This is a genomic window from Enterobacter sp. T1-1, from assembly GCF_000710795.1.
GTDB lineage: Bacteria > Pseudomonadota > Gammaproteobacteria > Enterobacterales > Enterobacteriaceae > Enterobacter > Enterobacter cloacae.
In genome coordinates, this window is the sequence record NZ_JALW01000050.1 from 1 (window position 1) to 57,671 (window position 57,671).

General features: G+C 53.9%; 53 protein-coding genes and 1 rRNA gene (1 of these 54 running past the window's edge). 25 read left to right on the forward strand and 29 right to left on the reverse strand.

What is annotated here, in order from left to right; translation table 11 throughout:
• Positions 1 to 99, forward strand: a 5S ribosomal RNA gene (gene rrf, locus AK59_RS1000000124060); the annotation flags it as partial.
• A gap of 106 nt (positions 100 to 205) precedes the next feature.
• On the opposite strand, the gene AK59_RS0116295 is transcribed toward rrf, so the two are convergent.
• From AK59_RS0116295 to AK59_RS0116325, 7 genes are all read right to left on the reverse strand, one after another.
• Positions 206 to 964, reverse strand: a complete 759-nt coding sequence (locus tag AK59_RS0116295) for an amino acid ABC transporter ATP-binding protein (RefSeq protein ID WP_013099005.1) — start codon at positions 962 to 964, stop codon at positions 206 to 208.
• A 7-nt stretch (positions 965 to 971) separates the two neighbouring features.
• Positions 972 to 2,075, reverse strand: coding sequence for an amino acid ABC transporter permease (locus tag AK59_RS0116300; protein WP_020687396.1), 1,104 nt, complete (start codon positions 2,073 to 2,075; stop codon positions 972 to 974).
• 9 nt (positions 2,076 to 2,084) lie between these two features.
• Positions 2,085 to 3,266: an amino acid ABC transporter permease gene (locus tag AK59_RS0116305; protein WP_029883257.1), complete on the reverse strand. Its 1,182-nt coding sequence runs from the start codon at positions 3,264 to 3,266 to the stop codon at positions 2,085 to 2,087.
• 67 nt (positions 3,267 to 3,333) lie between these two features.
• Entirely contained in the window at positions 3,334 to 4,359 is a 1,026-nt protein-coding gene (locus AK59_RS0116310) for an amino acid ABC transporter substrate-binding protein (RefSeq protein ID WP_013099002.1), read from the reverse strand.
• A gap of 472 nt (positions 4,360 to 4,831) precedes the next feature.
• Positions 4,832 to 5,053: a lipoprotein gene (locus tag AK59_RS0116315; RefSeq protein WP_013099001.1), complete on the reverse strand. Its 222-nt coding sequence runs from the start codon at positions 5,051 to 5,053 to the stop codon at positions 4,832 to 4,834.
• A 293-nt stretch (positions 5,054 to 5,346) separates the two neighbouring features.
• Complete coding sequence (locus AK59_RS0116320) at positions 5,347 to 8,460, reverse strand: efflux RND transporter permease subunit (RefSeq protein WP_029883258.1); 3,114 nt, start codon at positions 8,458 to 8,460, stop codon at positions 5,347 to 5,349.
• Positions 8,461 to 8,471: 11 nt separating this feature from the next.
• Positions 8,472 to 9,611, reverse strand: a complete 1,140-nt coding sequence (locus AK59_RS0116325) for an efflux RND transporter periplasmic adaptor subunit (protein WP_013098999.1) — start codon at positions 9,609 to 9,611, stop codon at positions 8,472 to 8,474.
• Between the two features lie 386 nt (positions 9,612 to 9,997).
• On the opposite strand from AK59_RS0116325, the gene envR reads away from it, so the two are divergent.
• Positions 9,998 to 10,717 (forward strand): acrEF/envCD operon transcriptional regulator, encoded by a 720-nt coding sequence (gene envR / locus AK59_RS0116330; protein WP_029883259.1) that lies wholly within the window; start codon positions 9,998 to 10,000, stop codon positions 10,715 to 10,717.
• Here the strand turns inward: envR and AK59_RS0116335 are convergent.
• The 13 genes from AK59_RS0116335 to acuI all read right to left on the reverse strand — a co-directional run bounded on the left by AK59_RS0116335 (position 10,633) and on the right by acuI (position 22,684).
• On the reverse strand, positions 10,633 to 12,714 hold the full coding sequence (locus AK59_RS0116335; protein WP_029883260.1) for a putative bifunctional diguanylate cyclase/phosphodiesterase: 2,082 nt from the start codon (positions 12,712 to 12,714) through the stop codon (positions 10,633 to 10,635). The genes envR and AK59_RS0116335 overlap by 85 nt on opposite strands.
• Before the next feature lie 139 nt (positions 12,715 to 12,853).
• The gene (locus tag AK59_RS0116340) at positions 12,854 to 13,018 is read right to left on the reverse strand and encodes a DUF2556 family protein (protein WP_029883261.1); all 165 of its coding nucleotides are present in this window, start codon (positions 13,016 to 13,018) and stop codon (positions 12,854 to 12,856) included.
• A gap of 180 nt (positions 13,019 to 13,198) precedes the next feature.
• Entirely contained in the window at positions 13,199 to 13,495 is a 297-nt protein-coding gene (gene fis, locus AK59_RS0116345; RefSeq protein ID WP_000462905.1) for a DNA-binding transcriptional regulator Fis, read from the reverse strand.
• A 23-nt stretch (positions 13,496 to 13,518) separates the two neighbouring features.
• Positions 13,519 to 14,484, reverse strand: coding sequence for a tRNA dihydrouridine synthase DusB (gene dusB, locus AK59_RS0116350; RefSeq protein ID WP_013098996.1), 966 nt, complete (start codon positions 14,482 to 14,484; stop codon positions 13,519 to 13,521).
• 329 nt (positions 14,485 to 14,813) lie between these two features.
• On the reverse strand, positions 14,814 to 15,695 hold the full coding sequence (prmA, locus tag AK59_RS0116355; RefSeq protein ID WP_014833498.1) for a 50S ribosomal protein L11 methyltransferase: 882 nt from the start codon (positions 15,693 to 15,695) through the stop codon (positions 14,814 to 14,816).
• Between the two features lie 11 nt (positions 15,696 to 15,706).
• Entirely contained in the window at positions 15,707 to 17,158 is a 1,452-nt protein-coding gene (gene panF, locus AK59_RS0116360; RefSeq protein WP_029883262.1) for a sodium/pantothenate symporter, read from the reverse strand.
• Positions 17,148 to 17,390 carry a YhdT family protein gene (locus AK59_RS0116365; RefSeq protein ID WP_013098993.1) on the reverse strand — a complete coding sequence of 81 codons (243 nt, stop codon included), beginning with the start codon at positions 17,388 to 17,390 and terminating at the stop codon, positions 17,148 to 17,150. The genes panF and AK59_RS0116365 overlap by 11 nt, the downstream gene beginning before the upstream one ends.
• Positions 17,391 to 17,498: 108 nt before the next feature.
• Positions 17,499 to 18,848 carry an acetyl-CoA carboxylase biotin carboxylase subunit gene (gene accC / locus AK59_RS0116370; RefSeq protein ID WP_003860388.1) on the reverse strand — a complete coding sequence of 450 codons (1,350 nt, stop codon included), beginning with the start codon at positions 18,846 to 18,848 and terminating at the stop codon, positions 17,499 to 17,501.
• A 10-nt stretch (positions 18,849 to 18,858) separates the two neighbouring features.
• Positions 18,859 to 19,323 (reverse strand): acetyl-CoA carboxylase biotin carboxyl carrier protein, encoded by a 465-nt coding sequence (accB, locus tag AK59_RS0116375; protein WP_013098992.1) that lies wholly within the window; start codon positions 19,321 to 19,323, stop codon positions 18,859 to 18,861.
• Positions 19,324 to 19,344: 21 nt separating this feature from the next.
• Positions 19,345 to 19,797: a type II 3-dehydroquinate dehydratase gene (aroQ, locus tag AK59_RS0116380; RefSeq protein ID WP_013098991.1), complete on the reverse strand. Its 453-nt coding sequence runs from the start codon at positions 19,795 to 19,797 to the stop codon at positions 19,345 to 19,347.
• A gap of 233 nt (positions 19,798 to 20,030) precedes the next feature.
• Positions 20,031 to 20,630, reverse strand: coding sequence for a protein-methionine-sulfoxide reductase heme-binding subunit MsrQ (gene msrQ, locus AK59_RS0116385; RefSeq protein WP_029883263.1), 600 nt, complete (start codon positions 20,628 to 20,630; stop codon positions 20,031 to 20,033).
• Positions 20,631 to 21,632: a protein-methionine-sulfoxide reductase catalytic subunit MsrP gene (gene msrP, locus AK59_RS0116390; RefSeq protein WP_029883264.1), complete on the reverse strand. Its 1,002-nt coding sequence runs from the start codon at positions 21,630 to 21,632 to the stop codon at positions 20,631 to 20,633.
• 77 nt (positions 21,633 to 21,709) lie between these two features.
• Complete coding sequence (gene acuI / locus AK59_RS0116395; protein WP_023620881.1) at positions 21,710 to 22,684, reverse strand: acrylyl-CoA reductase (NADPH); 975 nt, start codon at positions 22,682 to 22,684, stop codon at positions 21,710 to 21,712.
• A gap of 181 nt (positions 22,685 to 22,865) precedes the next feature.
• Here acuI and csrD point away from each other — a divergent pair, with 181 nt between their 5' ends.
• The 8 genes from csrD (at position 22,866) to tldD (ending at position 35,120) form a co-directional block, all read left to right on the forward strand.
• Complete coding sequence (gene csrD / locus AK59_RS0116400) at positions 22,866 to 24,806, forward strand: RNase E specificity factor CsrD (RefSeq protein WP_013098987.1); 1,941 nt, start codon at positions 22,866 to 22,868, stop codon at positions 24,804 to 24,806.
• Positions 24,807 to 25,088: 282 nt separating this feature from the next.
• Positions 25,089 to 26,132 (forward strand): rod shape-determining protein MreB, encoded by a 1,044-nt coding sequence (gene mreB / locus AK59_RS0116405; RefSeq protein ID WP_000913396.1) that lies wholly within the window; start codon positions 25,089 to 25,091, stop codon positions 26,130 to 26,132.
• Between the two features lie 61 nt (positions 26,133 to 26,193).
• Entirely contained in the window at positions 26,194 to 27,198 is a 1,005-nt protein-coding gene (mreC, locus tag AK59_RS0116410; protein WP_013098986.1) for a rod shape-determining protein MreC, read from the forward strand.
• The gene (gene mreD / locus AK59_RS0116415; protein ID WP_029883265.1) at positions 27,198 to 27,686 is read left to right on the forward strand and encodes a rod shape-determining protein MreD; all 489 of its coding nucleotides are present in this window, start codon (positions 27,198 to 27,200) and stop codon (positions 27,684 to 27,686) included. Before mreC ends, mreD begins: the two co-directional genes overlap by 1 nt.
• Positions 27,687 to 27,695: 9 nt before the next feature.
• Complete coding sequence (locus AK59_RS0116420; RefSeq protein WP_029883266.1) at positions 27,696 to 28,289, forward strand: Maf family protein; 594 nt, start codon at positions 27,696 to 27,698, stop codon at positions 28,287 to 28,289.
• Positions 28,279 to 29,748 carry a ribonuclease G gene (gene rng, locus AK59_RS0116425; protein WP_014833490.1) on the forward strand — a complete coding sequence of 490 codons (1,470 nt, stop codon included), beginning with the start codon at positions 28,279 to 28,281 and terminating at the stop codon, positions 29,746 to 29,748. The genes AK59_RS0116420 and rng overlap by 11 nt, the downstream gene beginning before the upstream one ends.
• Before the next feature lie 41 nt (positions 29,749 to 29,789).
• Positions 29,790 to 33,590: an AsmA2 domain-containing protein YhdP gene (gene yhdP / locus AK59_RS0116430; protein WP_029883267.1), complete on the forward strand. Its 3,801-nt coding sequence runs from the start codon at positions 29,790 to 29,792 to the stop codon at positions 33,588 to 33,590.
• A gap of 84 nt (positions 33,591 to 33,674) precedes the next feature.
• Positions 33,675 to 35,120 carry a metalloprotease TldD gene (tldD, locus tag AK59_RS0116435; protein WP_029883268.1) on the forward strand — a complete coding sequence of 482 codons (1,446 nt, stop codon included), beginning with the start codon at positions 33,675 to 33,677 and terminating at the stop codon, positions 35,118 to 35,120.
• A 49-nt stretch (positions 35,121 to 35,169) separates the two neighbouring features.
• Here the strand turns inward: tldD and aaeR are convergent, their stop codons facing one another.
• Positions 35,170 to 36,096 carry an HTH-type transcriptional activator AaeR gene (gene aaeR, locus AK59_RS0116440; RefSeq protein ID WP_013098979.1) on the reverse strand — a complete coding sequence of 309 codons (927 nt, stop codon included), beginning with the start codon at positions 36,094 to 36,096 and terminating at the stop codon, positions 35,170 to 35,172.
• Positions 36,097 to 36,274: 178 nt separating this feature from the next.
• On the opposite strand from aaeR, the gene aaeX reads away from it, so the two are divergent.
• The 5 genes from aaeX to AK59_RS0116465 all read left to right on the forward strand — a co-directional run bounded on the left by aaeX (position 36,275) and on the right by AK59_RS0116465 (position 41,252).
• Positions 36,275 to 36,478 (forward strand): p-hydroxybenzoic acid efflux pump operon protein AaeX, encoded by a 204-nt coding sequence (aaeX, locus tag AK59_RS0116445; RefSeq protein ID WP_003860416.1) that lies wholly within the window; start codon positions 36,275 to 36,277, stop codon positions 36,476 to 36,478.
• A gap of 7 nt (positions 36,479 to 36,485) precedes the next feature.
• Positions 36,486 to 37,418: a p-hydroxybenzoic acid efflux pump subunit AaeA gene (aaeA, locus tag AK59_RS0116450; protein ID WP_013098978.1), complete on the forward strand. Its 933-nt coding sequence runs from the start codon at positions 36,486 to 36,488 to the stop codon at positions 37,416 to 37,418.
• A gap of 5 nt (positions 37,419 to 37,423) precedes the next feature.
• The gene (gene aaeB, locus AK59_RS0116455; RefSeq protein WP_013098977.1) at positions 37,424 to 39,391 is read left to right on the forward strand and encodes a p-hydroxybenzoic acid efflux pump subunit AaeB; all 1,968 of its coding nucleotides are present in this window, start codon (positions 37,424 to 37,426) and stop codon (positions 39,389 to 39,391) included.
• 88 nt (positions 39,392 to 39,479) lie between these two features.
• Positions 39,480 to 40,934, forward strand: coding sequence for an NAD-dependent succinate-semialdehyde dehydrogenase (locus AK59_RS0116460; RefSeq protein ID WP_023620890.1), 1,455 nt, complete (start codon positions 39,480 to 39,482; stop codon positions 40,932 to 40,934).
• 45 nt (positions 40,935 to 40,979) lie between these two features.
• A complete protein-coding gene (locus AK59_RS0116465; protein ID WP_013098975.1) occupies positions 40,980 to 41,252 on the forward strand; it encodes a barstar family protein in 273 nt (90 codons plus the stop codon).
• A 68-nt stretch (positions 41,253 to 41,320) separates the two neighbouring features.
• On the opposite strand, the gene yhcN (AK59_RS0116470) is transcribed toward AK59_RS0116465, so the two are convergent.
• The 3 genes from yhcN (AK59_RS0116470) to argR form a co-directional block, all read right to left on the reverse strand.
• Positions 41,321 to 41,587 (reverse strand): peroxide/acid stress response protein YhcN, encoded by a 267-nt coding sequence (gene yhcN, locus AK59_RS0116470; protein ID WP_013098974.1) that lies wholly within the window; start codon positions 41,585 to 41,587, stop codon positions 41,321 to 41,323.
• A 109-nt stretch (positions 41,588 to 41,696) separates the two neighbouring features.
• Positions 41,697 to 41,960 (reverse strand): peroxide/acid stress response protein YhcN, encoded by a 264-nt coding sequence (gene yhcN, locus AK59_RS0116475; protein WP_013098973.1) that lies wholly within the window; start codon positions 41,958 to 41,960, stop codon positions 41,697 to 41,699.
• A 375-nt stretch (positions 41,961 to 42,335) separates the two neighbouring features.
• Positions 42,336 to 42,806, reverse strand: coding sequence for a transcriptional regulator ArgR (argR, locus tag AK59_RS0116480; RefSeq protein ID WP_013098972.1), 471 nt, complete (start codon positions 42,804 to 42,806; stop codon positions 42,336 to 42,338).
• A 397-nt stretch (positions 42,807 to 43,203) separates the two neighbouring features.
• On the opposite strand from argR, the gene mdh reads away from it, so the two are divergent.
• Positions 43,204 to 44,142: a malate dehydrogenase gene (gene mdh / locus AK59_RS0116485; RefSeq protein WP_020687375.1), complete on the forward strand. Its 939-nt coding sequence runs from the start codon at positions 43,204 to 43,206 to the stop codon at positions 44,140 to 44,142.
• Positions 44,143 to 44,192: 50 nt separating this feature from the next.
• Here mdh and degS read toward each other — a convergent pair whose 3' ends face one another.
• The 3 genes from degS to zapG all read right to left on the reverse strand — a co-directional run bounded on the left by degS (position 44,193) and on the right by zapG (position 47,292).
• Positions 44,193 to 45,260, reverse strand: a complete 1,068-nt coding sequence (gene degS, locus AK59_RS0116490; protein ID WP_013098970.1) for an outer membrane-stress sensor serine endopeptidase DegS — start codon at positions 45,258 to 45,260, stop codon at positions 44,193 to 44,195.
• A 93-nt stretch (positions 45,261 to 45,353) separates the two neighbouring features.
• Entirely contained in the window at positions 45,354 to 46,721 is a 1,368-nt protein-coding gene (degQ, locus tag AK59_RS0116495; RefSeq protein ID WP_013098969.1) for a serine endoprotease DegQ, read from the reverse strand.
• A gap of 172 nt (positions 46,722 to 46,893) precedes the next feature.
• A complete protein-coding gene (gene zapG / locus AK59_RS0116505; protein ID WP_008502832.1) occupies positions 46,894 to 47,292 on the reverse strand; it encodes a Z-ring associated protein ZapG in 399 nt (132 codons plus the stop codon).
• Positions 47,293 to 47,481: 189 nt separating this feature from the next.
• Between zapG and zapE the strand changes: the two genes are divergently transcribed.
• The 9 genes from zapE to AK59_RS0116550 all read left to right on the forward strand — a co-directional run bounded on the left by zapE (position 47,482) and on the right by AK59_RS0116550 (position 56,075).
• On the forward strand, positions 47,482 to 48,606 hold the full coding sequence (gene zapE, locus AK59_RS0116510) for a cell division protein ZapE (protein WP_029883269.1): 1,125 nt from the start codon (positions 47,482 to 47,484) through the stop codon (positions 48,604 to 48,606).
• Positions 48,607 to 48,895: 289 nt separating this feature from the next.
• Positions 48,896 to 49,324: a 50S ribosomal protein L13 gene (rplM, locus tag AK59_RS0116515; protein WP_013098967.1), complete on the forward strand. Its 429-nt coding sequence runs from the start codon at positions 48,896 to 48,898 to the stop codon at positions 49,322 to 49,324.
• Between the two features lie 15 nt (positions 49,325 to 49,339).
• On the forward strand, positions 49,340 to 49,732 hold the full coding sequence (gene rpsI / locus AK59_RS0116520) for a 30S ribosomal protein S9 (protein WP_000829818.1): 393 nt from the start codon (positions 49,340 to 49,342) through the stop codon (positions 49,730 to 49,732).
• 308 nt (positions 49,733 to 50,040) lie between these two features.
• Positions 50,041 to 50,679, forward strand: coding sequence for a stringent starvation protein SspA (gene sspA / locus AK59_RS0116525; RefSeq protein ID WP_013098965.1), 639 nt, complete (start codon positions 50,041 to 50,043; stop codon positions 50,677 to 50,679).
• 5 nt (positions 50,680 to 50,684) lie between these two features.
• The gene (sspB, locus tag AK59_RS0116530) at positions 50,685 to 51,182 is read left to right on the forward strand and encodes a ClpXP protease specificity-enhancing factor (RefSeq protein ID WP_029883270.1); all 498 of its coding nucleotides are present in this window, start codon (positions 50,685 to 50,687) and stop codon (positions 51,180 to 51,182) included.
• A gap of 422 nt (positions 51,183 to 51,604) precedes the next feature.
• Complete coding sequence (locus AK59_RS0116535) at positions 51,605 to 52,276, forward strand: DUF1120 domain-containing protein (protein ID WP_023619954.1); 672 nt, start codon at positions 51,605 to 51,607, stop codon at positions 52,274 to 52,276.
• Between the two features lie 110 nt (positions 52,277 to 52,386).
• A complete protein-coding gene (locus tag AK59_RS0116540; protein WP_029883271.1) occupies positions 52,387 to 53,094 on the forward strand; it encodes a fimbria/pilus chaperone family protein in 708 nt (235 codons plus the stop codon).
• Positions 53,095 to 53,100: 6 nt separating this feature from the next.
• Positions 53,101 to 55,527: a fimbrial biogenesis outer membrane usher protein gene (locus AK59_RS0116545; protein ID WP_029883272.1), complete on the forward strand. Its 2,427-nt coding sequence runs from the start codon at positions 53,101 to 53,103 to the stop codon at positions 55,525 to 55,527.
• Complete coding sequence (locus AK59_RS0116550; RefSeq protein ID WP_013098960.1) at positions 55,524 to 56,075, forward strand: membrane protein; 552 nt, start codon at positions 55,524 to 55,526, stop codon at positions 56,073 to 56,075. Before AK59_RS0116545 ends, AK59_RS0116550 begins: the two co-directional genes overlap by 4 nt.
• Positions 56,076 to 56,105: 30 nt before the next feature.
• On the opposite strand, the gene gltD is transcribed toward AK59_RS0116550, so the two are convergent.
• Positions 56,106 to 57,524, reverse strand: a complete 1,419-nt coding sequence (gene gltD, locus AK59_RS0116555; protein WP_013098959.1) for a glutamate synthase subunit GltD — start codon at positions 57,522 to 57,524, stop codon at positions 56,106 to 56,108.
• A 9-nt stretch (positions 57,525 to 57,533) separates the two neighbouring features.
• On the reverse strand, positions 57,534 to 57,671 hold the 3' end of the coding sequence (gene gltB / locus AK59_RS0116560; protein ID WP_013098958.1) for a glutamate synthase large subunit. It continues 4,323 nt past the right edge of the window; only the last 138 of its 4,461 coding nucleotides appear in the window; its start codon lies off the right edge, out of view; its stop codon occupies positions 57,534 to 57,536.

Genomic DNA, 57,671 nt, shown 5'->3' on the forward strand with positions numbered 1-57,671 from the left:
GGTGGTCCCACCTGACCCCATGCCGAACTCAGAAGTGAAACGCCGTAGCGCCGATGGTAGTGTGGGGTCTCCCCATGTGAGAGTAGGGAACTGCCAGGCATCAAACAAGTGAAAAGGCCATCCGAAAGGATGGCCTTTTTGCATTTCTACACGGCACACAGCGTAGGCCGGGTAAGACGAAGCCGCCACCCGGCATAACAAACGACTAGTGAATCACCTGTGACAGGAATGCTTGCGTGCGTTCTGACTTCGGATGCGCAAAGAACTCATCCGGTGGCGCCTGTTCAACAATCTCTCCGCGATCCATAAAGATCACCCTATCAGCCACGGTCCTGGCGAACCCCATCTCGTGAGTCACGCACAGCATAGTCATTCCGGATTGCGCCAGTCCAATCATGGTATCCAGAACTTCTTTCACCATTTCAGGATCCAGCGCTGAAGTTGGCTCATCAAAAAGCATAATTTTGGGCTTCATGCACAGTGAACGGGCGATAGCCACACGCTGCTGCTGGCCACCCGATATCTGGCCTGGAAATTTATTGGCGTGCTCAGCAATACGTACACGTTCCAGATAGTGCATCGCTAACGCTTCAGCTTCCTTTTTTGGCATTTTGCGCACCCAAATCGGCGCAAGCGTACAGTTCTGCAGCACCGTCAGATGGGGGAACAGGTTAAAGTGCTGAAACACCATCCCGACTTCCTGACGCACGCGTTCGATGTTGCGAATGTCTTCATTCAGTTCAATACCATCAACAACAATACGCCCCTGCTGATGCTCCTCAAGGTGATTGATGCAGCGAATGGTTGTCGATTTCCCGGACCCGGAAGGGCCGCAAAGGACAATGCGTTCGCCCTGCTTGACCTTAAGATTGATATCTTTCAGGACGTGAAATTGCCCGTACCATTTATTCACGTTTTCCAGCGTAATCATCGCGTCGGCGGGTGTCATAGTTATTTGGCTCATAATTTCCTCAGTGCGGTGTACGCCCGGTGTTAAAGCGCTTTTCCAGATGCTGGCTATAGCGCGACATGCTAAAACAAAAGATCCAGTAGATCAGAGCAGCAAAGACATATCCTTCGGTGGACATGCCAAGCCAGACAGGGTCAACCGTTGCCTGTTGCACGCTGCTAAAGAGATCGAACAATCCGATAATGATCACGAGGCTGGTATCTTTGAAGAGGGCGATGATCGTATTCACCAGCCCGGGGATAACCAGCTTGAGTGCCTGCGGAAGTATCACCAGCCCCTGTGTTTTCCAGTAACCGAGCGCCAGTGATTCCGCAGCCTCATACTGCCCTTTAGGCAATGCCTGCAGACCGCCACGCACCACTTCCGCAACGTAGGCTGACTGGAACAGAATGACTCCTACCAGGGCACGGATCAGTTTGTCTATCGTCGTGCCTTCTGCCATAAACAATGGCAGCATGACCGAAGACATAAAGAGGACGGTAATAAGCGGTACACCGCGCCAGAACTCAATGAAAATAACCGAGAGCACACGGACAACGGGCATTTTTGAGCGACGGCCAAGCGCCAGTAAAATGCCCCACGGCAGTGCGCCAGCGATCCCAACAGAAGCAATAATCAGCGTCAGCGTTAAGCCGCCCCATTGTCGGGTTTCCACGCGTTCCAGCCCCAGGAAACCACCGTACAACAGCACCCACACAACAATCGGATACACCACCGCCCAGCAGGCGATGTACCGTCCGCGTTGCGGCAGCCTTTTCCAGAACATCACGGCGATGGAGAGCAGCCCAATAACCAGCGCCAGATTGATTCGCCAGCGTTGTTCGTGCGGATACAATCCATACATGAACTGACCAAAACGCTCGTGGATAAACACCCAGCAAGCGCCAGCTTTTGTACAATCTGCCCGGGTTGAACCGACCCAGTTAGCCTGCAAGAAAGCCCAGTTAATGAGTGGCGGGATCAACTCCCACATCAGCCACAGACAAATTATTGTCAGCAGACTGTTACCCCAGCTGGAGAACAGATTCTTACGCGCCCAGAGAATAAAACGCCCACCTGTCGGGTTGGCAGGACGCGAAGAGTGCGACAGTATCGCTTTTGTCATCATAGTTCCTTAGCGCTCAACCAGTGCAATACGGCGGTTATACAGGTTCATCAGCAACGAGATCGCCAGGCTGATAATCAGATAGACGGACATAGTGATGGCAATGGTTTCAATGGCCTGTCCTGTCTGGTTAAGCACGGTTCCGGCGAACAGTGACACCATATCCGGGTAGCCAATAGCGGCTGCCAGCGACGAGTTTTTGACAATATTGAGGTACTGGCTGGTCAGGGGCGGAATGATGACCCGTAACGCCTGTGGAATAATGACCTGTCGAAGCGTTACCGTATGAGGTAACCCCAGAGAGCGTGCTGCCTCATGCTGTCCATGCGGGACTGCCTGGATCCCCGCCCGAATGATTTCGGCGATAAACGCAGACGTATAAATGGAAAGGGCCAGGGTCAGGGCCGCCAGTTCAGGAATTAACACCATCCCGCCCTGGAAGTTAAAGCCCCGCAAATGTGGGACATCCCAGTGTAACGCGGCACCAAAAAGCCAGTGTGTCAGGAGCGGCAGACCGATAATCAAAAGCGCCGCAATTGGCCATGTCTTGCGAAGCTGCCCGGTTTTGATCTGATGTTTGCGGTTATAGCGAAATAGCCCGGCAGAGAGGGCGAGCGCGATGATAATCGCGGCGATAAAAGCATATATCCCTCCTGCGAGTTCAGGAGAAGGAATATAGAGCCCACGGTTGCTCAGGAAAAATAGATCGAAGGCATCGACAGCCTGACGTGGGCCCGGAAGGTTACGCAGCACGGCGAAATACCAGAAAAAAATCTGCAGCAGCGGCGGGATATTACGGAACGTCTCAATGTAAATGGTGGACAGCTTTCGCAGCAGCCAGTTATCTGACAGGCGAGCGAGGCCAATAAAAAAGCCCAGTATGGAGGCGAAAACAATACACAGCGCGGAGACCAGCAGTGTATTGAGTAAACCGACGAGGAACACGCGGCCGTAGGTATCGCCTTCCTGATAGTCAATAAGATGCTGAACAATGCCAAAACCCGCACTGCGATCCAGAAAAGCAAAGCCGGAGGTAATACCGCGATTATTCAGGTTGGTAACCGTGTTATGAATTAAATAAATGGCGATAAGAACAACCGCAAGAATGGCAATAATCTGGAATAGCCAGGCGCGGACCGCGGGATGAGAAAAGGATAACGATCCTTTTACGGGGGAGCGGCGATGGAACATAAAGAAACCTCGGTAACCATGACTCTGGAGTGGGCACTGCGTTCACAGTGCCCGTTACAGCAAAGACTTAACGTACTGGCGGTGCGTACTGAATACCGCCGTTATTCCAGAGATTGTTCTGGCCGCGTTTGATCTTCAGCGGGCTTTCCGATCCCACGTTGCGCTCAAAGATCTCAGCGTAGTTGCCCACCTGTTTAATGATGTGGTACGCCCACTTGTTATCCAGCTTCAGATCCTTGCCAAAATCGCCTTCTGTGCCCAGCAGGTGTGCCATATCCGGGGTTGAGGGTTTGGCAGCTTTCTCATCGACGTTTTTCGAGCTGATACCCATCTCTTCTGCATTTAACATGGCGAACAGGGTCCAGCGAACGATAGAGAACCAGTCTTCGTCGCCACGGCGAACGACGGGTCCAAGGGGTTCTTTGGAGATGACTTCAGGCAGGACGATCCACTCTGCCGGGTTACTCAGCTTAATACGCAGCGCGTAGAGCTGTGACTGGTCAGACGCCAGCGTATCGCAACGGCCAGATTCCAGCGCTTTGGCTGATTCATCAGAGCGATCGAATGTCACCGGGGTATACTTCATATTATTCGCTTTGAAATAATCGGCGACGTTAAGCTCGGTATCGGTACCGGCCTGAATACACACGGTCGCACCGTCCAGCTCTTTGGCGCTTTTCAGGCCCGCTTTATTGTGGGTAAGGAAACCGATGCCGTCATAATAGGTGACACCGGTGAATGACATCCCCATGCCTGCATCACGGGAGGAGGTCCAGGTGGTATTACGGGAGAGCATGTCCACTTCGCCGGACTGCAGCGCGGTGAAACGTTCTTTGGCCGTCAGCGGGGTATATTTTACTTTGCTGTCATCACCGAAAACGGCAGCGGCGACGCCCCGGCAGACGTCAACATCGATACCGGTAAATTTGCCGTTAGCATCGGCATAAGAGAAGCCAGGCAAACCGTCGCTGATACCGCACTGAACAAAACCTTTCTTTTTCACGGCATCCAGCGTTGTGCCCGCATGGGCCTGACCCGCAACAGCAAACAACATACCCGCAGCGGCCAGGCTGGCTATCATCGTCTTTTTCATAATGCATCCTGTGTGGCTAAATTTATCGTTATTTAGGTGTTTTAAACACTTTTACCCATCTGTGGCGTTGGCCGACGTTTATATAGCAAACGTAATGCCAGGTTTCGCGCTCGATGAAATAAGCGATAAGTGAACGCTTAATGCTGAGTGTAGACAGGCTTAAATAAAAGGAGCGCCCCGAAACGGTGCGAAATTACAACCTGTGCCACAAATCGGAGCAAAACTTTTAAGGAGGGTCAGAAAAAAAGAAGAGATAGTTTCCAGAGTGAATATTGGCCGGGTATTCAATAATATGAATGGGTGAAAATCATCAAAACTGAATACAAAATTAAAAGGGGAAGTGAAAAAGAGGTGACAGGTTTCTGGCTAAAATTAATGGTGTGAATAAATACTGTCTTTTTTTTACTGATTTGATATTACTGCACTCATTCAAAGCAAAAGCGCGGCCAGAGCCGCGCTTTCTGAACAGATGTTATCGGGTCAGGGCAACAATACCCAGCGTCAACCCCGCCACCGCGGCAGCACCACCAGCGATAGCACCTGCTGTTTCCCAGTTATCCTGAGTGGTACCTTTCATACAGGTATTGGTATGAACCAGTCGGCCCTGATCGTCGTATACCGGTACACATGGAGAGTCGTGCGCGCATCCAGCCAGCAGCGCAGCGAGTAGTGCAACGGAAATGAATCTTTTCATGATGTTACCTCAGTATTATTTCGCGTCCGCTATAAAGCCAGGAGGGCTATTAACGAACTGGAGGTTATTTTACCACCGGGATAAGCCCACGTTACACGAGGAATAATCTCAAATTATGTTGTTTGTAAACATCGTGGAGAAAAGCGTTTCGTCAGAACGAATTAATGGAGAAATTATGGAGTAACAACGTGGCGTTCTTACTTAATGCAAACTGACTCTTTTTAACACTGCGATCTTAATACACTGTTTATCTTAAAATAAAAAAGGCACCAGAGGTGCCTTTCAGGTATTCATTACTCTTTATGGCGCGTAAAGCGTCGCCGGACGACCACAAAGAAAACGGGCACGAAGAAGATAGCCAAAAGCGTTGCGGAAAGCATGCCCCCCATTACCCCTGTCCCGACCGCGTTTTGCGCACCGCTCCCGGCGCCATGGCTGATTACCAGCGGCATGACGCCAAGAATAAAGGCGAGCGAGGTCATCAGGATCGGTCGAAGGCGCATTCTCGATGCTTCCAGCGTGGCTTCAATGATGCCTTTACCCTCTTTTTCCATCAGATCTTTGGCAAACTCAACGATCAGAATGGCGTTTTTAGCCGACAAACCAATCGTTGTCAGCAAACCCACCTGGAAATAGACGTCATTGTTTAAGCCACGTAACGCTGCTGCAACCAGCGCCCCAATGACTCCCAGCGGAACCACCAGCATCACTGAGAAGGGAATGGACCAGCTTTCGTAAAGAGCAGCCAGACAAAGGAACACCACAATAAGTGAAATAGCGTACAACGCAGGCGCCTGATTTCCGGAAAGTCGCTCCTGATAAGACATTCCTGTCCAGTCATACCCGATGCCGGAAGGCAGTTTTGCAGCAAGACTCTCCATCAGCGCCATGGCCTCACCAGTACTTTTCCCGGGTGCGGACTCACCGATGATCTCCATGGATGGCATCCCGTTATAGCGCTCCAGGCGAGGTGAACCGTACACCCAGTGCGAGGTGCTAAAGGCGGAGAAAGGAACCATCTCACCATTTGCGCTGCGTACATACAGGTTGCTGATGTCACCAGGCAGCATACGGAAGCGCGCATCGGCCTGGACATAGACTTTTTTCACGCGGCCATGATCGATAAAGTCATTTACATAAGTTCCACCCAGGGCCGTTGAGATGGTCTGGTTGACATCAGAAAGACTGATGCCCAGCGCCTGAGCCTTCTCCTGGTCGACATCCAGTTTAAACTGCGGGGTATCTTCCAGACCATTTGGCCGCACGCGCACCAGCATGTCAGGGTGCGCTTTCACCATTCCGAGCAGCTCATTCCGCGCCTGCGTCAGCGAGGTATGCCCCAGGTTTGCCTGATCAATCAATTCGAAGTCGAAGCCCGTTGCGGTTCCCAGTTCGATAATCGCAGGCAGGTTAAACGGAAATACGAGCCCATCTTTTATCTGACTGAAGGCTTTTGTCGCGCGGCCAACAATCGCCTCAACGCTATTTTCCGCCCCCGGTCGTGCATCCCAGGGCTTCAGGCTAATGAAGGCAATACCGGCGTTCTGGCCCTGGCCGCTAAAACTAAAGCCATTAACGGTAAAGACAGATTCAACATTGGCCTTCTCGTTTTTCAGATAATAGTTCTGGACCTGATCGAGGACCTGCTGCGTACGCGTCTGGGTCGCACCGGCCGGAAGTTGCACCATCGTCATAAATACCCCCTGGTCCTCTTCGGGCAGGAAGGAGGTGGGCAAGCGCAGGAATAGCACCGCCATACCACCCACAATGATGATGTACACCACCAGGTAGCGTCCGGTCTTGCGTAAAATGCCGCTCACGCTGTTGCTGTAGTGCTCCACGCTGCGGTCAAAAAGCGCATTAAACCAGCCAAAGAAACCGCCTTTCTTTTCGTGGTGATCGCCGGATACCGGTTTAAGCAGGGTTGCGCACAGCGCGGGGGTCAGGATCAGGGCGACCAATACGGAGAGCGCCATTGCCGAAACGATGGTCAGCGAAAACTGCCGATAGATGGCCCCGGTCGAGCCACCGAAAAATGCCATCGGGATAAAGACCGCCGACAGCACCATGGCTATACCCACCAGTGCGCCCTGAATCTGTTCCATCGACTTCTGCGTCGCCTCTTTCGGCGGCAGTTTGTCTTCTACCATCACGCGTTCGACGTTCTCAACGACCACGATGGCATCATCAACCAGCAAGCCTATTGCCAGCACCATCCCGAACATCGTCAGGGTATTGATGGAGAACCCGAACGCCGCCAGCACCGCGAAGGTACCCAGCAAAACAACCGGCACCGCGATAGTGGGGATAAGCGTCGCGCGCAGGTTTTGCAGGAACAGATACATCACCAGGAAGACGAGAATGATCGCTTCAAACAGGGTTTTTACCACTTCGTGAATAGAGATCTTCACAAACGGCGTGGTGTCGTACGGATAAACCACCTTCAGACCCTGTGGGAAGAATTGCTGCAGTTGCGCCAGCTTACTCTTGATGGCCGCCGCCGTATCCAGCGCATTTGCACCGGTCGCCAGCTTAATCCCCAGGCCGGTTGCGGCCTGCCCGTTGATTTTGGTCACCATATTGTAGTTTTCACCGCCCAGTTCAATGCGTGCGACATCCTTCAGGTGCACCATCGAGCCGTCCTGGTTCACCTTCAGCGTCACGCGGCCAAACTCTTCCGGTGATTTCAGGCGGGTTTGCGCAATGATCGAGGCGTTCAATTGCTGGCCCGGCACGGACGGCGTTCCGCCTAGCTGGCCTGCCGCTATCTGGTCATTCTGGGTTTTCAGTTGATTAATAATGTCCAGCGGCGTCAGCTGGTATTTATTCATCGCGTTACTGTCGAGCCAGATGCGCATTGCATACTGGGCACCAAACAGCTGAACATCACCCACCCCAGTGGTTCGACTAATGGCATCTTTCACATTCGAGGCGACGTAGTCGGAAATGTCATCCTGCGAGAGGCTTTTATTGTCTGAAACAAAGCCAGCCACCAGCAGGAAGCTGCTGCTGGACTTCTCAACGCCGATCCCTTGTTGCTGCACTTCCTGCGGCAGCAGCGGCATGGCGAGCTGAAGTTTATTCTGAACCTGAACCTGGGCGATATCCGGGTCTGTACCAGACTCAAAGGTCAGGGTGATGGTGACATTACCTGCAGAATCGCTGGTGGATGACATATACATCAGGTTATCGATGCCGTTCATATTCTGTTCGATAACCTGCGTCACGGTATCCTGCACCGTCTGCGCATCTGCGCCAGGGTAGGTTGCGGTTATGGCAACCGCGGGCGGGGCGATAGTCGGATACTGCGCTACAGGCAGTTTGAGGATCGCCAGCCCACCTGCAATCATCAAAATGATGGCGAGTACCCAGGCGAAAACCGGCCTCTGGATAAAGAAATTAGCCATGACGTCGTTCCTTAACCGGCTGGAGTCGTAGAGGTATCGGGTGTGGCGACGACGGTAGCCCCAGGTTTGGCTTTTTGTAACCCACTGACAATCACGCGGTCACCGTTTTTCAGCCCCTCTGTGACCAGCCAGCGATCGCCAATGGCCTGAGAGGCAACGACGGTGCGTGACTCAACCTGGTTTTTGTCGTTAACAATCAGGACGGTTGCATCCCCACGCGGCGTGCGGGTGACGCCTTGCTGTGGGATCAGAATCGCATTCGGCTGCGTACCCTCATTAATGCGGGCGCGTACAAACATTCCCGGTAACAGCAGGTGTTGCGGATTCGGGAAAATCGCCCGCAGAGTGATGGAGCCAGTGCTTTCATCAACCGTCACATCAGAAAACTGCAGCGTGCCTTTTAGCGGATAGGGCTGACCATTCTCCATCAACAGCTCGACGGTGCTGGTGGTCTCCCCTTTTTGCAGGCTTGTCTGCTTCAGACGCATAAAATCATTGCTGGACTGGGTGACATCGACATACATCGGATCCAGTTGCTGTACCGTTGCCAGGGCGTTTGCCTGGCCGTTGGTGACGAGAGCTCCCTCGGTCACGCTGGATTTACCAATGCGACCATCGACGGGAGAGGTGACTTTGGTATAGGCAAGGTTGATGCGTGCGCTTTCAACTCCTGCTTTTGCAGCAACGACGCTGGCATCCGCCTGCTGAGCCGTTGCAACGGCCTGGTCGTACTCCTGCTTACTGACATACTGTGTGCCCACCAGCGGGAGATAACGTTTCACCGTCAGGTGCGCAATATTGGCTGCCGCCTGGGCTTTCGCCAGCTCTCCTTTTGCGCTGTCATACGCCGCCTGATAGCTGGCGGGATCGATCTGATAAAGTGACTGACCAGCTTTGACATCGCTGCCTTCGGTGAAATTGCGACGCAGGATAATGCCGCTAACCTGAGGACGCACTTCCGCAACGCGAAACGCATCTGTTCTGCCCGGCAGCTCTGTTGTCACAGTGAGGGGGGCACTTTTGACAATGTGTACACTCACCTGAGGCGGCTGCGGTTGATGTTGCTGATTTTCCTGCCCATCGCATCCGGCAAGCAGTGCGGCGCAGACAATAAAACCGGTTAAGGGCAAGCGTCTGAAATGATTCGTCATTACTGTTCCTTTAAATACCCATTAACCGATATTTCCGTGGATCGGTGACAGGGCAGGGGACAAAAACAAAAAATGTAGCTGCGTATAATAATGAGGGTATTTAATGTTTTTTAATTTATAAGTGCGGATAAATGCGGCAGGAAAGAAAATCAGAAGAAGGCTTTGCGTTTACAGCAATATACTTTAACAAAAGTAATCAGGAGAGTGATGTTTCATAGAGGGCATTCATCTGTTTTGTGAATTTCATTATTGGCATGTATTTGCCTCAATTATAAATAAAGCGAATTGACTTTTTTTGTGCAGAATTCACCTTGTCTTTCATGAATACTTCCGATTACAAAACCCTCCTAAACAGCTTAATTCTTGTGAGTAACGAGTAGTCGTCCATGGCGCGTAAAAAGAAAGCAGAGGCTCAACAAACCCGTCAACAGCTGATTGAAGCGGCTATCGGGCAGTTTGCGACACGTGGCGTAACCAACACAACGCTGACAGATATCGCCGATGCGGCAAAGGTGACGCGTGGGGCCGTCTACTGGCATTTCACCAGTAAAACAGAGATATTTAATGCTATCTGGGAACAGCAATTGCCGCTTCGCGATCTCATTCGTGACAGACTTTCTCTTTCCGAAAAAGATGATCCCTTGTTAATGCTTCGTGAGCAATTTATCACTGCGTTGCAATATATTGCGCATGAGCCTCGCCAGTGGGCGCTGTTACAGATTTTGTATCATAAGTGTGAATTTACCAGTGATATGGTTTCCGAGTATGAAATCAGGAAACGTATTGGTTTCAACAATGATTTTCTACGTACGACACTGGAGCGCTGTATTTCACGAAACATCATTTCTTCGCAGGTGAATGTGGATTTAACATTGATAGTGTTCCACGGATTTTTTAGCGGAATAATTAAAAACTGGTTAATGAATAACGACAGCTTCAACCTCTATCAACAGGCACCTGCTCTGGTCGATAACATTCTGGCGACACTCCCGGTGGTGCGCGTGTCACCACGTGAAGAGGCTTACGACTCGGTGTCGGGCAAGATCTCTCCCTGCTCGCAAAGCGCTTCAATGGTCTGCGCGCTGACAGGTTTCCCTAGCAAATAGCCCTGAAGGGTATTACAGCCCAGTTCCGTCAAAAAGGCTTGCTGTGCTTCGGTTTCCACCCCTTCAGCCACCACTTTCAGATTCAGCGTTTTCGCCAGGGCGACAATCGCGGAGACAATGGTCGCATCTTCGCTTTCTCCACTGAGCTCTTTTACAAACGCCCTGTCGATTTTCAATTCACAGGCGGGTAAGCGTTTAAGATACAGCAGGCTCGAGTAGCCGGTACCAAAGTCATCAATAGAGGCTTTTACGCCTGCATTCGTCAGCTCTGTCAGCACCCGCACGCTCTCATCCGGGTTACTCATCGCAGTGGTTTCCGTCACTTCAAGGATCAGCATTTCCGGCGGCACCTGGTGACGTGTCAGACAATCAAGCACCGTACTCACCAGAGAAGGTTGTTCAAACTGAAGTGTCGACAGGTTCACCGCCATTGACCAGTTTTGATGCCCTTTAAGGTGCCATTCCCGCAACTGGCGGCAGGCTTCGTTGATAACCCAGTTGCCAATGGGAATGATCTGTCCCGTTTTTTCCGCCAGCGGCAGGAACAGGTCTGGCGTCAGCAATCCCAGCTTCGGGTGTTGCCAGCGCAGAAGTGCCTCAAACCCGAGTACGGGGCCTGCCGGCGCGTGGAATTTGGGCTGATAATGCAGCTGCAGCTCATTACGTTCGATGGCCAGCCACAGATCGTTCATCAGCTGCAGATGGGTTTGCGCCAGCGTGTTCATGGAGGGCTGGAAAAAGTGATAACCGTTACGGCCCATATGCTTGGTGTGGTACATCGCCGCATCGGCGTTAAACATCAGCTCGCGTTCGGTTTTGCCATCGTGAGGATAAAGCGCAATGCCAATACTGAGGGTCACCACCAGTTCATACGGATCCACATTGAATGGACTATCGATAGTGCGCACCAGGGCATTGGCAAGGGAGGCTGCATCGTCCGGCCCCCCAACTTCTGCCAGCAGAACAAATTCATCACCGCCAATACGTGCAAGAGTGAACTGGCCTTTCAGGGGGAGCAGCAGGCGTTGCGTAACGGCAACCAGCAGTTTATCGCCGACATCATGCCCGTAGGCGTCATTGACGGTTTTAAAGCCGTCGAGATCCATAAACATCAATGCGAAATGCGTGCCTTCACGATCTGCTTTGTTGATGGCCTGATCGAGTCGATCTTCCAGCAGGATACGATTGGGCAGGCGCGTCAGCGTATCCTGTAGCGCCAGCTGGGCCAGCTCCCGGTTTGCTTCCGCCAGAGACGAGGCGAGGAGAGAGGTGCGTGCCTGCAGGCGCGCATCCAGCATCGACACCAGCAGGGTGATACCAAGGATGGCGAGTGCGACAACGCTCACCAGCACGGCCAGCCAGCTGCCGTTAATCCCCTCATGGTGAGCCATGGTCGACACTGGAAACTGTGCGGCTTTCATCCCCGCATAATGCATTCCGGCAATCGCAATCCCCATCGTGATTGCGGCACCCATGCGCATCAGCGCGACCTGAGCGGCCTCATGACGCAGGCGGAACGTCAGCCACAGTGCGGCGAGCGACGCAGCAAGCGCAATAGCGACTGATATCGCCACCCATGTTTTATCCCAGATAATACCGGGCGTAACCTCCAGGGCCGCCATGCCGGTGTAATGCATGGCCACAATACCGGTTCCCATGACTAGTGCACCGGGCAGCAGACGGCGCAAACGCAGCTGCTCGCAGCTGACAAGCCACAGCGCAAACAAGGATGAACCCACGGCGATAACCATCGATAACCCCGTCAGGGTGGCGTTGTAGCTCATGCTCATGGAGAGATCCATCGCCAGCATGCCGATAAAATGCATCGCCCATACGCCAATACCCATTGCAACACCGCCACCGGCCAGCCAGATGCGCGCTGCCACGCCCTGACTTCCCGCCACACGCGCGGCCATATTCAGCGCGGTATAGGCAGCAAGGATAGCGACAACAAAGGAGAGGACGACAAGGATATGGTTGTATTGGCTAACCAGCATGATCGGTTCAACTCGAGTGTGAGGTTACGCAAGGGCGGTGGTGAAGGGCGAGACATTATCATCGTAAGGTAATGACTCAAAGGGATTTAAATCCCCGTTTTTATTAAGTGATTTCGGGGTTTTTGACGACGTTGGCGGCTCAGTCCAGCTCTGAACAATTGACGAGTTTAAGCGGGTTCACGGAATCCATATTGCGACACTTATCGGTTTCAGTGCTCATCAGTTCAATCCACTGCATCAGCAGCGCATCAAAGAGAAAAACTGAGATAGCAAAGACAACCAGCCACCAGTATTTACGAATCATTATGACATTCCGGGAGAAGAGAGCCAGTAAGGTGGTGGAAATATACACGAAAAGCGGCGGTTGAAAAGTGGGGAAAGCGAAGGTTTACAAAGCGTTGACGGTGGCAGATGTGAAGCAATAAAAAAGGCGCATCCCCATGCCAGGTAGCGCCTTTTTAAACAAGCATTTCGCTAACCGAAATTAGTTCATGCCGTATTTTTTCAGTTTCTTACGCAGAGTACCACGGTTGATACCCATCATCAGCGCAGCGCGGGTTTGGTTACCGCGGGTGTATTGCATCACCATGTCCAACAGTGGCTGTTCAACTTCAGCCAGTACCAGCTCATACAGGTCATTAACATCCTGACCATTCAGTTGAGCAAAATAGTTCTTCAGTGCCTGTTTAACCGAGTCACGCAGGGGTTTTTGAGTTACCTGATCCTGAGAGTTAACGGTAGAAACGGTCAGTACGTCAGAATTTACGCGTTGTTCGAACATAGTTCTGTCAGCTCTTTATTTCATTACGCAAGATTTTCGAAGTATGCCTCCAACGCCTCCAGCTGTTCGCTGGCATCCTCTATGGCGTTGAATGTGCGCCGAAACTGGTCATTTGGAGCGTGCTCCTGGAGATACCAGGAGACGTGTTTACGCGCAATTCGGTACCCTTTTGCCTGACCGTAGTGGTCATGCAGTTCCCGAACATGCGAACAAAGCAAGCGCTTAACCTCTGCCAGTGGCAGCGGGGCAAGCAGCTCCCCAGTGTCCAGATAATGCTGGATTTCCCGAAAGATCCAGGGTCTTCCCTGAGCTGCACGTCCTATCATCAGAGCATCAGCTCCCGTATAGTCGAGCACAGCTCTGGCTTTAAGCGGGTCAGTAATGTCGCCATTCGCGATAATCGGAATGGAAACTTTCTGCTTAACTGCCCGAATGCTGTCGTATTCAGCTTCACCGTTGAACAAACAGGCGCGAGTGCGTCCATGAATGGTCAGGGCCTGAATGCCACAGTCTTCGGCCAGTTGGGCAATCTCTACACAGTTACGGTGTTCCGGCGACCAACCCGTGCGAATCTTCAACGTAACAGGAACGTCCACTGCGCTGACAACCGCCGTCAGGATTGACTTCACCTGGTCGGGGTATTGCAGAAGGGCTGAACCTGCAAGCTTGCGATTCACTTTTTTGGCCGGGCAACCCATGTTGATATCAATAATCTGGGCGCCACTTTCCACGTTAATCCGCGCGGCATCTGCCATCTCTTCAGGCACACTTCCGGCGATTTGCACGGTGCGAATACCTGGTTCATCAATGTGCACCATCCGAAGGCGGGATTTATCGCTTTCCCAGACCTGCGGGTTAGACGACATCATCTCGGAAACGGTTAAACCGGCTCCCATCTCATAACACAGCGTCCTGAATGGCCGGTCGGTAATACCTGCCATTGGGGCTGCGATCAGGCGATTTCTGAGCTGGTGGTGTCCGATGCGCATGAGTTAAGAAATGACCATACTGTGACTGCAAGGCGGCGTATATTACGCATTTTTTGCACGAGATGAAAGGCCAAACTTTGAACAATCCACTGTTGTAGATCAAGGAATCGCCACCCAGTCACAATGATGAAAATTATTTTTTATTTAAATCATTATGTTATGTATTAACGGCGATTTTATGACCGCTTACAATTTCCCGTAACTTCTCATCATTTCTCAAAAAATGAATCCGTTGAGCGGGATATTCTGCTGTTTTTAGCAGCAGATTCTCCCGCTTCTATGCGATCTGCGTCGCATTTTAGAACATCATCTCAGTACGAAAAATGTTCTTATTTTTTACGGCCTGTGATGCGGCACCACTCTTCTTTTTCCACCACCGGATCGAGGGTGAAGAGATCGGCGTAGGCTTCGCAAACGCTGTCAGCCTGGCTTGCCAGGATCCCGGAAAGCCCCAGCAGACCGCCCTCAACGGGCAGCACGCTGATTAACGGTGCAAGCTCGCGTAATGGGCCTGCCAGGATGTTAGCGACCACCACATCGGCTTTCATGGCCTCTGGCTGCGCGTCCGGCAGATACAGCTCAAGGCGATCGGAAACGCCGTTACGCTCGGCGTTATCACGACTGGCCTGAATAGCCTGCGGATCGATATCGATCCCGATGGCTTTTGCGGCGCCCAGCTTCAGTGCGGCAATGGCGAGGATCCCGGATCCACAGCCGAAGTCGATCACGGTTTTCCCTTCCAGATCCAGGCCATCCAGCCACTGCAGGCACAGTGAGGTGGTCGGGTGGGTGCCGGTACCGAATGCCAGACCCGGATCGAGCATCACGTTGACCGCGTTTTCATCGGGAACCTCGCGCCAGCTTGGGCAGATCCACAAACGCTTGCCAAACTGCATGGGGTGGAAGTTATCCATCCACTCGCGTTCCCAGTCTTTGTCTTCCAGTTGTTCGATTTTGTGCGCAAAACCCGCGCCCAGCAGAGGATGATGTTCCAGAATCGCGACCACTTCTTTCATGTCGGTTTCAGCATCAAACAGGCCAATCACGTCGGTATCGCCCCACAGGCGCGTTTCGCCCGGCAGCGGCTCAAAGACCGGCGTGTCATGCGTGTCCTGGAAGGTGATAGAGACCGAGCCGGCCTCCATCAGCGCATCGCTCAGCTCTTCGGCGTGAGCACCGGTTGTGTTCAGTTTTAGTTGGATCCACGGCATGGCAAAACTCTTTATTTATCAGTAGACATCATAGCGGGTTGTGGGACGGGTTGACCGAAACGGTTCCCCACCACAAACGCCAGTAAACTTAACAGTAACGAAGGCACAATTGGATGGAAGCCCAGGTACTGGATCTTAAAGGTGGCGAGCACGGCGTACACGACACCGCCAACAATCATGCCGCTTAGCGCGCCCGCAGCATTCGCGCGTTCCCAGTACAGGCCAAGCACCAGCGGCCACAGGAAAACAGCTTCAAGGCCGCCAAACGCAAGCAGGTTCAGCCAGATGATCATCTCCGGTGGACGCCAGGCGGCCAGCAGCAGCAGTGCCCCTAATAACAGCGTAATCACTGCAGACATCCGCTTTAAGCGTCGTTCGTTTTTCAACTGCTCGGGACGCAAATTCAGATAGAGATCTTTGATAATCGTAGCGGAACTTTGCAGCAACTGAGCGTTGATCGTCGACATAATGGCGGCCATCGGTGCGGCAAGGAAAATCCCGGCAGCAAAGGGGGGCAGGACTTTAACCATCAGGGTAGGGATCACCAGGTCGGGCACGGTAAGATCTGGGATCACCGCACGACCTAATGCACCCGCCAGATGCATTCCCAGCATCAGTATCGCCACCACAATGGTCCCGATAATAATGCCGCGATGGACCGCTTTACTGTCCTTATAGGAGATACACCGTACAGCGGTATGCGGCAGTCCAATGACGCCGAAGCAGACCAGCACCCAGAAGGAGGTCATAAAGGTGGGTGAAAGAATGTCATCTGCGCCCTCTGGAGTGACCAGTTTCGGGTCAATCGCTTCCAGGGTTTCAACAGCATGGCTCAGGCCGCCTGCCGCATGGACAATCCCCACCAGCAGCACAATGGTTCCGATGAGCATCACCATGCCCTGCAGGGTGTCGTTCAGTACGCTGGCGCGAAATCCACCAAACGCCGTATAAAGCGCGATACTGATCCCAAAGATAAGCAGGCCAGTCTCGTAAGGGATCCCTGCTGCGGTTTCAAGCAGACGTGCACCGCCAATAAACTGCACCGTCATCGCCCCCACAAAGGCGACCAGCAGACTTAAACTTGCCAGCCAGACCAGTAAACGGCTGCGGTAGCGGGCAAACAGCATGTCGTTCAGCGTCACGGCATTATAGCGACGCGCCAGAATAGCGAACTTCTTGCCGAGTATACCCAGCGAAAGCCAGATAGCCGGGAGCTGGATCATCGCCAGCAGCACCCAGCCTAACCCATATTTATAGGCTGCCCCGGGACCGCCAATAAATGAGCTGGCGCTGATATAGGTGGCGGTGAGCGTCATCGCTAACACAATGCCGCCCATTGAACGGCTGCCGAGGAAATATTCGTTCAGGAAGGTGCCGGTTGCCCTTTTGCGCATGGCATACACGGACACGCCAAACACGACACACAAATACGCGATAAGCGGCAGAATGACTTCAAGCTGCATCGTCGTCCTCCAGCGGGATATCGCGATAAATGAATTTCACCATTGCCCAGCACAGCAGGATAAAAATCAGCGGTACCAGCAGACAGGCCATTTCAAACCAGTGAGGCAGGCCGGTGATGCCAATTGCAGAATCAGGTAAGTAAGCGGTTACCAACCATGCGGCAAGATAGAGAAGGGTCAGCCACAGCGCCCAGCGCGCTTCTTTATGGGCCTGAACAAAACGTTTGTCCATTTTTTGTCCCTTGTGGATGAAGAAAGCGGGGATTGTACATGATGGGCCTTGACGATCCCCAGAAATAAAAAAGGCCGGTTAAACCGGCCTTTTAGCATAGATGCTTTCTTACTTCTCGTTGAGACCGAGTTTTTTCTCCAGATAGTGGATGTTCGTCCCACCATTCTGGAAGTGCTCGTCGCTCATGATGCGCATCTGCAGATCAACGTTGGTTTTGATACCGTCGATGATTAGCTCCTGCAGGGCGTTCTTCATGCGGGCAATCGCCACGTCACGGTTTTCGCCGTAGCAGATAAGCTTACCGATCATTGAGTCATAGTACGGCGGTACGGTGTAACCGGCGTAGATATGAGACTCCCAACGCACGCCAAAGCCACCCGGCGCGTGGAAACGCGTGATTTTACCCGGGCTTGGCAGGAAGGTATTCGGGTCTTCGGCGTTGATACGGCACTCGACCGCATGGCCTTTGACCACTACTTCTTCCTGTTTGATGGACAGAGGCTGGCCGGCAGCGATACGCAGCTGCTCTTTGATCAGGTCAACGCCGGTGATCATTTCGGTAACCGGGTGTTCTACCTGAATACGGGTGTTCATCTCAATGAAGTAGAACTCACCGTTTTCGAACAGGAATTCGAAGGTACCCGCCCCGCGATAGCCGATGTCGACACACGCTTTGGCACAACGCTCGCCGATGTAGCGACGCAGTTCCGGGGTAATGCCCGGTGCTGGTGCTTCTTCGACCACTTTCTGGTGACGACGCTGCATGGAGCAGTCACGTTCTGCCAGATAGATAGCGTTACCCTGACCGTCAGCCAGCACCTGAATTTCGATGTGGCGTGGGTTTTCCAGGTATTTTTCCATGTACACCATGTCATTGCTGAAAGCTGCTTTCGCTTCCGCTTTGGTCATGGAGATGGACTGTGCCAGTTCAGCGTCGCTGCGCACTACGCGCATACCGCGACCGCCGCCGCCGCCGGACGCCTTGATGATCACCGGGTAGCCAATGCGTTTAGCATGAGCACGGTTTGCATCCATGTCGTCAGTCAGTGGGCCGTCAGAACCTGGAACGGTTGGAACACCGGCTTTTTTCATCGCGGTGATTGCAGACACTTTGTCACCCATCAGGCGGATGGTGTCAGCTTTCGGGCCGATGAAGATAAAGCCAGAGCGTTCAACCTGCTCAGCAAAGTTGGCGTTCTCGGAGAGGAAGCCATAACCCGGGTGAATTGCCACCGCGCCAGTGATTTCAGCGGCGCTGATGATTGCCGGGATGTTCAGATAGCTTTTTACGGACGGAGCCGGGCCGATACAGACCGTCTCATCCGCCAGCAATACGTGTTTTAAATCGCGATCCGCGCTTGAGTGCACAGCGACAGTCTTGATGCCCAGTTCTTTACAGGCACGAAGAATACGCAGTGCGATCTCGCCGCGGTTGGCGATAACAATTTTATCCAGCATGTTCGCCTCGTTACTCGATGACGACCAGCGGCTCGTCAAATTCTACCGGCTGACCACTTTCGACCAGAATCGCCTTCACAGTACCTGATTTGTCTGCTTCGATCTGGTTCATCATTTTCATGGCTTCAACGATACACAGGGTATCGCCTACGTTGACTTTCTGACCCACTTCGATGAACGCCTTCGCGTCCGGGCTCGGGGTGCGGTAGAAAGTACCAACCATTGGGGAACGTACGATGTGACCACTGATTTCTGCAGCAGCGGCAGGTGCGGCTTCAGTTGCGGCTGGTGCAACGGCTGCAGAGAGCGCAGGCTGCTGCACTGGCGCAGCATAAGCTTGCTGCATTACCGGGAAGCTAGCGGCTGGGGCTGCACGGCTGATGCGTACAGACTCTTCGCCTTCAGAAATTTCCAGTTCGGAGATGCCTGATTCTTCAACCAGCTCGATCAGTTTTTTAATCTTACGAATATCCATGAGTGGGTTCCGTACTCTTGTTTAGTGTGATTGTGACAGGCGTTTTACCGCTGTCTGTAAAGCGTATGAATAACCGTCTGCGCCCAGTCCGCAGATAACGCCAGCGGCGATATCCGACAGATACGAATGGTGGCGGAACGGCTCTCGGGCGTGCACGTTGCTGAGGTGGATCTCGATAAACGGGATACTCACCGCCAGCAGTGCGTCGCGGATAGCAACACTGGTGTGCGTAAACGCGGCCGGATTGATCAGGATATAGTCCACAGTGTCTTTAGCCTGATGAATACGGTCGATGAGTGCGTACTCCGCGTTTGACTGAAAATGATCCAAATCCACATTCAGTGACGCTGCTTCCGTGCCCAAACGGTTAACAATTTCACTCAATGTCAGCGTGCCATACTTCTCTGGCTCACGGGTGCCGAGCATGTTCAGGTTCGGTCCGTTTAAAACTAAGATTCGGAATTTTTCTGCCATTGTGTCGCTATCTCCTGCGAATCTCGGGTAAAAACCAAAATATACCTTTGAAACGCGAAAGTCACCTGATGACTTTCCTAAAATGCATTCAGGAAAACCAAAGTCGCACATTATAACGATTTCGTAGCATTTGGCAGCTAAATACTGGTCTTATCAGGGAAGATTATCAACCGCTATCCGAAAAAGAATGGCGGTTGATAAGTAATCTGCGGGAAAACGCACAGTTTCGCGAACTATCGCAACCACTGGCGGAACTTCTTGTAACGCCATGCTAAAAGCGCCAAAGCCAGCAGCGCGTAGAGGATGGGCTGAGGCGAGAGGATCTTCACGGACCACAGATAATGGATGGGTGCGAGGATCGCGACAAGATAGACGAAGTTGTGCAGCAACTGCCAGCGCTTACCCAGTTTTCGCTGCGCATATTGCGTGGATGTCAGCGCTAATGCCAGTAACACCAGCCAACTGACAATGCCCAGCGTCAGATAAGGACGCGTGACCAGTTCGCGGCTCAGCAGTGCCAGGTTGTTAATCCCCAGTTCCAGCAGCGCGTAGCTGGTCAGGTGCAACGTGGCCCAGGCAAAACACCATAGCCCTAAAAGCCGACGTGTGCGTATCAATAATGGCTGTTTAGCGTAGCGCGCCAGCGGCGAAACCAGCAAGGTCGCCAGTAAAAATTTCAGAGCCATCCGACCGGTAAAGTGCTGGATATCTTTGGCCGGATCGGCACTAAAGAGCCCCTGGCTGGCGGCCCAGAACAACCAGATAAAAGGGAGCAACCCGGCTAAATGCAGCAGCACTTTCAGCCAGGTTACCTGTTTTGCCGTTAAACGCACTCAGAAGTTCTCCCGTAAATTGAGGCCATGGTAGAGCGACGCCACTTCATCCGCATAGCCGTTAAAAAGCAGCGTGGGCTGACGCTTCACATCCAGCGCCCCGCCGGAACCGATAAACCGTTCCGTCGCCTGCGACCAGCGTGGGTGATCGACATGTGGGTTCACGTTGGCGAAGAAACCGTATTCGTCCGGCGCGGCGAGATTCCATGTTGTGGGCGGACGCTCACGGGTGAGCTTAATACTGACGATCGATTTAATGCCCTTGAAGCCATATTTCCACGGTACCGTTAGCCGGATGGGGGCGCCGTTCTGCGGCGGGAGCGCTTTACCGTAAACGCCGACGGTCAGAAGGGTAAGAGGATGCATGGCTTCGTCAAGGCGTAATCCTTCAACATAAGGATACGCAAGCCCACCGCCGATGAACCGGTCCTTCTGGCCTGGCATCTCGTCCGGGGCATAACGCGTCTGGAATGCGACATATTTCGCATTGCTGGTGGGTTCAACCATTGCCAGCAGCTTATGCAGCGGAAAACCTACCCACGGTACCACCATCGACCAGGCTTCCACGCAGCGCATACGATAGATGCGTTCCTCTAACGGGAAACGGGTGGTGAGATCGTGGTGATCCAGCGTTAAGGGTTTTGCCACTTCGCCGTCAATTTTCAACGTCCACGGATCGGTTTTCATGCTGCCTGCATTGGCCGCAGGATCGGCTTTATCAAGCCCGAATTCGTAGAAGTTGTTATAACCGGTGACTTTATCTTCCGGCGTGAGCGTCAGTTTGTTTTGCCACTCGGCAGGTTTCGTAAAGGTGAGCGGGGCACCGGAAGGGGCTTTTGGCCGATCGTTGCCTTTAAACCAGTCGAGCAAATCAGCGTGAGCCGCAGGTGTGAGCGTCAACGCGGTGGCACTGATGCCAAGCATTTTCAGGATCTGGCGGCGCTGTAACATAAAGACAGATTCGGACGTTACGTCGGCTTCCGTCAGTTTTCGGGTTTTCATGGCATCCTCCGTCATGCGTTTTTCTAAGCATGACGGAGGAGAAGGATTAGCGCGAATATGTCACGAAAATTTGAAGATTAGGCAATTTTTACCAGCGCGCGGCCATGGAACTGATTATCCATGATCTTACCGGCATATTCCGGCGCCTGGCTGAGGGCGATTTCGGTTGCACTCTGCGTGAAGAAGGACTCAGGCAGGTCGCGTACCAGACGCTCCCAGGCTTCTGCACGACGGGCCGCCGGAGTCATGACGGAATCCACACCCTGCAGGCGCACGTTACGCAGGATAAAGGGCATAACGGTGGTTGGCAGGGCAAAACCGCCCGCCAGACCGCAGGCCGCCACGCAGCCGCCGTAGTTCATCTGCGCCAGCACTTTTGCCAGCACGTTATTTCCGACGGTATCCACCGCTCCGGCCCAGAGCTGTTTTTCCAGCGGACGGGTTTCGGCAAATTCGTCGCGGCCAAGAATGCGGCTGGCACCAAGCTGACGCAGGTAGTCATGGGTGCTTTCACGGCCTGAGACCGCGACGACCTGATACCCCAGTTTGTGCAGTAAAGCCACCGCCGTGCTGCCAACGCCACCGCTGGCCCCGGTCACGACTATCTCGCCTGACTCAGGGCGGATACCGGCATCTTCAAGGGCCATAACGCACAGCATGGCGGTAAAGCCTGCGGTGCCGATAATCATCGCTTTGCGGCCATCCAGTCCTGCAGGCATGGGCACCAGCCACTCGCCTTTCACCCGCGCCTGCGTTGCCAGCCCGCCCCAGTGATTTTCGCCGACACCCCAGCCGGTGAGCAGCACCTGCTGGCCGGCATGAAACCGCGGATCTTCGCTGGAATGAACGTGGCCTGCAAAATCAATCCCCGGCACCATCGGGAAATTTCGGATGATTTTACCTTTGCCGGTGATGGCCAGGGCATCCTTGTAATTCAGACTGGACCAGTCGATGTCGACGGTGACGTCGCCTTCGGGCAGACGGCTCTCATCAAGGGCTTGCACCGAGGCAACGGTATTGCCGTCCTGCTGTTCTAAGATCAAAGCCTGCATACAGGATCCTCACTATTCTGATGATTGGAAAATGCGTTCTGAAGACTATACTCGCTCAATGAAACGCTATGCCGATTTAACGCAATAAATTGCCAGATACACCAGGTTTGGTAGTATGGCGCATTTGAAATGCAAGTTAGCGCTTACTCGCTACCCATCAACCCACGGAGTAATCTCAAGGATGCGATTAACGACGAAGTTCTCAGCTTTTATCACGTTGCTGACGGGGTTAACCATTTTTGTCACGCTCCTTGGCTGCTCCCTGAGCTTTTATAACGCCATTCAGGACAAGCTGGTCAACCGGGTTGAGTCTGTTGCGTCAGTTATTGATACGCGTCTGATTACCACTCCGCTACCGGAACTCTCCCGCGAGCTGGATGAATTGATGGTACCGGTTGATATTGTGCAGGTCGACATCACGCAGGGAAAGCATCCGGTGTTAAGCCATCAGCGTCAGGGCAGCTATCGGCCTGCGGGCGTCGTGAGCCAGTATCGGGAAGTGAATGTCCATTCCCTTAAAAATCCGGGGATGACGATACGCCTGGTCTACCTCGATCCCATGGCCAGCTATTTCCGCTCGATGATGACCACCGCGCCACTCACCGTTGCCGTCGCCTTTATTGTCCTGCTGATTTTTCTTGCGGTGCGCTGGCTACGCCGTCAGCTCTCCGGTCAGGAGCTGCTGGAAAACCGCTCCGTGCGAATACTTAACGGGGAGCGCGGTCCGCAGGTGCGGGGGTCGGTCTATGAGTGGCCGTCCAGCACCAGCAGCGCGCTGGACACGCTGCTTTCAGAAATTCAGTTCGCCAGCGATCAGCGCAGCCGCATGGATACGCTGATCCGTTCCTATGCCGCGCAGGATAACAAAACCGGTCTGAATAACCGCCTGTTCTTTGATAATCAACTGGCCACGCTGCTGGACGACCCGGAAAAAGTGGGTACGCACGGGGTCGTCATGATGGTTCGTCTGCCGGATTTCGATCTCCTGCGCGATACCTGGGGACGCCGCGTGGCGGAAGAGAACCTCTTTACGCTCATCAATTTGCTGTCGACTTTTATTATGCGCTATCCCGGCGCGCTGCTGGCGCGCTATCACCGCAGCGACTTTGCGGTGTTGTTACCCCATCGCACACTTAAGGAGTCGGAGAGCATCGCCAGCCAGTTGCTGAAGGCGGTGGATGCGCTGCCGCAGAGCAAAATGCTCGACCGGGATGATATGGTGCATATGGGGATCTGCGCCTGGCGCGGCGGGCAGTCAACTGAACAGGTGATGGAGCATGCGGAAGCGGCAACCCGAAACGCGGTGCTGCAAGGGGCGAACGGTTGGGCGGTATATGACGATTCCCTGCCTGAGAAAGGGCGTGGCAATGTGCGCTGGCGTACCCTGATTGAACAAATGTTGAGCCGCGGTGGCCCCCGCCTTTATCAAAAACCGGCGGTGATGAAAAACGGCCATGTTCACCACCGTGAATTAATGTGTCGCATTTTCGACGGCACGGAAGAGGTTATTTCGGCGGAATATCTGCCGATGGTCCTGCAATTTGGACTCTCCGAAGAGTATGACCGTCAGCAAATTAGCCGACTGATTCCGTTTTTATCTTTTTGGCCTGAAGAAAGTCTGGCATTACAGGTGACCGTCGAGTCGTTAATTCGCCCGCGTTTTCAACGCTGGCTGCGCGATACATTAATGCAATGCGAAAAATCGCAACGCAAACACATTATTTTTGAACTTGCAGAGGCGGATGTTGGTCAACACATCAGCCGGTTACGTCCGGTGGTACGTTTGATCAATGCGCTGGGTGCGCGTGTGGCGGTGACACAGGCGGGCCTGACGCTGGTCAGTACCAGCTGGATCAAGGAGCTGGATGTGGAATTATTAAAGCTACATCCGGGGCTGGTCAGGAATATTGAAAAGCGCACGGAAAACCAGCTGCTGGTGCAGAGTCTGGTGGAAGCGTGTAAGGGAACGCGAACACAAGTATTTGCCACGGGCGTGCGCTCCAGAGGCGAATGGCAGATGTTGACAGAGCGTGGTGTGATGGGCGGTCAGGGGGATTTTTTTGCCGCCTCTCAGCCGCTTGACACCAATGTGAAAAAATATTTGCAAAGATACTCTGTTTGACCTGCCGTTTACGCTGTTTTCACGTAGAATATCGCGCCTGTAGCTTTGAGTATGACGAGCAAAAAGCCAGTGAACGACCTTTAGCGGGTTACAAATGAAAGTGAGGAACGCTACTGTGTACTCAGCCCTGAGGGAGTCAGGGGATGAATTTGTAACAGAAGGAAACGTACTGCACAAATTTTCACCGCAGCAGGTGATTTTTGCGCCTTGTCGCTGCTGCGTGTGGTTGGTAAAGTAAGCGGATTTTGTTTTCCGCCCCAGCTTTCAGGATTATCCCTTAGTATGTTGAAAAAATTTCGTGGCATGTTTTCCAATGACCTGTCCATTGACCTGGGTACCGCGAATACCCTTATTTATGTAAAAGGACAAGGCATCGTATTGAATGAGCCTTCTGTTGTGGCCATTCGTCAGGATCGTGCCGGCTCGCCGAAAAGCGTAGCCGCAGTGGGTCATGACGCGAAGCAGATGCTGGGTCGTACCCCAGGTAACATCGCCGCGATCCGCCCAATGAAAGACGGCGTTATCGCTGACTTCTTCGTGACTGAAAAAATGCTTCAGCACTTCATCAAGCAGGTTCACAGCAACAGCTTCATGCGTCCAAGCCCACGTGTGCTGGTTTGTGTGCCGGTCGGTGCGACCCAGGTAGAACGTCGCGCAATTCGCGAATCTGCTCAGGGTGCAGGCGCGCGTGAAGTGTTCCTGATTGAAGAGCCAATGGCTGCGGCTATCGGTGCAGGCCTGCCTGTTTCTGAAGCCACCGGTTCGATGGTGGTTGATATCGGTGGTGGTACCACTGAAGTGGCCGTTATTTCCCTGAACGGCGTGGTTTACTCCTCTTCTGTGCGTATCGGTGGTGACCGTTTCGATGAAGCGATCATTAACTACGTGCGCCGTAACTACGGCTCCCTGATCGGTGAAGCGACCGCTGAGCGCATCAAGCACGAGATCGGTTCTGCTTATCCGGGTGATGAAGTTCGCGAAATCGAAGTGCGCGGCCGTAACCTGGCGGAAGGTGTGCCACGCGGTTTTACCCTGAACTCCAACGAAATTCTGGAAGCGCTGCAAGAGCCGCTGACCGGGATCGTGAGCGCGGTGATGGTTGCGCTGGAACAGTGCCCACCTGAACTGGCGTCCGATATCTCTGAGCGCGGTATGGTTCTGACCGGTGGTGGTGCGCTGCTGCGTAACCTCGACCGCCTGTTAATGGAAGAGACAGGTATTCCTGTCGTAGTTGCAGAAGATCCACTGACTTGCGTCGCCCGTGGTGGTGGCAAGGCGCTGGAAATGATCGACATGCACGGCGGCGACTTGTTCAGCGAAGAGTAGTCATGGTGAAAGGGTAGCGAATCGCTACCCTTTCTCTCTGACACGAGAATACGCATAGCCTATGAAGCCAATTTTTAGCCGTGGCCCCTCGCTACAGTTTCGCCTGATCCTGGCGGTTCTGGTTGCGCTTGGTGTCATTATTGCCGATAGCCGCCTCGGTACGTTCAGCCAGATCAGAACGTACATGGATACCGCCGTCAGTCCTTTCTACTTTATATCCAATGGTCCCCGTGAACTGCTCGACTCCGTTTCTCAAACGCTGTCCTCACGTGACCAACTCGAACTTGAAAACCGGGCATTGCGCCAGGAACTGCTGCTGAAAAACAGCGAACTGCTGATGTTAGGGCAATACAAGCAGGAAAACGCGCGTCTGCGTGAGCTGCTCGGATCGCCGCTGCGTCAGGATGAGCAGAAGATGGTGACGCAGGTGATCTCCACCGTAAACGATCCTTACAGCGATCAGGTGGTGATCGACAAAGGTAGCGTGAATGGTGTGTATGAAGGTCAGCCTGTTATCAGTGATAAAGGTGTGGTGGGCCAGGTGGTCGCCGTCGCCAAACTGACCAGCCGTGTACTGCTGATCTGTGATGCCACCCATGCGCTGCCTATTCAGGTACTGCGTAACGATATTCGCGTCATTGCGGCGGGGAACGGCTGCACGGACGATCTGCAGCTGGAGCACCTGCCAGCCAACACGGATATCCGTGTGGGCGACGTGCTGGTCACCTCCGGTCTGGGGGGACGTTTCCCTGAAGGGTATCCGGTTGCGGTTGTCTCTTCTGTGAAGCTTGATACGCAGCGTGCCTACACCGTGATTCAGGCGCGTCCAACGGCGGGTTTACAGCGTCTTCGCTACCTGCTGCTGCTGTGGGGAGCCGATCGTAACGGTGCCAACCCAATGACGCCTGAAGAAGTGCATCGCGTTGCCAATGAGCGCCTGATGCAGATGATGCCGCAGGTTCTTCCTGCTCCGGATGCGATGGGGCCACCTGCGCCAGTACCCGCGCCGGCGACCGGGATAACGGATGCGCCGCCACCGCCTAAACTCTCATCCGGAGGGCAGTAGTGGCCAGTTATCGTAGCCAGGGACGCTGGGTTATCTGGCTCTCGTTTCTCATCGCGCTGTTGCTGCAGATAATGCCCTGGCCGGACGACATTCTTGTTTACCGGCCAAACTGGGTATTGCTCATTTTGCTCTACTGGATCCTCGCCCTGCCGCACCGCGTAAATGTTGGCACAGGCTTTGTAATGGGTGCCATACTGGATCTCATTAGTGGCTCAACGCTGGGTGTTCGCGCGTTATCCATGAGCATCATTGCATATCTCGTTGCACTCAAATTCCAGCTCTTTCGTAACCTCGCGCTCTGGCAACAGGCGCTGGTCGTGATGTTGTTGTCGCTTGCCGCGGATATCGTTGTTTTCTGGGCAGAGTTTTTAGTGATCAACGTCTCTTTCCGACCCGAAGTATTCTGGAGTAGTGTAGTCAACGGTGTGCTCTGGCCGTGGCTGTTCCTGCTGATGCGTAAGATTCGCCAGCAGTTTGCTGTGCAGTAAAAGGTTTCTATGACGTCTATCTATCTTGCCTCCGGTTCTCCACGTCGTCAGGAGTTGCTCACGCAGTTGGGCATCACTTTTGAACGTATCGTTACCGGCATCGAAGAAAAACGTGCTGAGGGTGAAAGTGCTCAGCAGTATGTTTCTCGCCTGGCGCGTGCGAAAGCGCAGGCTGGCGTTGCATGCGTGCCACGCGACCTGCCGGTGCTGGGGGCGGATACCATCGTTATCCTTAACGGTGAAGTGCTTGAGAAACCGCGAGATGCTGAGCATGCAGCACATATGCTGCACAAAATGTCCGGGCAAACGCATCAGGTGATGACCGCGGTGGCGCTGGCGGACAGCAAGCACGTGCTGGATTGTCTGGTGGTGACGGACGTGACCTTCAGAGTACTGACCAACGACGAGATCGCTGCGTATATTGCCAGCGGTGAACCGATGGATAAAGCAGGTGCATACGGTATTCAAGGGCTGGGTGGCTGTTTTGTCAGGAAGATAAATGGCAGCTATCACGCCGTAGTCGGCTTACCGCTGGTGGAAACGTATGAGTTGCTGAGCAATTTTAACTCACTGCGTGAGGGAAGGGATAATTATGACGGCTGAATTGTTGGTAAACGTAACGCCATCGGAAACCCGTGTGGCCTACATTGATGGTGGCATTCTTCAGGAAATTCATATTGAGCGTGAAGCGCGACGCGGAATAGTAGGCAATATCTACAAAGGTCGTGTCAGCCGCGTACTGCCGGGTATGCAGGCGGCTTTTGTAGATATTGGACTGGATAAGGCGGCATTTTTACATGCCTCCGACATCATGCCGCATACCGAGTGTGTCGCAGGCGAAGAGCAAAAGCAGTTTGCCGTACGCGACATTTCGGAGCTGGTGCGTCAGGGGCAGGATCTGATGGTGCAGGTGGTGAAAGACCCTCTTGGCACCAAAGGCGCCCGTCTGACAACCGACATCACATTACCTTCCCGTTACCTGGTCTTTATGCCCGGCGCGTCGCACGTGGGGGTTTCCCAGCGTATTGAAAGTGAAAGCGAGCGCGAGCGCCTTAAGAAAGTGGTTAGCGCCTACTGCGACGAACAGGGCGGATTTATCATCCGAACCGCCGCCGAAGGGGTTAGCGAAGAGGATCTTGCATCCGATGCGGCTTACCTGAAGCGCGTCTGGACCAAGGTGATGGAGCGTAAAAAACGCAACCAGACCCGCTATCAGCTGTACGGTGAGCTGGCACTTGCCCAGCGCGTCCTGCGTGATTTTGCTGATGCTCAGCTCGACCGAATCCGCGTGGACTCGCGCCTCACCTACGAAGCGCTGCTGGAATTTACCGCTGAGTACATTCCGGAAATGCCTGGCCTGCTGGAACATTACACCGGGCGTCAGCCAATCTTCGATCTCTATGATGTCGAAAATGAGATCCAGCGTGCGCTGGAGCGCAAGGTTGAACTGAAGTCCGGCGGCTATCTGATCATCGATCAGACCGAAGCAATGACCACCGTGGACATCAACACCGGTGCGTTTGTCGGCCATCGCAACCTGGATGACACCATCTTCAATACCAACATTGAAGCGACACAGGCCATTGCGCGGCAGCTTCGTCTGCGCAACCTGGGTGGCATTATCATCATCGACTTTATCGATATGAATAATGAAGACCATCGCCGTCGTGTGCTGCACTCGCTTGAGCAGGCGCTGAGTAAAGATCGCGTGAAAACCAGCATTAACGGCTTCTCACAGCTTGGGCTGGTGGAAATGACGCGTAAACGGACCCGTGAAAGTGTGGAACATGTGCTGTGTAACGAGTGTCCAACCTGCCACGGACGCGGCACCGTAAAGACGGTGGAGACCGTCTGCTATGAGATCATGCGTGAAATTGTCCGCGTTCATCATGCCTACGACTCCGATCGTTTTCTGGTCTATGCTTCCCCTGCGGTGGCTGAAGCGCTGAAAGGTGAAGAGTCGCACGCGCTGGCGGAAGTGGAAATCTTTGTCGGCAAACAGGTAAAAGTACAAATTGAGCCGCTCTATAACCAGGAGCAATTTGACGTCGTCATGATGTAAGACGCAGTTCGCTGCGTGAAAAAGCTGACAAGGAGAGATGCGTGAGGCGATTGCCGGGGATTTTACTGCTTACAGGGGCAACGCTTGTCGTGATTGTCGCGCTGCTCGTGAGCGGGCTGCGCCTCGTTTTACCGCATCTGGACAGCTGGCGTCCGCAGGTGCTGGCGAAGATCGAATCCGCCACCGGTGTGCCGGTTGACGTAAGCCAGGTCAGCGCCAGCTGGCAAAACTTTGGCCCGACGCTGGATGCCCGGGACATCAGTGCCAGCCTGAAAGATGGCGGCTATCTGAAAATCAAACGCGTGACCCTGGCACTGGATGTCTGGCAAAGCCTGCTGCACATGCGCTGGCAGTTCCGCGATCTCACTTTTTATCAGCTTCAGTTTTTGACCAACACGCCGCTCTCCGGCGGGGATAACACGCAGAGCCTTGAAGCCAACCGCCTGAGCGATCTCTTCCTGCGTCAGTTCGATCATTTCGATCTGCGCGACAGCGAAGTGAGCTTTATTACCCTTTCCGGCCAGCGCGCCGAACTGAAGATCCCGCAACTGACCTGGCTTAACGGCAAAGAGCGTCACCGTGCCGAGGGGCAGGTGAACCTCTCCAGCCTGAACGGCCAGCATGGGGTCATGCAGGTCCGTATGGATCTGCGTGACGATGACGGCTTGCTCAACAACGGCAAGGTGTGGCTGCAGGCTGACGACGTGGATGTGAAGCCGTGGCTCGGCGACTGGCTGCAGCAAAACATGCAGCTGGAAACGGCCCGTTTTAGCCTGGAAGGCTGGATGACCCTGACGAAAGGCGTGTTCGCCAGCGGCGATATCTGGCTGAAGCAGGGCGGTGCAAGCTGGCAAGGCGAAAGCAAGCAGCATCAACTCTCCGTAGATAACCTCACTGCACATGTGACGAAAGAGAAAGGGGGCTGGCAGTTTGCCATCCCGGATACGCGCATCACCATGGACGGCAAATCCTGGCCGCGCGGCGCGCTGACGCTGGCATGGATGCCTGAGCAGGATGTCGGCGGCACGAATAATAAGCGTAGCGATGAGCTGCGTATCCGCGCCACGCATCTCGATTTGGCGGCCATTGAAGGGCTGCGCTCCATGGCGGCGAAGCTCTCTCCGGATTTGGGTGACGTCTGGCTGGCGACGCAGCCAAGTGGGGAAATTGACGCCCTCGCGCTGGATATCCCGCTGCAGGCAACCGAGAAAACCCGCTTCCAGGCGACGTGGAAAGATCTGGCCTGGAAACAGTGGAAACTGCTGCCGGGGGCTGAAAACTTCAGCGGCAAGCTGGAGGGCAGCGTTGAGAATGGCAGGCTGACCGTTGAGATGCATGACGCCAAAATGCCTTATGAAACGGTCTTCAGGGCACCTCTGGAAATTGAAAAAGGCAACGCGGTGCTTAACTGGCTGCGCAACGATAAAGGCTTCCAGCTTGATGGCCGCCATATCGATGTGAAAGCCAAAGCGGTTCATGCCCGCGGGGATTTCCGCTATTTAAAGCCTGAAGGTGAAGAGCCGTGGCTGGGTATTCTGGCGGGGATCAGCACCAGCGACGGTTCTCAGGCCTGGCGTTACTTCCCGGAAAACCTGATGGGTAAAGCGCTCGTGGACTACCTGAGCGGGGCGATCCAGGGCGGTCAGGCGGATAACGCCACCCTGGCCTATGGTGGTAATCCGCATCTTTTCCCATACAAACATAACGAAGGTCAGTTCCAGGTGCTGGTGCCGCTGCACAACGCCACCTTTGCGTTCCAGCCGGGCTGGCCTGCACTGAAAAACCTCGATATCGAGCTTAATTTTCTCAATGACGGATTGTGGATGAAGTCAGACAGCGTCGCGCTGGGCGGCGTGACGGCTACCAACCTGACGGCAAATATCCCCGATTACTCAAAAGAGAAACTGCTGATTGATGCCGATATCAATGGGCCCGGCAAGGCGGTCGGTCCCTATTTTGAAGAGACGCCGCTGAAAGCCTCGCTGGCTGCCACGCTTGAGCAACTCCAGCTTGATGGCGATGTGAATGCTCGCTTACATCTGGATATCCCGCTGGACGGCGAAATGACCACCGCCAAAGGTGATGTCCGCCTGAACAACAACAGTCTGTATATTAAACCGCTGGAAAGTACGCTGAAGAACCTCAGCGGACAGTTCAGCTTTGTGAACGGCAACCTGAAGAGTGAGCCGCTCACAGCCAACTGGTTCAATCAGCCCGTCAACATCGACTTCTCGACCACCGAGGGGGAGAAGGCCTACCAGGTGGCTGTCAATCTGGACGGTAACTGGCAACCCTCGCGGATGGATGTACTGCCGAAACCCATTCAGGAGTCGGTTGATGGTGCAGCCGCCTGGAAGGGGAAGGTGGATATTGAACTGCCCTACCACGCCGGTACGAAGTATAAGGTCGACCTTACTGGCGATCTGAAAAATCTCAGCAGCCAGTTGCCTGCACCGCTGGATAAACAGGCCGGACAGGCGCTGCCCGTGACGCTTAACGTCGTGGGCAACCTGAACAGCTTCGAGTTAACCGGCAGCGCGGGTGGCACGAATCATTTCAACAGCCGCTGGCTGCTCAACCGTAAGCTGACGCTGGACAAAGCCATCTGGACGACGGACAGCCGAACCACGCCTCCGCTCCCGGATCACCAGGGCATTGAGCTGAATCTCCCGCCGATGGATGGCGCGCAGTGGCTGGCGCTGTTCCAGAAAGGTGTCGGGCAAAACGTGGATGAGGCGGCGCAGTTCCCGCAAACCGTCACCGTGCGCACACCGTCGCTCACGCTGGGTGGGCAACAGTGGAACAACCTGAGTATTGTCTCTCAGCCCACGGCTAACGGCTCGAAAGTAGAGGCTCAGGGCAGGGAGATCAACGCCACCCTGACCATGCGCGATAACGCCCCGTGGCAGGCGGCAATCCGCTATCTCTACTACAACCCGGCAACGGCGGGCAGGAAAGATCAATCGACTCCGGCATCGCCGTTGAGTAACACTTCCCGCGTGGACTTCAGCGGCTGGCCGGATCTGCAACTGCGCTGTGCTGAGTGCTGGCTGTGGGGACAAAAATATGGCCGCATTGACGGTGACTTCGCGATTCAGGGCAACACGCTGAGCCTCACGGGTGGGCTGGTGGATACCGGCTTTGGTCGTCTGACGGCCGCGGGCGAGTGGGTGAATAACCCAGGCGAACAGCGCACCTCGCTGAAAGGCGACATTAAGGGTAACAAACTGGATGCAGCAGCCAGTTTCTTTGGTATCAGCACGCCGCTGCGCGGCTCGTCATTTGACGTCGATTACGATCTTCACTGGCGTGACGCGCCGTGGAAGCCGGATGAGGCCTCGCTTAACGGCATACTGAAAACCCGCTTCGGAAAAGGTGAAATTGCCGATGTGAGCACGGGACGCGCCGGGCAGATCCTGCGTCTCCTGAGCTTTGATGCGCTGCTGCGTAAGCTGCGTTTTGATTTCAGCGATACCTTCAGCGAAGGGTTCTACTACGATTCCATCCGCAGTACGGCGTGGATCAAGGACGGCGTTATGCATACGGACGACACGCTGGTGGACGGTCTGGAAGCGGATATCGCCATGAAGGGCTCGGTTAACCTTGTACGTCGCGAGCTTGATATGGAAGCCGTGGTGGCGCCAGAAATCTCCGCGAGCGTGGGGGTGGCAGCCGCCTTTGTGGTGAACCCGATTGTTGGTGCTGCGGTGTTTGCCGCCAGTAAAGTGCTGGGGCCGCTGTGGAGCAAAGTCTCTATTCTGCGCTACCGCATCACCGGTCCGGTGGATAAACCGCAGATTAATGAAGTGCTGCGCCAGCCGCGCAAAGATGCACAGCAATGATTTGACGTGGGCAGGTAATTGCCTCACTCTCAATAAATACGATCTTTATACCGCCACAGGCGGCAACGAACGAGTAGCAATACGATGAGTCTGAACCTGGTAAGTGAACATTTGCTCGCAGCGAACGGCCTGAGCCATCAGGACCTGTTCTCCATTCTTGGTCAACTGACCGAACGCCGTCTCGACTACGGCGATCTCTATTTCCAGTCGAGCTATCACGAATCCTGGGTTTTAGAAGGCAGCATCATCAAAGATGGTTCTTACAACATTGACCAGGGCGTTGGCGTGCGCGCCATCAGCGGCGAGAAAACCGGTTTTGCCTATGCGGACCAGATAAGCCTGGCTGCGCTGGAGCAGAGCGCGCAGGCGGCACGTACCATCGTGCGTGACGCAGGCGATGGCCGTGTTAAAACGCTGGGTGAGGTGCAGCATGCTGCGCTCTACACCAGCATCGACCCGCTGCAGAGCATGAGCCGTGAAGAGAAGCTGGATATCCTGCGCCGCGTGGACAAAGTGGCGCGTGCTGCCGATAAACGCGTGCAGGAAGTGTCTGCCAGCCTGAGCGGTGTCTATGAACTGATTCTGGTCGCGGCGACGGACGGCACCCTGGCGGCGGATGTCCGTCCGCTGGTGCGTCTCTCCATCAGCGTGCAGGTAGAAGAGGACGGCAAGCGCGAACGTGGCTCAAGCGGCGGCGGTGGTCGTTTTGGTTATGACTGGTTCCTGGGTGACGTCGACGGTGAAGCCCGTGCCGACGCGTGGGCAAAAGAAGCCGTGCGTATGGCGATGGTCAATCTTTCTGCCGTGGCGGCACCTGCGGGGACATTCCCGGTGGTACTGGGCGCTGGCTGGCCGGGCGTGCTGCTGCATGAAGCCGTGGGGCATGGTCTGGAAGGGGACTTTAACCGCCGCGGCACCTCCGTATTTAGCGGTCAGATAGGGCAGCTTGTCTCCTCTGAACTGTGCACGGTGGTGGATGACGGTACCATGGTTGATCGCCGTGGCTCTATCTCCATCGATGATGAAGGTACGCCGGGTCAGTACAACGTGCTGATCGAAAACGGTGTGCTGAAAGGCTATATGCAGGACAAACTGAACGCGCGCCTGATGGGCGTGGCGCCAACGGGTAACGGCCGTCGTGAATCTTATGCGCATCTGCCGATGCCGCGTATGACTAACACCTACATGCTGCCAGGCCAGTCCACGCCGCAGGAGATCATCGAGTCTGTTGATTACGGGATCTTCGCCCCAAACTTTGGCGGTGGTCAGGTGGATATCACCTCCGGTAAATTCGTCTTCTCTACGTCAGAAGCGTATCTGATCGAAAAAGGCAAAGTGACCAAAGCGGTGAAAGGCGCGACGCTGATTGGTTCCGGTATCGAAGCCATGCAGCAGATCTCCATGGTCGGTAACGATCTCAAGCTGGACAACGGCGTGGGCGTCTGCGGTAAAGAGGGCCAGAGCCTGCCAGTGGGCGTGGGCCAGCCGACACTGAAGGTCGATAACCTCACGGTGGGCGGCACGGCGTAATTTTCTCCCCTCACCCTAACCCTCTCCCCAACGGGGAGAGGGGAAATACTTACTCTTTCCTTCTTCCCCGCATGCCCTGAAACAGTTCCGCAACCTCCACAAAATACTCGGTCAGATAGTTAATGCACACCTGCACCTTAAGCGGCAGTTTGTCTTTTTCGGTATACAGGGCATACACCGGACGCGGATCGGACTGGTAGCGAGGGAACAGGATCTCCAGCACTCCGCTGTTGATCTCATTGATCACCCACATTAACGGGACGTAAGCGATCCCGGCGCCCGCCACCAGCCAGCGCGAGATGGTCATCGGGTCGTTGGTGACAAACCGTCCTTCCGGCAGCAGTCGGGTAGAAATGCCTTCCGGGGCAATCAGTTCAAACTCATTATCGGGGCGGACGCTGTACTCCAGCCAGGAGTGGTTGGCGAGATCGGCTGGTTTCTCCGGCACGCCGTACTGCGCCAGATAGCTCTTCGAGGCACAGACCACCATCGGCATACTCCCGAGTCGACGGGAGAAGAGGCTGGAGTCCTGCAGCGCGCCAACGCGGATCACCACATCCAGCCCGTCTGCGATCAGGTCCGGGGCGGGAATACCGGTAACCAGATTCACGGTTAATCCCGGATATTCTTTCAGCATCTCTGCGGTCATGGCGGCGAGAACATTTTGTGCCATAGTTGAAGAACAGCCAATCCGCAGTGTCCCGATGGGCGTGTTGTTAAAGGCATAGAGCTGCTCGTGAACATCCTGCACTTCATGCATCATGCGGCGACAGCCCTGATAGTAAATTTTACCCGCCTCCGTCAGACCAATACTGCGGGTGCTGCGGTTGAGCAGCTTCACCTGCAGTTCATCTTCCAGTTTTGACACCGTCTGACTGATGGAGGAGACGCTCATCTGCAACTGCCGGGCAGCAGCAGTAAATGAGCCAAGTTCAACCACTTTGGCGAAGACCGACATGCGTTTTAAACGTTCCATTGTTCACTCTGGCTTAAAAGTGATTTAGATCACATATTATAGATAACAGCATAACAGTTACGTTAATATATTATTAATTACATAACGGCTGCGCCATTCTCGCCCGGCGTTTCTTGCTCTCCCGCGGTGGCGTGCGCTAAAAATTCTGAAGCCTGCACTCTCTCTTATCAAGGTCAACATGAGTCTGTTTCCCGTTATCGTGGTGTTCGGTCTGTCGTTCCCACCGATATTTTTCGAGCTTCTTTTATCACTGGCGATCTTCTGGCTGGTGCGCAAGGTGCTGGTTCCTACCGGGATCTACGATTTCGTCTGGCACCCTGCATTGTTCAATACCGCGCTGTATTGCTGCCTGTTCTACCTGATATCGCGCATGTTTGTCTGAGGTTGATGTGAAAACGCTAACAAGAAAAATCTCCCGCACCGCCATCACCATGGCGCTGGTTATCCTCGCGTTCATCGCTATTTTTCGCGCCTGGGTCTATTACACCGAATCACCGTGGACGCGTGACGCGCGTTTTAGCGCCGATGTCGTGGCGATCGCCCCCGACGTGGCCGGTCTTATCACGGCGGTTAACGTTCACGATAACCAGCTGGTGAAGAAAGACCAGGTGCTGTTCACCATTGACCAGCCGCGTTACCAGAAAGCACTGGAAGAAGCGGAAGCGGATGTCGCCTATTACCAGGCGCTGGCTGCGGAGAAACGCCGCGAGGCGGGCCGCCGTAACCAGCTGGGGGTTCAGGCGATGTCCCGGGAAGAGATCGATCAGTCTAACAACGTGCTGCAAACCGTGCTGCATCAGCTGGCAAAGGCGCAGGCGACGCGCGACCTGGCGAAGCTCGATCTGGAGCGTACCGTGATCCGCGCACCTGCCGATGGCTGGGTCACCAACCTGAATGTCTATGCCGGGGAGTTTATCACCCGCGGTTCAACCGCCGTGGCGCTGGTGAAACAAAACTCATTCTATGTGCTTGCCTATATGGAAGAGACCAAACTGGAAGGCGTTCGTCCGGGCTACCGCGCAGAGATCACGCCGCTTGGCAGCAACCGCGTCTTTAAAGGTACCGTAGACAGCGTTGCGGCTGGCGTCACCAACTCCAGCAGCTCCAATGATGCGAAAGGGATGGCGACGGTTGATTCCAACCTGGAATGGGTGCGCCTGGCCCAGCGTGTGCCGGTACGTATTCATCTGGACGAACAGCAGGGCAACCTGTGGCCTGCGGGCACAACCGCGACGGTGGTAATCACCGGTGAGAAAGACCGGGACGCCAGCCAGGACTCTATTTTCCGTAAAATCGCCCATCGTCTGCGCGAGTTTGGTTAATCGCTATGGGGATCTTTACTATCGCCAGCCAGCACATTCGCTTCGCCGTGAAGCTGGCGAGTGCCATTGTGCTGGCGCTGTTTGTCGGCTTTCACTTCCAGCTGGAAACCCCCCGCTGGGCGGTGTTAACGGCGGCGATTGTCGCGGCTGGCCCGGCATTCGCGGCAGGTGGGGAGCCTTACTCCGGGGCGATCCGCTATCGCGGGATGCTGCGTATCATCGGGACGTTTATCGGCTGTATCGCCGCGCTCACCATTATCATTTTGATGATCCGCACGCCACTGTTGATGGTATTGGTGTGCTGTATCTGGGCGGGCTTCTGCACCTGGCTCTCCTCTCTGGTGAAGGTCGAAAACTCTTACGCCTGGGGGCTGGCGGGTTATACCGCACTGATTATTGTCATCACCATTCAAACCGAACCGCTGCTCGCGCCGCAGTTTGCCGTGGAACGCTGCAGTGAGATCGTGATTGGTATCGTCTGCGCAATTGTTGCTGACCTGCTTTTCTCCCCTCGATCCATCAAACAGGAGGTGGATCGCGAACTGGATGCGCTGATCGTCTCCCAGTATCAGCTGATGCAGCTCTGCATCAAGCACGGTGACAGCGAAGAGGTGGACAAAGCCTGGAGTGGACTGGTTCGCCGCACGCAGGCGCTGGAAGGGATGCGCAGTAACCTTAATATGGAGTCCTCGCGCTGGGCGCGTGCCAACCGTCGTCTTAAAGCGATCAATACCGTCTCCTTAACGCTGATTACCCAGGCGTGCGAAACCTACCTTATTCAGAACACCCGACCGGAATCGGTTACCGATACCTTTCGCGAACTGTTTGCCGAGCCGGTGGAAACGGTGCAGGACGTACATAAGCAGCTCAAACGCATGCGGCGGGTCATTGCCTGGACCGGAGAGCGCGACACACCGGTGACCATTTATACGTGGGTTGGCGCCGCGACGCGCTACCTGCTGCTGAAACGGGGCGTGATCGGCAATACGAAAATCAGCGCGGCGGAAGAGGAAGTCCTGCAGGGCGAAGTGGTGATCAAGGCGGAGTCGGCCGAGCGCCACCACGCGATGGTCAACTTCTGGCGTACCACGCTTGCCTGTATGCTCGGCACGCTGTTCTGGCTGTGGACTGGCTGGACCTCCGGCAGCGGCGCGATGGTCATGATTGCCGTCGTCACGGCGCTGGCAATGCGTCTGCCCAACCCGCGTATGGTCGCTATCGATTTCCTGTACGGCACGATTGCCGCGTTACCGCTTGGCGCGCTCTATTTCCTGGTGATCCTCCCGTCCACGCAGCAGAGCATGTTGCTGCTCTGTATCAGTCTTGCGGTGATGGCATTCTTTATCGGGATAGAAGTGCAGAAGCGCCGTCTGGGATCGCTCGGTGCCCTCGCCAGTACTATTAACATTCTGGTGCTGGATAACCCCATGACGTTCCATTTCAGCCAGTTCCTCGACAGCGCCCTGGGTCAGCTGGTGGGCTGTTTCCTGGCGATGATGGTGATTTTGCTGGTGCGCGACAATTCCCAGGCGCGAACAGGTCGCGTGCTGTTGAACCAGTTCGTTTCGGCGGCGGTCTCCTCCATGACCACCAACACTGCGCGCCGTAAAGAGAACCATCTGCCTGCGCTCTATCAGCAGCTGTTTTTACTGTTGAATAAGTTCCCTGGCGACATTGCCCGCTTTCGTCTGGCGTTAACCATGATCATTGCGCATCAGCGTCTGCGTAACGCACCGGTGCCCATCAACGACGATCTGTCGGCATTCCACCGCCAGTTGCGCCGTACCGCGGACCATGTGCTTTCCGCCTCCAGTGATGACAAACGACGCCGTTACTTTAAGCAGTTGCTGGAAGAGCTGGATGTCTACCAGGAGAAGCTCAGGGTCTGGGAAGCGCCTCCTCAGGTGACCGAGCCGGTAGCGCGGCTGGTGTTTATGCTGCACCGCTACCAGAATGTCCTGACGGATAACTGACTGAAGTAAAAAACCGACGCTAAAAGCGTCGGTTTTTTTGTGGCTATACTTATTTCTGCAGGCTCTTACATTCAGAAAGGGAGGACACATGACTACCCAGGCGCTTCAGGACCACATTCTTTTTCAGACCGGTTATCTGGTTAACGGCATATGGAAAACGCTGGACACGACGTTTGATGTGTTGAACCCGGCCACCGGTGATGTTATCGCCAAAGTGGCGAAAGCCGGTAAAGCAGAAACCGAAGAGGCGATTGCCGCCGCCGCGAAAGCCTTCCCGGCCTGGCGGGCCAAAACCGCGAAAGAGCGCTCGACCATTCTCTATCGCTGGTATGAACTGATTATCGAGAATAAAAGCTGGCTTGGTCGGTTAATGACCACCGAACAGGGCAAACCCCTGAAAGAAGCTGAAGGCGAGGTGGAGTACGCCGCCAGTTTTATTCAGTGGTTTGCCGAAGAGGCCAAGCGCGCTAACGGTGAAATTATTCCACCGATCAAACCGGGCTCCCGCATTCTGGCTACCCGTGAGCCTGTGGGGGTGGTGGCGGCAATTACGCCGTGGAACTTCCCGATGGCGATGCTCACCCGTAAGCTTGGTCCGGCGCTGGCCGCGGGGTGTACCGGGGTCATCAAACCGGCAAACAACACCCCGCTCAGCGCGTTTGCGCTGCTCACGCTGGCGAAACAGGCCGGTGTGCCGGATGGCGTCCTCAACGCCGTGGCCGGTAATACGCATGAGATCAGCGACGCGATTATGGCGAGCCACGAGGTGCGGAAAATCTCGTTTACCGGCTCCACTTCCGTCGGCAAAACGCTGGTGCGTAACGCCGCGGACACCATGAAAAAAGTTTCGATGGAACTGGGGGGGAATGCCCCGTATATCGTGTTTGAAGATGCGGACATCGATGCTGCCGTCAAAGGGGCAATCGCCAACAAATTCCGTAATGCCGGACAGGTCTGCGTCAGCGTTAACCGCTTCTATATTCAGGAAACCGTCTACGACAAGTTTGTGAACAAACTGGCCGATGCGGTGAACGCGCTGAAGGTGGGAAATGGTCTGGAAGACGGTGTGGTCGTAGGCCCGCTGATTGAACCCTCCGCGGTGAACAAAGTGCGCGAGCATGTGGAAGACGCTGTGGCCCGTGGGGCGACGGTCCTGGCGGGCGGTAAACCACATCCGCTTGGTGGCAATTTCTGGATGCCTACCGTGCTGGGCGACTGTCATGAAGGCATGAAACTGGCGGAGGAAGAGACGTTTGGTCCCGTTGCCGCCTGCTTCCGTTTCACTTCTGAAGATGAAGTCATCCAGCGCGCCAACAACACGCCTTATGGTCTGGCGGCTTACTTCTATACTCAGAATCTGTCGCGCGTTTTCCGCGTCTCGCAGGCAATCGAAAGCGGGATGATTGGGATTAATGAGTGCGCCGTTTCCACGGAGCTTGGACCTTTTGGTGGGGTAAAAGAGTCTGGCCTGGGTCGAGAAGGGTCCGTGCTGGGGCTGGAAGAGTATCTGGAAGTCAAAACCCTGCATATCGGGGGATTATAATAGACAGGGCGGCATCTGCCGCTCGCCTGGACTGGGTGGCTGGCAATGAAAACCTATACCTTTGATTTTGACGAGATCGACAGTCAGGAAGACTTCTATCGTGAATTTATCCGGGCGTTTGATCTGGAACGGGAAAGCGTCACGAATCTGGATATGCTGTGGGATGTGGTGACCGGCAGTCAGCTGCCGTTACCGCTGGAGATAGAGTTTATTCATCTGCCCGATAAGCTGCGCAGACGATTTGGGGCGCTGATTTTATTGTTTGATGAAGCAGAAGAAGAGCTGGAAGGGCAGTTGCGTTTCAACGCGCGCCATTGATTACGCGAAAAAAAAGCCCCTGACCAGCGAGGCCAGGGGCAAGTCGTATGATGAGATACGACGAGGGTTTATTTATACAGTTCTGCCGTAGCGTGCCAGTGGTCACCCTGATTCAGTTCGGTGACGCGGTAGCTGCTGGCGCCTGCTTTTTCAGCTTTTGCGGCCAGCTCCTGACGGATATCCATCGGAGAGCCAGTGACGGACGTTACGGAAACACTACCCATAGACTGCAGATTTTGCGCCTGCTCGGTATTCACCTGCTGGACGGCTGCGCTTGCGCCGAAAGAGAGAACCGATGCCAGACCGAGGGTTGCGATGATTAATTTGGTTTTCATAGTCTTTGCTCCTGAAGAGGTTTTTGCTCAACGGCGAGAAGGGTTGAACTGCTATTTTTATGCCTGGTGCCGTTGAGTGGAGATAGTCGTCTTCTGTTATTACTAAAACTTATTTATACAGCTCAGCGGTAGCGTGCCAGTGGTCACCGGAACGCGCTTCAATGATGCGATAGGATGATGCACCTTGTTCTTCCGCTTTTTTGTTCAGCATCTCATGCATGTCCATTGGAGACGTGCCGATTGCGCCGACAGAAACCGTACCGATAGCCTCACGGGATTGCGCCTGATCGGCATTAATGGAGTCTGCTGCGAAAGCACCGAATGACAGGACAGACAGGACGCTCAGCGCCGCTACAGTTGTTTTGATTTTCATGATTTTTACCTCGTCGAATTTTTTAGTGGGGTCTTTGTTTCGTGACCCTCATCACAAAATCAAGTATACACTAATAACGGTAAAAATTAATACCAGACTAATTGTTTCATGGGTAATTACGTGTTAAACAGCGCAATTTTTATAACCTAATGGCATAATGTTGGTTATTTTCTGTTCGCATTGGCGTGTTATATCTAAGTAAATCATATGGATAAATGATTTTGATATTTTGTGCGATTCTTTGATTTATCATTCACTGGTTGAATGTTAATGAGTGGTAAAAAGCACTATTTGTTAAATTGAGGACAGGAGAAAACAGGGGGAAACGCAGCGGGGGCAGAATGAACCCCGTAGCGACGCTACGGGGAGAGAGGATTACAGCTCCTGTTCGAACAGAACCAGGATCGCCTCGTGGAGATCTTTCACCGAGAAGCCGTTGGCTGGCGTGGTAAAGATGGTGTCATCACCGGCGATGGTACCGAGAATCCCTTCCGTTTTACCCAGAGAGTCCAGCATGCGGGCAATCAGCTGTGCGGCGCCAGGGCTTGTGTGGATCACCACAACGGCATCGTTGTGGTCGATATCCAGAACCAGATTCTTCAGCGGGCTGGAGGTTGTCGGCACGCCAAGTTCAGCTGGCAGGCAATAGACCATCTCCATTTTGGCGTTACGGGTACGCACTGCGCCAAATTTGGTCAACATACGGGAGACTTTCGACTGGTTGATATTGTCGAAGCCTTGTTCCTGCAGCGCCTGAACAATTTCTCCCTGAGAACTGAATTTCTCTTCTTTGAGTAGCGCTTTAAACGCCTTTACTAATTCTTCTTGCTTAGACGAGCTTCGCATAAGTCACCCGGAATATGACGATAGAAACAACATTATTATGCATGTGGATGAATTTTTATGCAAATTATCTACCAGGCAGTAGCCTGAAATAATGTTATGAAAGGGAGTGATATTATCAGATTTCGTTATCGGAAAACATGCCTGGGTCACGCCACGCAAATAAGCTTAAAAGTAAATTAAATGTTATCAAAATGATGTTGTTTTGGTGGCGTGGCAGGGTGTATTGTAACCACCTCTTAATTCGTTGCCGTCTGTTGTCAGAGAGTCTTCTGGGAAGAGAGAAAGTCGCGTGACCTCAAATTCTTTAGCTACGAAAATTGTAATTAATTACCTGCTGAATTAAGGTCGCCGCAACGGATTTACAGATACTTAAGTTAACCATAATAAGGAGTTTAGGATGAAAGTCGCAGTCCTCGGCGCTGCTGGTGGTATCGGCCAGGCGCTTGCCCTACTACTGAAAACCCAACTGCCTTCAGGCTCAGAACTCTCCCTGTACGACATTGCTCCGGTAACCCCAGGTGTGGCGGTTGACCTGAGCCACATCCCGACCGCTGTTAACATCAAAGGCTTCTCCGGCGAAGACGCACGTCCTGCGCTGCAGGGTGCTGACGTTGTGCTGATCTCCGCCGGCGTGGCGCGTAAGCCTGGTATGGATCGTTCCGACCTGTTCAACGTCAACGCAGGCATTGTGAAAAACCTGGTGCAGCAGATCGCTGAAGTGTGTCCGAAAGCGTGCATCGGTATCATTACTAACCCGGTGAACACCACGGTCGCTATTGCGGCAGAAGTGCTGAAGAAAGCAGGCGTTTACGACAAGAACAAGCTGTTCGGTGTGACCACGCTGGATATCATCCGTTCTAACACCTTTGTGGCTGAGCTGAAAGGCAAGCAGCCTACGGAAGTTGAAGTGCCGGTCATCGGTGGTCACTCTGGTGTGACAATTCTGCCTCTGCTCTCGCAGATCCCTGGCGTGAGCTTCACCGAGCAGGAAGTGGCTGACCTGACCAAACGTATTCAGAACGCAGGCACCGAAGTGGTGGAAGCGAAGGCGGGTGGCGGTTCTGCAACGCTGTCTATGGGCCAGGCGGCTGCACGTTTCGGTCTGTCACTGGTTCGCGCGCTGCAGGGCGAGAAGGGCGTGGTTGAATGCGCTTATGTTGAAGGCGATGGCGAACACGCGCGCTTCTTCTCCCAGCCGCTGCTGCTCGGTAAAAATGGTATCGAAGAGCGTAAGCCAATTGGCACGCTGAGCGCGTTTGAACAAAACGCGATGGAAGGCATGCTGGACACGCTGAAGAAAGATATCACGCTGGGCGAAGAGTTCGTTAACAAGTGATCTTGTCCCGGTAAAAAAAACGGAGCGCTACGCTCCGTTTTTTATGCCCGTCAGTTGGTGGCCGGGTATTCCTGAATGGTCACATGCAGCGTCAGTTTCTTATCGTTGCGCATGACTTCAACCGGGATGATGGAACCCGGGCGAATTTCTGCCACCTGGTCCATCGTCTCAAGCGCAGAGACCGCCGGTGTGCCGTTGACCGACAGAATGACATCATTAACCTGAATGCCCGCATTGGCAGCCGGTCCACCAGGCGCCACTTCGTTAACCACAATCCCCTGAATCTGATCGATCCCGCCACCCTGCGTATGCATAGGGGCAATTTCGCGACCACCAATCCCGATGTAACCGCGGATCACGCGACCGTCCCGGATCAGCTTGTCCATAATTTTGGTTGCCAGCTGGAACGGAATGGCAAAGCCGATCCCTTCCGGCGTCTCGCCATCGTTGCTTTTATCGAAGGAGAGGGTGTTGATACCCATCAGCTCGCCCAGCGAGTTGACCAGCGCGCCGCCGGAGTTCCCGTGGTTGATGGAGGCATCGGTTTGCAGGAAGTTCTGCCGTCCCGATGGGTTCAGACCGATGCGACCCGTGGCGCTGATGATCCCCTGGGTGATGGTCTGCCCCAGGTTGTATGGGTTACCGATAGCCAGAACCACATCGCCAATGTGCGGAGTGCGTTTACGGTTGATCGGAATCACGGGCAGCCCGCCGGTGGCGTTGATTTTCAGCACGGCCAGATCGGTCAGGCTGTCAGAGCCGACAAGTAAGGCCTCAAACACGCGGCCATCCTGAAGTGCGACGATGATCTGGTCAGCATCGTTGATCACGTGCTTGTTGGTAATGATGTATCCGCGATCGTCCATAATCACGCCGGAGCCGAGGGTACGGATCTCCAGCTGGTTATGGGCTGAACTGTTAAGACCACGGTTGTAGACGTTCACCACTGCGGGTGCGGCACGGCGAACGGCCTGATTATAGGTGGCAGGCGTTTCATCCGCGCTGTCAAACTGGGGAGCCGACAGCTTGTTGAACTGGCGTAAAGACGGCATGGCCGCTAACAGCAGGCCCGCAACAATCAAACCGATGGCAATGGAACGAAAGAGCTTTAAAAGCATGATGCGCGTGTCGTTAAAAAAGGAACGGTTTGCAGCATAACATGAGTTATCCCGGACATCACACGCGGCGGTGATACCCGGGATAGCAAATGCTTAGCGCAACAGAATATAGATAGATTCGTTGCCGCGCATAATTTGCAGGGCAATGACCGTTGGTTTACTTTCCAGCACCTTGCGCAGCTCAGCGATAGACTGCACGCGGGTGCGATTCACGCCGATGATCACATCATCCTGATGCAATCCCGCCTGTGCGGCAGGGCTGCTCTTCTCTACGGTATCGATGCTGATGCCTTTGGTGCCGTCTTTAAGCTGCCCGTCGCTGAGGGTCGCGCCCTGCAGTGCCGGGGCGATAAGCTCCGCACTGGCGGAGGAAGAGGTGCTCTTGTCCAGCGTCACTTCCACATTCAGCGGTTTGCCGTCACGAATCAGGCCCAGCTTCACTTTGGCGCCCGGTTCGGTGGTGGCGATACGTGAGCGCAGCTCTGCAAAGCTGCTCAGCGGCTTATCATTCAGGCTGACGATCACATCACCTGATTTAATGCCCGCTTTTGCCGAGCCGGAATTAGGCAGCACTTCACTGACGAACGCACCGCGCTGCACGTTGATGTTGAACGCTTTTGCGATATCGGCGCTCATCTCCATCCCTTTGATGCCCAGCAGGCCGCGTTTGACTTCACCAAACTGGATAAGCTGCTGTGCCAGCGTTTTGGCCATATTGCTGGGAATCGCAAACCCGATCCCGATACTGCCGCCACCTGGCGCGAGGATTGCTGTGTTAATACCAATCAGCTCGCCGTTAAGGTTCAGCAGCGCCCCGCCGGAGTTCCCGCGGTTAATTGAGGCATCGGTCTGGATAAAGTTTTCCAGGCCTTCAAGATTCAGGCCGCTGCGCCCCAGCGCGGAAATGATCCCGGAGGTCGCCGTTTGTCCTAAACCAAAGGGGTTGCCCACGGCAACAGCAAAGTCGCCGACGCGCAGTTTGTCGGAGTCGGCGATGGCAATCTGGGTCAGATTACTTGGGTTTTGCACCTGCAACAGCGCGATGTCGCTCTGGTCATCGCCGCCGATCAGTTTGGCATCAAATTCCCGACCATCATTCAGTTGCACGCTGATTTTATCGGCCTGGCTGATAACGTGGTTGTTGGTCAGAATATAGCCTTTGGCCGCATCAATGATGACGCCTGAGCCCAGCCCTTCAAAAGGCTGAGCCTGCTGGTCGGGCGACTCATCGCCAAAATATTTTTTCAGTTCTTCAGGTACGCGCTGGCTTTGCACGGCAGTGCCTTCTACCTGCACGCTGACTACTGCAGGCAACACTTTTTCCAGCATGGGTGCGAGGCTCGGAATCGCCGTCTGGCCCGGCACCTGCGAGGGAAGGGCGGCAAAGGCAGGGAAGGACGCCGAGAGAGATAACCCGACACTTAACGCTAACGCGCTCAACAGCTGGTTCTTTTTCTTCATCGATGCTGACTCTCGTAACCTGGAGTAAAGGAAAAAACGGGCCCAAAAACACGTTGATGTTATTGAATTTTAAACCGCTGAACAATGAGGTGTTTAACTAAATAATAGCTGGGGTCAAGAAGAAAGGACGGGCGCAATCGCTGCGCCCGTAAAATAATTTCAGGTTGTGTGATTAATCGCGCTTAACACCGCCGCGCAGCAGGCCGGACGCGCCATCAGAATAGTCGCGAGGCATCTGAACAGGGGCCTGATCGTTACCGGCCTCAGAGTCTGCCAGACGGTTGCGGAACGGGTTGGTTTCCGCGGTCATTTCCGGCAGCAGGCTGCTGGAGCTTTTTGCCATGTGCTGATACAGCTGGCGGTAGTCGGTCGCCATATTGTCCAGCAGCTCAGCGCTACGGGCAAAGTGGCTGACCAGCTCTTCGCGGTACTCTTCCAGCTCGGCTTTGTTCTTTTCCAGTTCGTATTGCAGTGACTGCTGCTGACGCAATTTGCGATTACCGAAACGCATGGCCACAGCACCGATCACGATGCCGACGACTAAACCGATTAGCGCATATTCCCAGGTCATGAACTTCTCCCGTTGTCTTGTTGTTCCGTAGGGTGTTGGCTCGGCTCCTGCCTGTGCCTGATATTGCCACTATAACCGCTATTTCTGCAGAAGTGGAATCCTGACGTATCATCGCGTAGTGTAGAACGGCCTTTTTTTCATCAGTCACGCCTGCTGATGAGGTTTAATTGAAGGAATAACAACAAGATTATGCAAAACCTGTCCCCCGCATCGCGATATCAACTGGCCCTGGACGAGGGCTCACATCAGCCGGATGACGTTCAACGTGAAGCGGTTAACCGTCTGGATACCCTTTTCCATGAGCTTACGGCAAAACCTGCGGAAGCAGGGCAGAGCGGTGGGCTGAAGGCGGCATTGAGCCGACTGCTCGGAAAAAAAGAGCCACAGGCTAACGCCCCGGCACGCGGTTTATATATGTGGGGCGGTGTCGGTCGCGGGAAAACCTGGTTGATGGATCTGTTTTATCAGAGCCTGCCGGGTGAGCGTAAACAACGCCTGCACTTTCACCGCTTTATGCTGCGGGTGCATGAAGAGTTAACGGCGCTGCAGGGCAAAAGCGATCCGCTGGAGATTGTGGCTGACAGGTTTAAATCTGAAACGGACGTCCTCTGTTTCGATGAGTTTTTTGTTTCGGATATCACCGATGCCATGCTGTTGGGCGGCCTGATGAAAGCGCTGTTTGCCCGCGGAATCACGCTGGTCGCCACCTCGAATATTCCGCCGGATGAGCTGTATCGTAACGGCCTCCAGCGGGCGCGTTTCCTGCCTGCCATTGATGCCATCAAACAGCATTGTGACATTATGAATGTTGATGCAGGCGTGGATTACCGTTTGCGCACGCTGACTCAGGCGCACCTGTGGCTCTCACCGCTGAATGCCGAGACCACCCGCCAGATGGATAAACTGTGGCTGGCGCTGGCGGGAGCAAAGCGCGAAAACGCCCCGACGCTGGAGATTAACCATCGTCCGTTGCCTACGCTCGGTGTTGAAAACCAAACGCTGGCGGTCTCTTTTGCGACGCTGTGCGTGGACGCCCGCAGTCAGCACGACTACATCGCCCTTTCGCGCCTGTTCCACACGGTGATGCTGCTGGATGTACCCGTCATGACACGGCTGATGGAAAGCGAGGCGCGACGCTTCATTGCGCTGGTGGACGAGTTTTACGAACGCCACGTCAAGCTGGTGGTGAGCGCCGAGGTGCCTTTATATGAGGTGTATCAGGGGGAACGTTTGAAGTTTGAGTTCCAGCGCTGCCTGTCGCGCCTGCAGGAGATGCAGAGCGAGGAGTATCTGAAGCTGGAGCATATGCCTTAAATGCTACCCTCTCCCCGTGGGAGAGGGGCTGGGGGTGAGGGCACCGGACCGCAAAAACTTGCCCCCCGAAAAACCCATTCCAAATCACATTTAAGGGTCGATCTTTGACCTCAACTTCTCTATAATCTTGCGACCCCACGTTACGAGAAGGTTTTTTTCCCGAAACTTTCTATGTGTCGGCATGAGCTATTCGAAGGGGTAGGTTTGCCGGACTTTGTCGTGTGAACCTCAACTGACTAAACGTTTGGGTGTTCACCAACGTGTAACTTATTATTTGGGTAAGCTTTTAATGAAAACTTTTACAGCTAAACCAGAAACCGTACAACGCGACTGGTATGTTGTTGACGCGACCGGTAAAACTCTGGGCCGTCTGGCTACTGAACTGGCTCGTCGCCTGCGCGGTAAGCACAAAGCGGAATACACTCCGCACGTTGATACTGGTGACTACATCATCGTTCTGAACGCAGAAAAAGTTGCTGTAACCGGCAACAAGCGCGAAGACAAAATGTACTACCACCACACTGGCCACATCGGTGGTATCAAAGAAGCGACCTTTGAAGAGATGATTGCTCGCCGTCCTGAGCGTGTGATTGAAATCGCGGTTAAAGGCATGCTGCCAAAAGGCCCGCTGGGTCGTGCTATGTTCCGTAAACTGAAAGTTTACGCAGGTAACGAGCACAACCACGCGGCACAGCAACCGCAAGTTCTTGACATCTAATCGGGATTATAGGCAATGGCTGAAAATCAATACTACGGCACTGGTCGCCGCAAAAGTTCCGCAGCTCGCGTGTTCATCAAACCGGGCAACGGTAAAATCGTAATCAACCAGCGTTCTCTGGAACAGTACTTCGGTCGCGAAACTGCCCGCATGGTAGTTCGCCAGCCGCTGGAACTGGTTGATATGGTAGAAAAACTGGATCTGTACATCACCGTTAAAGGTGGTGGTATCTCCGGTCAGGCAGGTGCGATCCGTCACGGTATCACCCGCGCTCTGATGGAGTACGACGAATCCCTGCGTTCTGAACTGCGTAAAGCTGGCTTCGTTACTCGTGACGCTCGTCAGGTTGAACGTAAGAAAGTGGGTCTGCGTAAAGCACGTCGTCGTCCACAGTTCTCCAAACGTTAATCATTTTCTGCTCACGCAGAACGATTGGCGAAAAACCCGCTTCGGCGGGTTTTTTTATGGGTAATGCTCAGGTTATCCACATTATCAATGCATATATCTCCTCTTTTTCCGCATTTCCAGAATCCCCTCACCACAAAGCCATCAAAATCTGGTAAACTATCATCCAATTTTCTGCCCAAATATCGGTGAATACTCGATTTTTGTTCGATTCTTGAACAATGTGTCTTCTCTGGGATGGGCGCTACATCATCTGGCTGGCCCCACCGGGCCGGTAGCAGTAAAAATTCTGAATATACCTGGAGGTTTTCATGGCTGTCGCTGCCAACAAACGTTCGGTAATGACGCTGTTTTCTGGTCCTACTGACATTTATAGCCATCAGGTTCGTATCGTGCTGGCCGAGAAGGGTGTCAGTTTTGAGATCGAGCATGTGGAAAAGGATAACCCACCTCAGGATCTGATCGATCTCAACCCGAGCCAAAGTGTACCAACGCTGGTGGATCGCGAGCTGACCCTGTGGGAATCCCGTATCATTATGGAATACCTGGATGAGCGTTTCCCGCATCCACCGCTGATGCCTGTTTACCCTGTGGCGCGTGGCGAAAGCCGCCTGTACATGCAGCGTATCGAGAAAGACTGGTACACGCTGATGAACGTGATCGAAAACGGTTCTGCTTCAGAAGCAGACGCTGCACGTAAACAACTGCGTGAAGAGCTGCTGGCGATTGCCCCTGTGTTCGGCCAGAAACCGTTCTTCCTGAGCGATGAGTTCAGCCTGGTGGACTGCTACCTGGCACCGCTGCTGTGGCGCCTGCCGACACTTGGCGTTGAATTCAGCGGCCCGGGCGCAAAAGAGCTGAAAGGCTATATGACCCGCGTCTTTGAACGCGACTCCTTCCTGGCATCCTTAACTGAACCGGAACGTGAAATGCGTCTCGGCCGAGGCTAATGACTGTGGAAATGTCACAACTTTCACCACGCCGTCCGTATCTGCTGCGCGCCTTCTATGAATGGCTGCTGGATAACCAGCTCACGCCGCACCTGGTTGTGGATGTGACGTTGCCGGGCGTGCTGGTTCCGATGGAATACGCGCGTGACGGACAGATCGTTTTGAACATTGCCCCCCGTGCGGTGGGTAATCTTGAACTGGCGAACGACGAAGTGCGTTTTAACGCGCGTTTCGGCGGCGTACCACGTCAGGTTTCCGTGCCGCTGGCCGCGGTGCTGGCTATCTACGCGCGGGAAAACGGCGCGGGTACGATGTTCGAGCCGGAAGCGGCTTACGATGAAGAGGTTGCCAGCCTGAATGAAGACGATGCAACCGGGGAGCGAGACAGCGACACGGTGATGTCGGTTATCGACGGCGACAAACCTGACCGCCAGGATGAAAACGATCCTGATGACGATCCGCCACCACGCGGCGGGCGTCCGGCTCTCAGAGTGGTAAAATAAGCGTCATCCATTATAAAATCCAGCCCTCCTCAGTCGGCTGGATTTTTTTTTGCCGATGTAAAGATTAAACGACTGTTGAGCGGATATTTTTTCTATGTATAGATTTGTACAAAATTAAGACAGTGCAATACTTTATTCTATATAACAGAAATTTTGGAATACAAAGCCGGAAAAAACAAAGCATCGCAAGCAATAATTATTCTGAATATAAATGGTCTAAAAAGATCTGGAAACCTCTGTTTTATAAATTCCGCCTATTGTTTGAGTAAATCTAAAAAGAAAAGTTAATAAACCTAAGTTGCATGTATTTATCATTTCTATATTATCGCACCATGCATTTTGCAAACGGAGGTAATAGCGACTAACAAGGATGGAATCAGTCGAATTTTATTTTCTATAAATCATAAGTTATGGATTAACTCGTGAAAAAAATTCTATTGGCTACAGCATTATTCCTTTGCGTAAACTCTACGTTTGCCGCTGAAACCGCGATATTGAAAATTAAAGGGACGCTGACAGCCTCTGCCTGTACCCCTGAATTTAGCAATGGCGGCGTGGTGGACTATGGAAATATCCGCTTAGGTGAATTGTCCTCTACGGCGGTGAACCAGTTAGGGCAACGGAATATCGATCTCACCATCACCTGCACGGCAGCAACAAAAGTGGCCTGGAATATGATAGACGATCGCGCCGACTCTAACGCAGGATTAACCGTTTCTGCCGGTACATTTACGGGTGGGGCACAGAGTGCGACTAACCAGACCTATGGCGTTGGCAAAGCAGGCACGGTAAATATTGGCTCTTATGCCATGTTTATGAAGGTGAATAGCGTTACTGCAGACGGAAAATCTGTCGATCCAATATATCAGCAGAATGGCTCAACGACCTGGGCTAAGAGTACTGATGGTTCAAGTCAGGGTGAAAATAATCGCAATATTACCGTCGCATTATCGGGAAGTATTGACCCGCTTGCTTTCCAGACAGCAACATTTCCGCTGGTAACGTCTCTGGCTATTCAGAATACCACAACGCTTGCCATTACCGATGATACCCGGCTGGATGGTCAGTTGACGATCAGCCTAAAGTATCTGTAATTCTTTCAAATTTAAAGTGAGTTAAATTTAATGCAGAGGGAACACCCTTTCTCTCAAAAATAAGCGCCATCAACACGGAATGTTAAGTAGTGCTTTCAAGGAATATACATATGACATGCTCTAAAAAGGTTTTATTTAAAACACTCGCTGCCGCAGTTTTATTCTCTGCACAGTTTGGCGTACATGCAGCCGGTATGGTGCCAGAAACCAGTCTGCTGGTAATTGATGAAGCGACCCACAGTGGCACCATCAACGTCAAAAATACCGATAGCCATCCGTCGCTGCTGTACACCGACGTGGTGGATCTGCCGGATGATAAAGGCCTGAAACTTGTCACCACTCAGCCCGTGGTACGTCTCGAGCCCGGTCAGACTCAGCAATTGCGCTTCATCCTGCAAACCAGCAAACCGCTGGACGTTGAGCACTACAAGCGTGTGACCTTCGAAGGGATCCCGCCGAAGAGCGATGACAATAAAGTGAAAATTGGCATCAATATTCGTCAGGACCTGCCCGTGCTGATTCGCCCTGCGAAGCTGGCCGTGGTAACCGATGCGTGGAAATTCCTCGACTGGACCGCGTCAGGCACGTCCGTCACGGTAAAAAACCCAAGCAAATATGTCGTGCGTCTGGCACAGAACGTGGTGCTGCAGCCTTCAGGCATCAGCGGATCGCTTGCCAAAACCTACATTTTACCCGGTGAAACCATGACGGTTTCTATGGGCAAATCCGTCAGTGGAAACACGAAAGTGAAGTTTTTCCCGGCCAGCCGTTATGGGGTAGAAGTGCCCAGCTTTATCTCGGATCTCAATAAAAAATAAAGGATTATGGCGGTGCGTAAAAAAAGCCAACTTGCACTTTTTGTGCGCGCTGTGATTTATAGCGCAATACCTCTGATGTTGCTTGATGCTCCCTCCCTCCACGCGAGGGAGGTGACGTTTGATACTGATATCCTGAAATCACGTGGTCTTGGGGCCGATCTAAACCGCTATTTTGCGCAAGCGCCGCGCTTTTTACCGGGGACGCATTCCGTTTCTGTCAAAGTGAACGGTAACGATCGCGGAACAGCGGCCGTACGCTTCAGTGAAGACGGAACGATGTGCGTTGATAACGACTTCCTGGAATTTGCAGGTCTCATGCCGGTGCCCATAAAGGCGAATGAGACCTGCCATGATCTGCGTAGCGATTACGCTCAGGCGGTGATCAATCCCTTGCCAAACCAGGAAGCGGTCGAGCTTTATCTGCCAGCGGAAGCACTTAACAGCCTGAGCGCTGATGTCAAAAATTTCCAGCATGGCGGCACGGCAGGGATGCTTAACTACTCGCTCTTCAGCACCAAAAACGAATACAGCGGAAGTGACAGCAGCAGTAACCGTTACTCACAGGCAAGCCTGGAGGCGGGCTTCAACGCGATGGATTGGTCGCTACGCAGCCGCTATATCCTGACGGATGACGACGGCAACCGAAACGCAGAGAGTATTTATACCTACGCAGAGTATGTGTTTGTTCCTCAACGCCTGACCATGCAGGTGGGGGAAATTAACGCCATGTCAGATGTGTTAAGCGGCGTCCCGATTACCGGTGTGCAGTTAATGCCGACCAGCGGTCTGCAGAAAGACAGCTCGGGGGTGAGCGTATCCGGTATTGCCCGAACCTCGCAGGCGCGCGTTGAAGTGCGTCAAAACGGAAGACTCATTTTCAACACGTTAGTACCGGCGGGCCCGTTCACGCTGGATGACGTCCCGATGGTCCGTAACAACGTCGATCTTGACGTCACCGTTGTGGAGTCCGACGGTTCGACCAACCGCTACATTGTTCCCGCCGCATCCGTAAAAGCCCGAAATCTTTCAAAACCAAACGGCCTGACCGTTTCGGCGGGCCAGGTGCGTGGTATAGACAGTGACTACAGCGATCCGCTGGTGTTCAACGTATCCGATGGCTGGCGAATTTTCCCCTGGATGAACCTGCTTGCCTCCGGCGTGGTGGCCGAAGATTATCAGGCCGCGGGGGCGCGCACAGAATTTATGGTTACCGATGGCTGGAACGTCTCCACCAGTATGGCCGCCAGCAACGCGCAATTTGGCGACAGTGATAATGGTATCAAAAACGAACTCCAGAGCGATTACTCGTTGACTGAGAATGTCGGCCTGTCTGCCAGTATGGCCCATTACAGCGGTGATTATCGCGAACTCGCAGATGCCATGGATGATGATTATCAGGGCTATGACAACAGTTATTCGGCCAACGTACGTTGGTCCACAGAATTGGCCGGGGCATTTAGTGCGGGCCTGAGCTACAACCAGGCCGCAGGAGACGGCGAAGATTCCCGCTACTTGCTTCTGTCGTGGGGGAAAACCTTCAAATACGCTTCAATCAACGTGAACTGGCAAAGCGCAGTGGGCAGCACGGATGACGACCAGGACGACGATCTGCTCTATATCAACCTCAGCATTCCGTTAGGCGGTTCGCAGAGCCTGAGTTCGTATATGCGTAAGCAGGGCGACAGCACCAGCTATGGTCTGGCGAACAGCGGGTCGCTGGGGGAGAACACCAACTACTATATTTCTGCCGATCGTGATGACGAATCACAGGAAAACAGCTTCAACGGCAACATCAACACTAATCTTCACTACACCCAGCTTAGCGTCGGGGGCGGTACCAGCGGCGATCATCAGCGTAACTACAATGCGACCCTGTCTGGCGGCATTGCGATGCACAAAGACGGTGTGACCTTCTCACCGTATTCCATCAAGGACACGTTTGCCATCGCCAGACTCAGCGAACCGAAAGCGGGCGTTGAGATCACCACGCCGCAGGGCACCGTCTGGACCGACCGCTGGGGCCAGGCTGTCATTCCCGGCCTGACTGAATGGCGTAACTCACGTATCGAAGTGGATGCGAACAAGCTACCGCAGAGCATGACCCTGGCGAACGGGACCAAATATATTGCTGCTGCACATGGCTCGGTAAGCGAAGTGAGCTTCAAAGTATTGAACAGCCGCCGCGTGATGTTACGTATTAAGCAGGCCGACGGGAAGCCGCTGACGAAAGGTCTGTCGGTGGTGGATGATAAAAATAACTACGTGGTGACGGTGGTTGATGACGGACATGTCTTCCTGAACGATGCCGATCAGATTAGCGCGCTTTATGCCGTTGATGATGACAATAACCGACTGTGCAAACTTGATTTTACGCTTCCTGAAAAGCACGACGAAGACGCGTTTTACGAAGAAGTTAACGGAGTATGTCGATGAACATTCAACGTCTGGCTGCGCTATTGCTGCTTGCTTTACCGTGCCTTTCTTATGCTGACGATTGTCAGCTAACGCTCTCTCAGCCGGTTGTGGATTATCATCAGATGCGGCGTGACAGCATTGTCACCAGCCAGCAGAGCTGGAACAAAATGCCGGAAAAAGACATAAATGTCAGCGTCTATTGCCCGGAAAAACAGCAGATGGCGACGCTGTTACAGGGGGCTTCTGGTCAGAAAGGGCGTTTTCAGTTTGGTCAGAACGGTGGTGTGGCGATAAAGGTCAGCAACCTGACGCTGGATGGTAAAAGCTACAACGTAGGGAAAACAACGGATCAGGTGAATTTTACGCCGGATACTGATAATGGGTCATCGCTCTATATCCGCAATAACGAGGCTGTCGTGGCGGTTGAAAACGGCAGGGTACCCAGCGGCCAGCAGATGAACTTTACCGTCACCATTTTCCCGGTGCTCAATGACAGCGCGTTTAACCATATTTCGGATCAAACCGCGCTGGAGACCGATTTAACCTGGCAACTGCTTAAAAAATAAAAGTTGGCCCGGCAATCGCCGGGCCATTTTTTACACTTCCAGATAGTTCAGTATACCGTCTGCCGCCTTACGGCCTTCGGCAATTGCCGTCACCACCAGGTCAGAACCACGAACGATATCACCACCGGCGAAGATTTTCGGGTTGCTGGTCTGGAACGCATTGTCGCTGCCTTCTGGCGCGATAATACGACCCTGTGAATCCAGCTCAACGCTGTGCTTCGCCAGCCACTCCATGCTGTGAGGACGGAAACCGAACGCCATGACGACCGCGTCAGCCGGGATCACGTGCTCAGAACCAGCCACGATCTCCGCGCGACGGCGGCCTTTGGCATCCGGGGCACCCATCTCGGTGCGCGCCATCTTCACGCCGCTCACTTTACCGTTGGCATTCACTTCAATACCCAGAGGCTGGATGTTGAACTGGAACTCCACGCCCTCTTCACGCGCGTTTTTCACTTCGCGTTTTGAGCCCGGCATGTTCTCTTCGTCACGACGGTAAGCACAGATTACGTGCGCCGCGTTCTGACGAATGGAGGTACGCACGCAGTCCATCGCGGTGTCACCACCGCCCAGTACCACCACGCGTTTGCCTTCCATGCTGACGTAAGGCTCATCGGCCGTTTCGCCATATCCCATGATCTGCTTGGTGTTGGCAATCAGGAACGGCAGCGCGTCGTACACCCCTGGCGCGTCTTCGTTCTCGAGTCCGCCACGCATGGACTGATAGGTACCCACGCCCAGGAACACGGCGTCGTAATCCTTCAGCAGATCGTCGAGCTGCACGTCGCGGCCCACTTCCACATTCAGTTTGAACTCAATGCCCATGCCGGTGAAGATTTCACGGCGACGGGTCATAACCTCTTTCTCCAGCTTGAAGGCCGGGATACCGAAGGTCAGCAGGCCGCCGATCTCCGGATGACGGTCAAAGACCACCGCCTTCACGCCGTTACGGGTCAGGACATCTGCACAGGCCAGGCCCGCCGGACCCGCGCCGATGATCGCCACGCGCTTGTCGGTTTGCTTCACGCCGGTCATATCCGGACGCCAGCCCATCTCAAACGCTTTATCGTTGATGTAGCGCTCAATGTTACCGATGGTCACCGCGCCAAACTCGTCGTTCAGCGTACAGGAGCCTTCACACAGACGGTCCTGCGGACACACGCGGCCGCACACTTCTGGCAGGGTGTTGGTCTGGTGAGAAAGCTCGGCGGCTTCAAAAATACGCCCTTCGTTGGCCAGCTTCAGCCAGTTAGGGATGTAGTTATGGACCGGACATTTCCACTCACAGTAAGGGTTACCGCAGGACAGGCAGCGGTCTGCCTGTGCTTTGGCCTGGCCTTCTGAAAACGGCTCATAGATTTCTACAAATTCAATTTTACGGATCTTCAGCGGTTTCTTTGGCGGATCAACACGCTGCAGGTCGATAAACTGGTATACGTTCTGGCTCATCTGAATTCCTTACTGCGCCTGCACACGCAGCTCTGCTGCGCTACGACTACGGTGACCCAACAGGGCTTTAACATCGCTGGACTTCGGTTTAACCAGCGCGAATTTCGCAGAGAACGCTGGCCAGTTCGCCAGGATCTCTTCGCCGCG

Coding starts and splice junctions, on each gene's coding strand:
- AK59_RS0116295 (WP_013099005.1), bottom strand. CDS start 964: ATGAGCCAAATAACTATGACACCCGCCGACGCGATGATTACGCTGGAA.
- AK59_RS0116300 (WP_020687396.1), bottom strand. CDS start 2,075: ATGACAAAAGCGATACTGTCGCACTCTTCGCGTCCTGCCAACCCGACA.
- AK59_RS0116305 (WP_029883257.1), bottom strand. CDS start 3,266: ATGTTCCATCGCCGCTCCCCCGTAAAAGGATCGTTATCCTTTTCTCAT.
- AK59_RS0116310 (WP_013099002.1), bottom strand. CDS start 4,359: ATGAAAAAGACGATGATAGCCAGCCTGGCCGCTGCGGGTATGTTGTTT.
- AK59_RS0116315 (WP_013099001.1), bottom strand. CDS start 5,053: ATGAAAAGATTCATTTCCGTTGCACTACTCGCTGCGCTGCTGGCTGGA.
- AK59_RS0116320 (WP_029883258.1), bottom strand. CDS start 8,460: ATGGCTAATTTCTTTATCCAGAGGCCGGTTTTCGCCTGGGTACTCGCC.
- AK59_RS0116325 (WP_013098999.1), bottom strand. CDS start 9,611: ATGACGAATCATTTCAGACGCTTGCCCTTAACCGGTTTTATTGTCTGC.
- envR (WP_029883259.1), top strand. CDS start 9,998: ATGGCGCGTAAAAAGAAAGCAGAGGCTCAACAAACCCGTCAACAGCTG.
- AK59_RS0116335 (WP_029883260.1), bottom strand. CDS start 12,714: ATGCTGGTTAGCCAATACAACCATATCCTTGTCGTCCTCTCCTTTGTT.
- AK59_RS0116340 (WP_029883261.1), bottom strand. CDS start 13,018: ATGATTCGTAAATACTGGTGGCTGGTTGTCTTTGCTATCTCAGTTTTT.
- fis (WP_000462905.1), bottom strand. CDS start 13,495: ATGTTCGAACAACGCGTAAATTCTGACGTACTGACCGTTTCTACCGTT.
- dusB (WP_013098996.1), bottom strand. CDS start 14,484: ATGCGCATCGGACACCACCAGCTCAGAAATCGCCTGATCGCAGCCCCA.
- prmA (WP_014833498.1), bottom strand. CDS start 15,695: ATGCCGTGGATCCAACTAAAACTGAACACAACCGGTGCTCACGCCGAA.
- panF (WP_029883262.1), bottom strand. CDS start 17,158: ATGCAGCTTGAAGTCATTCTGCCGCTTATCGCGTATTTGTGTGTCGTG.
- AK59_RS0116365 (WP_013098993.1), bottom strand. CDS start 17,390: ATGGACAAACGTTTTGTTCAGGCCCATAAAGAAGCGCGCTGGGCGCTG.
- accC (WP_003860388.1), bottom strand. CDS start 18,848: ATGCTGGATAAAATTGTTATCGCCAACCGCGGCGAGATCGCACTGCGT.
- accB (WP_013098992.1), bottom strand. CDS start 19,323: ATGGATATTCGTAAGATTAAAAAACTGATCGAGCTGGTTGAAGAATCA.
- aroQ (WP_013098991.1), bottom strand. CDS start 19,797: ATGGCAGAAAAATTCCGAATCTTAGTTTTAAACGGACCGAACCTGAAC.
- msrP (WP_029883264.1), bottom strand. CDS start 21,632: ATGAAAACCCGAAAACTGACGGAAGCCGACGTAACGTCCGAATCTGTC.
- acuI (WP_023620881.1), bottom strand. CDS start 22,684: ATGCAGGCTTTGATCTTAGAACAGCAGGACGGCAATACCGTTGCCTCG.
- csrD (WP_013098987.1), top strand. CDS start 22,866: ATGCGATTAACGACGAAGTTCTCAGCTTTTATCACGTTGCTGACGGGG.
- mreB (WP_000913396.1), top strand. CDS start 25,089: ATGTTGAAAAAATTTCGTGGCATGTTTTCCAATGACCTGTCCATTGAC.
- mreC (WP_013098986.1), top strand. CDS start 26,194: ATGAAGCCAATTTTTAGCCGTGGCCCCTCGCTACAGTTTCGCCTGATC.
- AK59_RS0116420 (WP_029883266.1), top strand. CDS start 27,696: ATGACGTCTATCTATCTTGCCTCCGGTTCTCCACGTCGTCAGGAGTTG.
- rng (WP_014833490.1), top strand. CDS start 28,279: ATGACGGCTGAATTGTTGGTAAACGTAACGCCATCGGAAACCCGTGTG.
- tldD (WP_029883268.1), top strand. CDS start 33,675: ATGAGTCTGAACCTGGTAAGTGAACATTTGCTCGCAGCGAACGGCCTG.
- aaeR (WP_013098979.1), bottom strand. CDS start 36,096: ATGGAACGTTTAAAACGCATGTCGGTCTTCGCCAAAGTGGTTGAACTT.
- aaeX (WP_003860416.1), top strand. CDS start 36,275: ATGAGTCTGTTTCCCGTTATCGTGGTGTTCGGTCTGTCGTTCCCACCG.
- aaeB (WP_013098977.1), top strand. CDS start 37,424: ATGGGGATCTTTACTATCGCCAGCCAGCACATTCGCTTCGCCGTGAAG.
- AK59_RS0116460 (WP_023620890.1), top strand. CDS start 39,480: ATGACTACCCAGGCGCTTCAGGACCACATTCTTTTTCAGACCGGTTAT.
- AK59_RS0116465 (WP_013098975.1), top strand. CDS start 40,980: ATGAAAACCTATACCTTTGATTTTGACGAGATCGACAGTCAGGAAGAC.
- yhcN (WP_013098974.1), bottom strand. CDS start 41,587: ATGAAAACCAAATTAATCATCGCAACCCTCGGTCTGGCATCGGTTCTC.
- yhcN (WP_013098973.1), bottom strand. CDS start 41,960: ATGAAAATCAAAACAACTGTAGCGGCGCTGAGCGTCCTGTCTGTCCTG.
- argR (WP_013098972.1), bottom strand. CDS start 42,806: ATGCGAAGCTCGTCTAAGCAAGAAGAATTAGTAAAGGCGTTTAAAGCG.
- mdh (WP_020687375.1), top strand. CDS start 43,204: ATGAAAGTCGCAGTCCTCGGCGCTGCTGGTGGTATCGGCCAGGCGCTT.
- degS (WP_013098970.1), bottom strand. CDS start 45,260: ATGCTTTTAAAGCTCTTTCGTTCCATTGCCATCGGTTTGATTGTTGCG.
- degQ (WP_013098969.1), bottom strand. CDS start 46,721: ATGAAGAAAAAGAACCAGCTGTTGAGCGCGTTAGCGTTAAGTGTCGGG.
- zapG (WP_008502832.1), bottom strand. CDS start 47,292: ATGACCTGGGAATATGCGCTAATCGGTTTAGTCGTCGGCATCGTGATC.
- zapE (WP_029883269.1), top strand. CDS start 47,482: ATGCAAAACCTGTCCCCCGCATCGCGATATCAACTGGCCCTGGACGAG.
- rplM (WP_013098967.1), top strand. CDS start 48,896: ATGAAAACTTTTACAGCTAAACCAGAAACCGTACAACGCGACTGGTAT.
- rpsI (WP_000829818.1), top strand. CDS start 49,340: ATGGCTGAAAATCAATACTACGGCACTGGTCGCCGCAAAAGTTCCGCA.
- sspA (WP_013098965.1), top strand. CDS start 50,041: ATGGCTGTCGCTGCCAACAAACGTTCGGTAATGACGCTGTTTTCTGGT.
- AK59_RS0116540 (WP_029883271.1), top strand. CDS start 52,387: ATGACATGCTCTAAAAAGGTTTTATTTAAAACACTCGCTGCCGCAGTT.
- AK59_RS0116545 (WP_029883272.1), top strand. CDS start 53,101: ATGGCGGTGCGTAAAAAAAGCCAACTTGCACTTTTTGTGCGCGCTGTG.
- AK59_RS0116550 (WP_013098960.1), top strand. CDS start 55,524: ATGAACATTCAACGTCTGGCTGCGCTATTGCTGCTTGCTTTACCGTGC.
- gltD (WP_013098959.1), bottom strand. CDS start 57,524: ATGAGCCAGAACGTATACCAGTTTATCGACCTGCAGCGTGTTGATCCG.